This is a genomic window from Streptacidiphilus sp. MAP5-3 (assembly GCF_041262505.1).
Taxonomy (GTDB): Bacteria; Actinomycetota; Actinomycetes; order Streptomycetales; family Streptomycetaceae; genus Streptacidiphilus.
Map to the genome: position 1 here is coordinate 112,471 of NZ_JBGCCL010000012.1, position 55,055 is coordinate 167,525.

General features: G+C 72.2%; 55 protein-coding genes and 1 tRNA gene (1 of these 56 running past the window's edge). 28 read left to right on the plus strand and 28 right to left on the minus strand.

The annotated features are described in order from the left end of the window. Positions 1 to 53 precede the first annotated feature (53 nt). Entirely contained in the window at positions 54 to 1,988 is a 1,935-nt protein-coding gene (locus tag ABH928_RS19700) for a helix-hairpin-helix domain-containing protein (RefSeq protein ID WP_370068173.1), read from the plus strand. A gap of 77 nt (positions 1,989 to 2,065) precedes the next feature. Here the strand turns inward: ABH928_RS19700 and ABH928_RS19705 are convergent, their stop codons facing one another. Further along, a complete protein-coding gene (locus ABH928_RS19705; RefSeq protein WP_370068175.1) occupies positions 2,066 to 2,653 on the minus strand; it encodes a hypothetical protein in 588 nt (195 codons plus the stop codon). A 228-nt stretch (positions 2,654 to 2,881) separates the two neighbouring features. On the opposite strand from ABH928_RS19705, the gene ABH928_RS19710 reads away from it, so the two are divergent. Further along, complete coding sequence (locus ABH928_RS19710; RefSeq protein WP_370068337.1) at positions 2,882 to 3,097, plus strand: DUF5703 family protein; 216 nt, start codon at positions 2,882 to 2,884, stop codon at positions 3,095 to 3,097. A 3-nt stretch (positions 3,098 to 3,100) separates the two neighbouring features. On the opposite strand, the gene ABH928_RS19715 is transcribed toward ABH928_RS19710, so the two are convergent. The 3 genes from ABH928_RS19715 to ABH928_RS19725 all read right to left on the minus strand — a co-directional run bounded on the left by ABH928_RS19715 (position 3,101) and on the right by ABH928_RS19725 (position 5,926). Further along, complete coding sequence (locus ABH928_RS19715; protein ID WP_370068177.1) at positions 3,101 to 3,826, minus strand: chaplin; 726 nt, start codon at positions 3,824 to 3,826, stop codon at positions 3,101 to 3,103. A 325-nt stretch (positions 3,827 to 4,151) separates the two neighbouring features. After that, the gene (locus ABH928_RS19720) at positions 4,152 to 4,391 is read right to left on the minus strand and encodes a chaplin (protein WP_370068179.1); all 240 of its coding nucleotides are present in this window, start codon (positions 4,389 to 4,391) and stop codon (positions 4,152 to 4,154) included. A 194-nt stretch (positions 4,392 to 4,585) separates the two neighbouring features. Next, positions 4,586 to 5,926, minus strand: a complete 1,341-nt coding sequence (locus tag ABH928_RS19725) for a M20/M25/M40 family metallo-hydrolase (protein ID WP_370068339.1) — start codon at positions 5,924 to 5,926, stop codon at positions 4,586 to 4,588. Between the two features lie 362 nt (positions 5,927 to 6,288). Between ABH928_RS19725 and ABH928_RS19730 the strand changes: the two genes are divergently transcribed. The 5 genes from ABH928_RS19730 to ABH928_RS19750 all read left to right on the plus strand — a co-directional run bounded on the left by ABH928_RS19730 (position 6,289) and on the right by ABH928_RS19750 (position 11,562). Then, positions 6,289 to 6,371, plus strand: a tRNA-Leu gene (locus ABH928_RS19730). A 107-nt stretch (positions 6,372 to 6,478) separates the two neighbouring features. After that, entirely contained in the window at positions 6,479 to 7,801 is a 1,323-nt protein-coding gene (locus tag ABH928_RS19735) for a YhgE/Pip domain-containing protein (RefSeq protein WP_370068181.1), read from the plus strand. Positions 7,802 to 7,869: 68 nt separating this feature from the next. Further along, on the plus strand, positions 7,870 to 8,544 hold the full coding sequence (locus ABH928_RS19740; protein WP_370068183.1) for a PhzF family phenazine biosynthesis protein: 675 nt from the start codon (positions 7,870 to 7,872) through the stop codon (positions 8,542 to 8,544). 227 nt (positions 8,545 to 8,771) lie between these two features. Next, positions 8,772 to 9,374 (plus strand): histidine phosphatase family protein, encoded by a 603-nt coding sequence (locus ABH928_RS19745; RefSeq protein WP_370068185.1) that lies wholly within the window; start codon positions 8,772 to 8,774, stop codon positions 9,372 to 9,374. A 115-nt stretch (positions 9,375 to 9,489) separates the two neighbouring features. Beyond that, positions 9,490 to 11,562: an FUSC family protein gene (locus ABH928_RS19750; RefSeq protein WP_370068187.1), complete on the plus strand. Its 2,073-nt coding sequence runs from the start codon at positions 9,490 to 9,492 to the stop codon at positions 11,560 to 11,562. A gap of 67 nt (positions 11,563 to 11,629) precedes the next feature. Here ABH928_RS19750 and metG read toward each other — a convergent pair whose 3' ends face one another. The 3 genes from metG to ABH928_RS19765 form a co-directional block, all read right to left on the minus strand. After that, the gene (gene metG / locus ABH928_RS19755; RefSeq protein WP_370068189.1) at positions 11,630 to 13,171 is read right to left on the minus strand and encodes a methionine--tRNA ligase; all 1,542 of its coding nucleotides are present in this window, start codon (positions 13,169 to 13,171) and stop codon (positions 11,630 to 11,632) included. 187 nt (positions 13,172 to 13,358) lie between these two features. Next, entirely contained in the window at positions 13,359 to 13,592 is a 234-nt protein-coding gene (locus ABH928_RS19760; RefSeq protein ID WP_370068191.1) for a hypothetical protein, read from the minus strand. A 352-nt stretch (positions 13,593 to 13,944) separates the two neighbouring features. Then, positions 13,945 to 15,186 (minus strand): acyl-CoA dehydrogenase family protein, encoded by a 1,242-nt coding sequence (locus ABH928_RS19765; RefSeq protein ID WP_370068193.1) that lies wholly within the window; start codon positions 15,184 to 15,186, stop codon positions 13,945 to 13,947. Between the two features lie 105 nt (positions 15,187 to 15,291). Here ABH928_RS19765 and ABH928_RS19770 point away from each other — a divergent pair, with 105 nt between their 5' ends. Next, on the plus strand, positions 15,292 to 15,915 hold the full coding sequence (locus ABH928_RS19770; RefSeq protein WP_370068195.1) for a TetR family transcriptional regulator: 624 nt from the start codon (positions 15,292 to 15,294) through the stop codon (positions 15,913 to 15,915). Between the two features lie 82 nt (positions 15,916 to 15,997). Here the strand turns inward: ABH928_RS19770 and ABH928_RS19775 are convergent, their stop codons facing one another. Both ABH928_RS19775 and def read right to left on the minus strand, forming a co-directional pair. Then, on the minus strand, positions 15,998 to 16,978 hold the full coding sequence (locus ABH928_RS19775) for a GNAT family N-acetyltransferase (RefSeq protein WP_370068196.1): 981 nt from the start codon (positions 16,976 to 16,978) through the stop codon (positions 15,998 to 16,000). Positions 16,979 to 17,007: 29 nt separating this feature from the next. After that, on the minus strand, positions 17,008 to 17,559 hold the full coding sequence (gene def, locus ABH928_RS19780) for a peptide deformylase (protein ID WP_370068197.1): 552 nt from the start codon (positions 17,557 to 17,559) through the stop codon (positions 17,008 to 17,010). Between the two features lie 182 nt (positions 17,560 to 17,741). Here def and ABH928_RS19785 point away from each other — a divergent pair, with 182 nt between their 5' ends. From ABH928_RS19785 to ABH928_RS19805, 5 genes are all read left to right on the plus strand, one after another. Beyond that, positions 17,742 to 18,998, plus strand: coding sequence for a MurT ligase domain-containing protein (locus ABH928_RS19785; protein ID WP_370068199.1), 1,257 nt, complete (start codon positions 17,742 to 17,744; stop codon positions 18,996 to 18,998). Between the two features lie 34 nt (positions 18,999 to 19,032). Beyond that, positions 19,033 to 19,764: a type 1 glutamine amidotransferase gene (locus tag ABH928_RS19790; RefSeq protein WP_370068201.1), complete on the plus strand. Its 732-nt coding sequence runs from the start codon at positions 19,033 to 19,035 to the stop codon at positions 19,762 to 19,764. A gap of 184 nt (positions 19,765 to 19,948) precedes the next feature. After that, positions 19,949 to 20,974 carry a 6-phosphofructokinase gene (locus ABH928_RS19795; RefSeq protein ID WP_370068203.1) on the plus strand — a complete coding sequence of 342 codons (1,026 nt, stop codon included), beginning with the start codon at positions 19,949 to 19,951 and terminating at the stop codon, positions 20,972 to 20,974. A gap of 94 nt (positions 20,975 to 21,068) precedes the next feature. After that, entirely contained in the window at positions 21,069 to 22,067 is a 999-nt protein-coding gene (locus ABH928_RS19800) for a 2-hydroxyacid dehydrogenase (RefSeq protein ID WP_370068205.1), read from the plus strand. An 83-nt stretch (positions 22,068 to 22,150) separates the two neighbouring features. Next, complete coding sequence (locus tag ABH928_RS19805) at positions 22,151 to 23,116, plus strand: cytochrome c oxidase assembly protein (RefSeq protein ID WP_370068207.1); 966 nt, start codon at positions 22,151 to 22,153, stop codon at positions 23,114 to 23,116. A 29-nt stretch (positions 23,117 to 23,145) separates the two neighbouring features. Here the strand turns inward: ABH928_RS19805 and ABH928_RS19810 are convergent, their stop codons facing one another. The 5 genes from ABH928_RS19810 to ABH928_RS19830 form a co-directional block, all read right to left on the minus strand. Continuing rightward, positions 23,146 to 23,373, minus strand: coding sequence for a hypothetical protein (locus ABH928_RS19810; protein ID WP_370068209.1), 228 nt, complete (start codon positions 23,371 to 23,373; stop codon positions 23,146 to 23,148). A gap of 65 nt (positions 23,374 to 23,438) precedes the next feature. Continuing rightward, complete coding sequence (locus ABH928_RS19815; RefSeq protein WP_370068211.1) at positions 23,439 to 24,065, minus strand: DUF1707 domain-containing protein; 627 nt, start codon at positions 24,063 to 24,065, stop codon at positions 23,439 to 23,441. Positions 24,066 to 24,247: 182 nt separating this feature from the next. Continuing rightward, entirely contained in the window at positions 24,248 to 24,406 is a 159-nt protein-coding gene (locus ABH928_RS19820) for a hypothetical protein (protein ID WP_370068213.1), read from the minus strand. Then, positions 24,403 to 25,746 (minus strand): SAM-dependent methyltransferase, encoded by a 1,344-nt coding sequence (locus ABH928_RS19825; RefSeq protein WP_370068215.1) that lies wholly within the window; start codon positions 25,744 to 25,746, stop codon positions 24,403 to 24,405. Before ABH928_RS19825 ends, ABH928_RS19820 begins: the two co-directional genes overlap by 4 nt. A gap of 9 nt (positions 25,747 to 25,755) precedes the next feature. After that, positions 25,756 to 26,073, minus strand: a complete 318-nt coding sequence (locus ABH928_RS19830) for a type II toxin-antitoxin system Phd/YefM family antitoxin (protein ID WP_370068217.1) — start codon at positions 26,071 to 26,073, stop codon at positions 25,756 to 25,758. Positions 26,074 to 26,168: 95 nt separating this feature from the next. Between ABH928_RS19830 and ABH928_RS19835 the strand changes: the two genes are divergently transcribed. Both ABH928_RS19835 and ABH928_RS19840 read left to right on the plus strand, forming a co-directional pair. Next, positions 26,169 to 26,744 carry an ATP-dependent Clp protease proteolytic subunit gene (locus ABH928_RS19835; RefSeq protein WP_370068219.1) on the plus strand — a complete coding sequence of 192 codons (576 nt, stop codon included), beginning with the start codon at positions 26,169 to 26,171 and terminating at the stop codon, positions 26,742 to 26,744. A 425-nt stretch (positions 26,745 to 27,169) separates the two neighbouring features. After that, entirely contained in the window at positions 27,170 to 27,652 is a 483-nt protein-coding gene (locus ABH928_RS19840) for a C40 family peptidase (protein WP_370068221.1), read from the plus strand. A gap of 12 nt (positions 27,653 to 27,664) precedes the next feature. Here ABH928_RS19840 and ABH928_RS19845 read toward each other — a convergent pair whose 3' ends face one another. From ABH928_RS19845 to ABH928_RS19855, 3 genes are all read right to left on the minus strand, one after another. Then, the gene (locus tag ABH928_RS19845) at positions 27,665 to 28,693 is read right to left on the minus strand and encodes a Gfo/Idh/MocA family protein (RefSeq protein WP_370068223.1); all 1,029 of its coding nucleotides are present in this window, start codon (positions 28,691 to 28,693) and stop codon (positions 27,665 to 27,667) included. A gap of 43 nt (positions 28,694 to 28,736) precedes the next feature. Then, positions 28,737 to 29,906 (minus strand): 8-amino-7-oxononanoate synthase, encoded by a 1,170-nt coding sequence (locus tag ABH928_RS19850; protein WP_370068225.1) that lies wholly within the window; start codon positions 29,904 to 29,906, stop codon positions 28,737 to 28,739. 123 nt (positions 29,907 to 30,029) lie between these two features. Next, complete coding sequence (locus tag ABH928_RS19855) at positions 30,030 to 30,830, minus strand: hypothetical protein (protein ID WP_370068227.1); 801 nt, start codon at positions 30,828 to 30,830, stop codon at positions 30,030 to 30,032. A gap of 252 nt (positions 30,831 to 31,082) precedes the next feature. Between ABH928_RS19855 and bioB the strand changes: the two genes are divergently transcribed. The 5 genes from bioB to ABH928_RS19880 all read left to right on the plus strand — a co-directional run bounded on the left by bioB (position 31,083) and on the right by ABH928_RS19880 (position 37,936). Continuing rightward, positions 31,083 to 32,147: a biotin synthase BioB gene (bioB, locus tag ABH928_RS19860; protein ID WP_370068229.1), complete on the plus strand. Its 1,065-nt coding sequence runs from the start codon at positions 31,083 to 31,085 to the stop codon at positions 32,145 to 32,147. Then, positions 32,147 to 33,478, plus strand: a complete 1,332-nt coding sequence (locus tag ABH928_RS19865; RefSeq protein ID WP_370068231.1) for an adenosylmethionine--8-amino-7-oxononanoate transaminase — start codon at positions 32,147 to 32,149, stop codon at positions 33,476 to 33,478. The genes bioB and ABH928_RS19865 overlap by 1 nt, the downstream gene beginning before the upstream one ends. A gap of 194 nt (positions 33,479 to 33,672) precedes the next feature. Continuing rightward, entirely contained in the window at positions 33,673 to 34,392 is a 720-nt protein-coding gene (gene bioD / locus ABH928_RS19870) for a dethiobiotin synthase (protein ID WP_370068233.1), read from the plus strand. 159 nt (positions 34,393 to 34,551) lie between these two features. After that, positions 34,552 to 35,349 (plus strand): ABC transporter ATP-binding protein, encoded by a 798-nt coding sequence (locus tag ABH928_RS19875; protein WP_370068235.1) that lies wholly within the window; start codon positions 34,552 to 34,554, stop codon positions 35,347 to 35,349. 16 nt (positions 35,350 to 35,365) lie between these two features. Beyond that, positions 35,366 to 37,936, plus strand: coding sequence for an ABC transporter permease (locus ABH928_RS19880; protein ID WP_370068237.1), 2,571 nt, complete (start codon positions 35,366 to 35,368; stop codon positions 37,934 to 37,936). Positions 37,937 to 37,944: 8 nt separating this feature from the next. On the opposite strand, the gene ABH928_RS19885 is transcribed toward ABH928_RS19880, so the two are convergent. Further along, on the minus strand, positions 37,945 to 38,310 hold the full coding sequence (locus tag ABH928_RS19885; RefSeq protein WP_370068239.1) for a hypothetical protein: 366 nt from the start codon (positions 38,308 to 38,310) through the stop codon (positions 37,945 to 37,947). A gap of 71 nt (positions 38,311 to 38,381) precedes the next feature. Continuing rightward, complete coding sequence (locus tag ABH928_RS19890; RefSeq protein WP_370068241.1) at positions 38,382 to 38,822, minus strand: GNAT family N-acetyltransferase; 441 nt, start codon at positions 38,820 to 38,822, stop codon at positions 38,382 to 38,384. A gap of 104 nt (positions 38,823 to 38,926) precedes the next feature. On the opposite strand from ABH928_RS19890, the gene ABH928_RS19895 reads away from it, so the two are divergent. Together ABH928_RS19895 and ABH928_RS19900 are read left to right on the plus strand one after the other, a co-directional pair. Then, positions 38,927 to 40,135, plus strand: coding sequence for a type ISP restriction/modification enzyme (locus tag ABH928_RS19895; protein ID WP_370068243.1), 1,209 nt, complete (start codon positions 38,927 to 38,929; stop codon positions 40,133 to 40,135). 194 nt (positions 40,136 to 40,329) lie between these two features. Next, entirely contained in the window at positions 40,330 to 41,499 is a 1,170-nt protein-coding gene (locus ABH928_RS19900; protein WP_370068341.1) for an ROK family protein, read from the plus strand. A 64-nt stretch (positions 41,500 to 41,563) separates the two neighbouring features. Here ABH928_RS19900 and ABH928_RS19905 read toward each other — a convergent pair whose 3' ends face one another. From ABH928_RS19905 to ABH928_RS19915, 3 genes are all read right to left on the minus strand, one after another. Continuing rightward, positions 41,564 to 42,337 carry a GntR family transcriptional regulator gene (locus tag ABH928_RS19905; RefSeq protein ID WP_370068245.1) on the minus strand — a complete coding sequence of 258 codons (774 nt, stop codon included), beginning with the start codon at positions 42,335 to 42,337 and terminating at the stop codon, positions 41,564 to 41,566. 110 nt (positions 42,338 to 42,447) lie between these two features. Further along, a complete protein-coding gene (locus ABH928_RS19910; RefSeq protein ID WP_370068247.1) occupies positions 42,448 to 42,912 on the minus strand; it encodes an SRPBCC family protein in 465 nt (154 codons plus the stop codon). An 18-nt stretch (positions 42,913 to 42,930) separates the two neighbouring features. Continuing rightward, a complete protein-coding gene (locus ABH928_RS19915; protein ID WP_370068249.1) occupies positions 42,931 to 43,368 on the minus strand; it encodes a VOC family protein in 438 nt (145 codons plus the stop codon). Between the two features lie 111 nt (positions 43,369 to 43,479). Here ABH928_RS19915 and ABH928_RS19920 point away from each other — a divergent pair, with 111 nt between their 5' ends. Together ABH928_RS19920 and ABH928_RS19925 are read left to right on the plus strand one after the other, a co-directional pair. Further along, the gene (locus tag ABH928_RS19920; RefSeq protein WP_370068251.1) at positions 43,480 to 44,016 is read left to right on the plus strand and encodes a gamma carbonic anhydrase family protein; all 537 of its coding nucleotides are present in this window, start codon (positions 43,480 to 43,482) and stop codon (positions 44,014 to 44,016) included. 28 nt (positions 44,017 to 44,044) lie between these two features. Then, positions 44,045 to 44,473 (plus strand): OsmC family protein, encoded by a 429-nt coding sequence (locus ABH928_RS19925; protein WP_370068253.1) that lies wholly within the window; start codon positions 44,045 to 44,047, stop codon positions 44,471 to 44,473. 67 nt (positions 44,474 to 44,540) lie between these two features. Here ABH928_RS19925 and ABH928_RS19930 read toward each other — a convergent pair whose 3' ends face one another. Further along, on the minus strand, positions 44,541 to 45,194 hold the full coding sequence (locus ABH928_RS19930; protein WP_370068255.1) for a response regulator: 654 nt from the start codon (positions 45,192 to 45,194) through the stop codon (positions 44,541 to 44,543). After that, positions 45,146 to 46,612, minus strand: a complete 1,467-nt coding sequence (locus tag ABH928_RS19935) for a histidine kinase (RefSeq protein WP_370068257.1) — start codon at positions 46,610 to 46,612, stop codon at positions 45,146 to 45,148. The genes ABH928_RS19930 and ABH928_RS19935 overlap by 49 nt, the downstream gene beginning before the upstream one ends. Positions 46,613 to 46,890: 278 nt before the next feature. On the opposite strand from ABH928_RS19935, the gene ABH928_RS19940 reads away from it, so the two are divergent. The 3 genes from ABH928_RS19940 (at position 46,891) to ABH928_RS19950 (ending at position 50,928) form a co-directional block, all read left to right on the plus strand. Continuing rightward, a complete protein-coding gene (locus ABH928_RS19940; protein ID WP_370068259.1) occupies positions 46,891 to 47,661 on the plus strand; it encodes an ABC transporter ATP-binding protein in 771 nt (256 codons plus the stop codon). Then, positions 47,658 to 50,012: an ABC transporter permease gene (locus ABH928_RS19945; RefSeq protein WP_370068261.1), complete on the plus strand. Its 2,355-nt coding sequence runs from the start codon at positions 47,658 to 47,660 to the stop codon at positions 50,010 to 50,012. The genes ABH928_RS19940 and ABH928_RS19945 overlap by 4 nt, the downstream gene beginning before the upstream one ends. 79 nt (positions 50,013 to 50,091) lie before the next feature. Beyond that, positions 50,092 to 50,928: an SGNH/GDSL hydrolase family protein gene (locus ABH928_RS19950; protein WP_370068263.1), complete on the plus strand. Its 837-nt coding sequence runs from the start codon at positions 50,092 to 50,094 to the stop codon at positions 50,926 to 50,928. Here ABH928_RS19950 and ABH928_RS19955 read toward each other — a convergent pair. Both ABH928_RS19955 and ABH928_RS19960 read right to left on the minus strand, forming a co-directional pair. After that, a complete protein-coding gene (locus tag ABH928_RS19955) occupies positions 50,925 to 51,260 on the minus strand; it encodes an ArsR/SmtB family transcription factor (protein WP_370068265.1) in 336 nt (111 codons plus the stop codon). The genes ABH928_RS19950 and ABH928_RS19955 overlap by 4 nt on opposite strands. Beyond that, the gene (locus ABH928_RS19960; RefSeq protein ID WP_370068345.1) at positions 51,260 to 51,403 is read right to left on the minus strand and encodes a hypothetical protein; all 144 of its coding nucleotides are present in this window, start codon (positions 51,401 to 51,403) and stop codon (positions 51,260 to 51,262) included. Before ABH928_RS19960 ends, ABH928_RS19955 begins: the two co-directional genes overlap by 1 nt. A gap of 308 nt (positions 51,404 to 51,711) precedes the next feature. On the opposite strand from ABH928_RS19960, the gene ABH928_RS19965 reads away from it, so the two are divergent. Beyond that, positions 51,712 to 53,163: a GNAT family N-acetyltransferase gene (locus ABH928_RS19965; protein WP_370068267.1), complete on the plus strand. Its 1,452-nt coding sequence runs from the start codon at positions 51,712 to 51,714 to the stop codon at positions 53,161 to 53,163. Here the strand turns inward: ABH928_RS19965 and glmS are convergent. Together glmS and ABH928_RS19975 are read right to left on the minus strand one after the other, a co-directional pair. Beyond that, positions 53,150 to 54,991: a glutamine--fructose-6-phosphate transaminase (isomerizing) gene (glmS, locus tag ABH928_RS19970; protein WP_370068269.1), complete on the minus strand. Its 1,842-nt coding sequence runs from the start codon at positions 54,989 to 54,991 to the stop codon at positions 53,150 to 53,152. The two genes, ABH928_RS19965 and glmS, sit on opposite strands and share 14 nt — an antisense overlap. Positions 54,992 to 55,030: 39 nt before the next feature. Next, positions 55,031 to 55,055 carry the end of a hypothetical protein gene (locus ABH928_RS19975; RefSeq protein WP_370068343.1) on the minus strand. The gene runs 218 nt beyond the window's last position, so 25 of the gene's 243 nt are visible here — the last part of the coding sequence; its start codon lies off the right edge, out of view; the stop codon is at positions 55,031 to 55,033.

The window sequence follows — 55,055 nt, forward strand, 5'->3', positions numbered from 1 at the left end:
GCCGCTAGCGTTCTTGGCGTCAGAGATGCACGCATTCCGAAGGGCCGCGACCGATGAGTGACACCGCGAACGCCACAGACGCTGCGACAGCCACGGACGCCGTGACCGCACAGCTCGCCGAGGCGATCCGCGCTGCCGACGGCCAGGCGCAGGACGTCGGCGCCCAGGCACGGGACGCCGTCGCGGACGCCGCGGCGGTGCTCGGCGAGGCGGGGGCGCCCGCGCAGCTCGCCCCGGCGGTGGTGGGCGCGCTCGGCGAACGCGCCGCCGACACGCTGCGGGAGGACCCGTGGGCCGTGCTGGCCGTGCCCGGCGTGCTGCCCGCCAACGCGGACGAGTTCGCGCGCGGCCTGCTCGGCGCCGAGGCCTCGCCGGGGGACGAGCGGCGGGCCAACGCCCTGGTGCAGTGGCTGCTGGAGCGCGCGTCCCTGCACGGCCACACGGCCGTCGAGCTCGGCGAGATCCGGCGCGGGCTGGCGGACCACGGGGTGCCGACCCCGGACGAGGCCCTGGCCGCAGTGCTGACGGAGGGTCGGGTGATGGCCTTCCAGGAGGAGGGCGACGACGAGGACGAGTCCGAGGAGGCCGCCGCCGGGCAGGTCCTGCTCGCGCTGGACCGGCTCGCGCTGGCCGAGGAGAGCCTCGCCGACGGCCTGGTCCGACTGAGCTCCACCTTCCCCGGCCGTGACGCGGCCCCTGGCGGGCCCGAGGCGGCAGGCGAGGTCGAGGCTGAGCTCGACGACGACTCCGTGCAGGCAAAGGCGACCGAGGACGGCGAGGAGACAGAGGAGGCCGAGGCAGCAGAACCCGCCGAAGCGGCCACCGTCCGCCCGAGCTGGGACGAGGTGATCGACGCCGCGCCCAACTCCTCTGCCGCCGCGCTGATCCGCGCTGTCGCCGACTCCGCTTTGGTGCTGCACACAGGCGGCGAGACCGCCCGTTCCGAGCCCGTCGCGCTGCTCCAGGCCGCACGGCGGCTCGGGCTGCGGGCCGCGCTGACCGGCGCCCACACCGACAGTGCCCGGCGGCTCGGCCCCGACGCCGCACCGCTCGGCACACTCCTGGCCTCCGGCGAGCGTGACGTGGACGGGACGCTGGCGCTGGACCTGCTGATCGTCTGTGACGCGCCGGCACTCGACGCCGAGTTGGCCGCCACGGTGGCGGAGTCGCTGGCGGACGGTGCGCGTCTGGTGCTGAGCGGCGACCCGGGTGACCTCTGGTCGGCGGGGCCCGGCCGGGTCTTCGCGGATCTGCTGGCGGCCAAGCCCGCGCCGGTCGTCGCCTCCCGGCAGCCGGACTTCGGGCCGATCGGCGAGCTGGTCTCGGGCATCGGCATCGGCGAGTTCGAGCCGGTCGCGGCCCCCGAGAAGGAGGTCGTCATGGTTCAGGCCGGCGACGCCGCCGAGGCCGTGCACCGCGCGGTCCAGCTCGTCGGCGACTCGATCCCCCGTGCGCTGGGCATCCCGTCCGAGCAGGTCCGCGTCCTGGTCCCCGCCCACGCGGGCCCGGCCGGGACGCGTGCCGTCAACGCGGCGCTCAAGCAGCGGCTCAACCCGGGTCCGGGCCAGTTCGGCGGCTTCGACGCGGGCGACGCGGTCGTCCGGGTGCCCGCGCCCGGCGTCCTCCACGAGGGCGTGGTGCGGGGAGCAGTGCCGGAGGGGCTGGAGATCGCCTTCTCCTCCCCAGCGGCCGACGCCTCGCCCGCCGGGACGGCCGTCGTCCCGCGCGAGCAGCTCGGCGAGCTGCGGCACGGTTGGGCGCTGACGGCCCATCAGGCGGCCGGTAGGCGCTGGCCCGGCGTGGTGGTCGTGGTGCCGCCCGAGGCGGGGCCGGAGCTGAGCCGCCAGTGGCTCTACTCCGCCTGCGGTCGCGCCGAGCGCCACCTCTCACTGATCAACGCCCTGGGCCCGGCCCTTCCGCAGACGGTGGCGACCCATGCGGCCCGCCCCCGCACCACCCGCCTGCGAACGATCATCGGAGGCGAGTAGCACGCCGCCGACCCCAGGCATACAGCCGTGCCCGGCTCAGCCGGGTAAGGCCGCCGGGTAGAGCTGCCGGGTAAGGCTCAGCTGGGGTCGAGGGCCTCGTCGAGCTCGTCCTCGTACTCCTCGATCACGTCGAACCGGGCGATCAGCAGCTCCGGTTCGGCGGTGTCGAAGGGCTCGGCGAGCCACTCGCCAGGCTCGCTCGGATCGGCGGCCAGCAGCCAAAGAGTCGAGTCGCCCTCCTCCAGGCCGAAGTCGGCGGCGTGACGGGCGACCCGGTCCGGCTCGAAGTCGCTGAAGAGGGTCCGCAGCGCCCCCGTGACCGTCGGGGCGCCGACGGCCTCGCGGAGGGCCCCCGGGTCGGTCACGGTGTAATCCCGGCGGATCAGCACGCTGACCGCCTCAGGTTCGATGCCGTCCGGCAGACCGCTGCCGTCCGGATGGGGCACCTCGAAGGGAGTGAACTCGTCGTAGACCTCGTCGAGCAGTTCGTCGTAGGCGTCCGCCGCGAGAGCCAGGGCCTCATAGGCGTCGGCGACCGCCGGATCGCCCTGGCCGGCTCTCGTCTCGACGGCGAGCAAATGCGCGTCGATCGCGGCCTTGACCGCATCCGCCGCGGTGCGGACCCGGGCGATCTGTTCTTCGGAGGGACGCACGACATCAGACATGACCCGCACGCTATCCGTTCCCGGGCAGCCCGCGCATCGGAGTTGTCCGCCTCGTTGGAAAACGATCACGAATCGGTCGCCCTGGGTGTGCCCCGGGTTGCCGGTCTTCCACTCTGGGCAGCCTTTTGAGAACCTGGCCCGGCCCGGTCGTAGGCTTGCCTGTGTTCGTCCGCGGGAGGAAGAGTCTTGACCCCACCCACACCATCCACCGGTAAACCGCCGCAGAAGATCGTCCGCCAGCCCGAGTACGAGTTCCGCTCGCTGGTGCTGCCCCGTACCGTCAGCCGCAACGAGGCCCGGGCCCTGCTCACCGAGCAGGCGGAGTACGGCCATTGGGAGCTGGACCGACTCCGCCTCTTCCCGGACGGGCGGCGCAAGATCACGCTCAGACGGCGCATCATCCGTCAGGTGCGCAGCCCGCTGAGTTCCTACCTGGAAGGCTGACGCCTACCGGGAGGGCTGACGGCGCGCCTTGCGGTAGATCACCGCACCGCCCGCCGCCAGCAGTACTCCGCCACCGGCCAGCAGCAGCGCGTCGCCGCCGCCACCGGTCTCGGCGAGCACCTCACCGGCGGGCGGCGGCGGGCTGATCCGGTGACCGGACGGCGCGGCGGTCGTCCCGCTGTTGGGCGGCGGGGGCTGCTCGCCACCCGTGCTGCCGCCCCCGGCCGGGGAGCTGCAGGCGCAGCTCGGCGACGACGTCGGAACCCCGCCGCCACCCCTGTTGTCCCCGCCCGTGGCGGAACTGTGGTTGCCGCAGTCGTTGCCGTAGGCCGGGTTGCCCGCCCCCGGGGCGTTGACGGTGTTGCCGCAGAGGTTGAGCGGAATGCTGACCGGCACCTGCACCGAGTTGCCCGAGCCGACGCCGGGCGAGCCGTGCGCTCCGCCCTTGGCCGTGCTCCCGCCGCCGGTGGTGCCGCCACCGTCGTCCCCGCCCTCGCGGACGCTGCGGACGGAGTCGTTGGCGCAGTGGTTGCCGTAGGCCGGGTTGAGCAGTCCGACCACGTTCACCGTGTTGCCGCAGGCGTTCACCGGCACGGAGACGGGAACCTGGACGGTGTTGCCGGAGAGCGCGCCCGGTGAGTCGCTGGAGGCGCCCGTGGCGCCCGTGTCGGCGAAGGCGTACCCCGCCGCATAACCCGCAGTGGAAGCCAACACGCTCCCGGTCGCCATGACCGTGAGCAAACCGCGTTTGGCAGCTTGTCGCATGGTTGTGCCCTGCCCTCAGTCCTTCGGGCGACCCGTGGGCCGCCCGGTTGTTGCTGGAATGCCCGAATGCGAAGGTCGCGCACAGGGCGCGTGCACCAGGCCTGTTCCCCCGTACCTCTCACAACGACAGGACGCACCCCGGGGCACGGTTAACACCGCAGGGAAAATGCAGCGGCCCCAGGAGGAAAATCCTCCAGGGGCCGCGCGACGGTCGATCGGTCGCTCAATCGGGCGCGCAATCAGACATTCAATCGACCGGGTCGGTCTTCCGGATTCTCCCGAAACCGGCTCAGTTGTTCTCGCAGTGGTTGCCGAACGCCGGGTTGAGCAGACCGATGACGCTGATGGTGTTGCCGCAGACGTTCACCGGCACGGAGACGGGAACCTGGACGAAGTTGCCGGACAGCACACCCGGGGAGCCCCAGGCCGCACCCTCGGCGGTGGCGGAGTGCGCACTGGCCACACCCGCGCCCGCGAGGGCCAGACCACCAGCGGTGGCGACGACGACGGCGATCTTCTTGACCTGCATGGTCTCTCCTTGCTCCATGGGAACAGCCCGTTCGGTGGGCTGCATATGAGTGAACGAGACTGCGGCAAATGGGGTACGTAACCCCGGCAACGATCACCCATTGGAGTGAGGACACCCGCACGCCTATACGAAAATCCCGCATTATCAGACCGGCTCAGTGGTGAGCCGGCCGAATCAGCTCAGCACTGCCGTATTCAGCACTGGTCGATGAAGCGATCCAGCACCCGGACCCCGAACTTCAGACTGTCGACCGGAACCCGCTCGTCCACTCCGTGGAACATTCCGGCGAAATCCAGTTCCGGAGGCAGCCGCAGCGGCGCGAAACCGAAGCAGCGGATTCCGAGTTCGCTGAAGGACTTCGCATCCGTCCCGCCGGAGAGGGTGTAGGGCACGGCGCGCGCGATCGGGTCCTCGGCGACCAGGGCCGACTGCATCGCCGCCACCAGCGGACCGTCGAAGTCGGTCTCCACGGCCTTGTCGTGGTGGACCGCCTCACGGCGGACGCGCGGGCCGAGGACGCTGTCCAGCTCGGTCAGGAACTCCTCCTCGTAGCCGGGCAGGAAGCGCCCGTCCACGTGTGCGGTGGCCTGACCGGGGATGACGTTCACCTTGTAGCCGGCGCCGAGCATGGTCGGCTGGGCGGTGTTGCGCAGCGTCGCGCCGATCAGCTTGGCGATGCCGCCCAGCCGCTCCAGCGTGGTGTCCATGTCCTCCGGGTCGAGCTCGACGCCGAGCGCGTCGGAGAGCTCGTCCAGGAAGTGCCGCACCGACTTGGTGATGCGGACCGGGAACTTGTGCCGACCGAGCCGGGCCACCGCCTCGCACAGCTCGGTGATGGCGTTGTCCTTGTTGGTCATCGAGCCGTGACCGGCGGTGCCGTCCACGGTGAGCCGCATCCAGTGCATGCCCTTCTCAGCGGTCTCCACCAGGTAGAGGCGCAGGTTCTCGTTGACCGTGAAGGAGAAGCCGCCGACCTCGCCGATGGCCTCGTTCACCCCGTCGAACAGGCCCGGGTGGTGGTCGACCAGGTGGTGCGCCCCATAGACGCCGCCCGCCTCCTCGTCCGCGAGGAACGCGAGCACGATGTCGCGCGGCGGCTTCCGGCCGCTGCGCAGCCGGTCGCGGACGACGGCCAGCGTCATCGCGTCCATGTCCTTCATGTCGACCGCGCCGCGTCCCCAGACCATGCCGTCCGCGATCTCGCCCGCGAACGGGTGGTGGGTCCAGTCGTCGGCGTTGGCGGGGACGACGTCCGTGTGCCCGTGGATCAGCAGCGCCGGACGGGACGGGTCCTCGCCCGCGATCCGGGCGATGGTGCTGGCCCGGCCCCGCTCCGACTCGATGATCTGCGGCTCCAGGCCGAACTCGGCCAGCTTCTCGGCGACGTACTCGGCAGCGGCGCGCTCGCCGGGGCCGGAGCCGTCACCGTAGTTGCTGGTGTCGATCCGGATCAGGTCCCGGCACAGCTCGGCGACCTCCGCCTCGCCGAAGCCCTCGCCCTGGCCACCGCCGAGCCGCTCGCCCGCCCCGCTCACCGCGCTGGTTCCACCCACTGTCTCGCTCACGCTACTCAGCCTCTCTCCGCGTCGATGCCGCACCGCGCCTCCGGAGTTCCGGGGTTTCCGGAGTCCCGGGGATCCGGTGCGGATGCTGCCCATCCTCTCCCGCCGCGCGCCCCCGCCCAAGCCCGCCGCGTCCGCAGTCCGGCACCGGGCCCGCCGGGGGACGTCGTCGAGCCACTCGCCTGATCCCCGTCACCTCGCCGTCGCATCGCCGTCGCATCCCCGCAGGTCGCGCCCGTGATGACCGCCCGGGAACGCATTTCGGAACGGCCGCTGATCTTTGCTATGGTTATCCCCGTCAGCGAGGCCGCAGGGCCGCAAAGACAGACTCCGATGCGCGGGTGGCGGAATGGCAGACGCGCTAGCTTGAGGTGCTAGTGCCCTTCGGGGCGTGGGGGTTCAAGTCCCCCCTCGCGCACGCATCGGGTCGGGCCCGTGATCATCGATCACGGGCCCGATCGTTTTGCCCGGGCTGTCCGTGTCGTGCCCGGGCGAGCCCCTCACGGCGATCTAGCGTGGGGCACCATGGCCTCCCCGATCACGCCGCGCGGTCGTGCCACCCAGCGGCAGGCGCGCGTCGCCGTGCTGCTGCGCCGGCCGAAGCTGTGGCTGGTTCCGTCCGTCCTCGCCTCGCTGGTCGCCGTGGGGCTGTCGCTCCTCTACATGGGCGGCATCCTCGACCCGAACGGCAGCCTGCACCGGCTCCCGGTCGCCGTCGTCGACGCCGACACCGGGGCACCGCTGCCCGGCCAGCGGCAGAACCTGGGCACCCAGGTCACGCAGGCGGTCGTCGCCGCCTCTCCGGTCGGCGCGGTCGACTGGAAGCAGGTGGACCAGGCGCAGGCACAGGACCTGCTGGCATCCGGCAAGGTCTACGGCGCGCTGGTGATCCCGGCCGACTTCACCGCCTCCGTCGGGGCGCTGACGACGGCGCATGCGACGACGCGGCCGACGATCGCCGTGCTGACCAACCCGGGTGTGGGCAGCCTGGGCTCCTCACTGGCGTCCCAGATCAACCAGAACGCGGCCCACCAGGCCTCGTTGACCATCGGCAAGGAGCTCACCGCCTCCCCCGCGACCGCGAGCGTCGACGCGACCACCCGCCTGCTGCTGACCGACCCGGTCGCGGTCACCACCCAGGTCGGCCACCCGATCGGGCAGCACAGCGGACTGGGACTGACCGCGTTCTACTACACGCTGCTGTTGGTGCTCAGCGGCTTCGTCGGCGGCAACCTGATCCACAACGGCGTCGACACCGCGCTCGGCTACGCGGACAGCGAGATCGGCCCGTGGCACACCCGCCGTCCGACCGTCCCGATCAACCGGACGCGGACGCTGGTGCTGAAGATGTGGATGACCGCCGGGATCTCGGTACTCACCACGACGATGGTGATGGTGGCCTGCATCGCCGTACTCGGGATGGACGCGACGCACATCCCGCTGCTCTGGATCTTCTCGTACTACGCCTGCCTCGCGGTCGGGCTCGGCGTGCAGGCGATCAACGCGGCCTTCGGCGGGATCGGGCAACTGGTGTCGATGTTCGTCTTCATCGCGCTGTCGCTGCCGTCGTCCGGGGCGACCGTGCCGCTGGAGGCGACGCCCCCCTTCTACCGGTTCCTGGGCGCCTTCGAGCCGATGCGCCAGCTCAGCGCCGGGGTCCGGTCCATCCTCTACTTCGACGCCCGCGCCGACGCGGGCCTGGCCCGGGCCTGGATCATGATCTCGGTCGGTTTCGTCCTGGCCCTGGCCTTCGGCTTCGCGATGACCCGCTACTACGACCGCAAGGGCCTGCACCGCCTCACCCCGCAGCCGGATCCTGCCGAGGAACCGGCACCGGCGCAGACCTGAGCACGGCAGGACACGAGGGCACGGCACCGCACGGCAGGACACGGCAGGACACGGCAGGATTGCCGCCCATGACGAACCTTCATGTCGTACGCGTCTTCTGTGGTCCCGACGGTCACGGCGGCAGCCCGCTCGGGGTGGTACTGGACGGCGCCGCGATCCCCGAGCGGACCGAGCGTCAGCGCGTCGCCGCCAAGCTCGGATTCTCCGAGACCGTCTTCGTCGACGACGCCGCGAGCGGCCGGGCGGACATCTACACGCCCAGCGTGCGGTTGCCGTTCGCCGGGTACCCCCTCGTCGGGACCGGGTGGCTGCTGCGGCAGGAGGGTCTCGGCGGGGAACTGCTGCGTCCCGAGGCCGGAGACGTACCGGCGTGGCAGGACGGGGAGTTCAGCTGGATCTCCGGCCGCGCCGAGTGGGTCTCCGGCAAGCGGACCCAGCAGTACGCGAGCCCGGCGGAGGTCGACGCCCTGGAGGTCCCGCCGCCCGGGAGCGGCTGGCTCTACGCGTGGGCGTGGCAGGACGAGAGCGCCGGGACCGTCCGCGCCCGGGGGTTCCCAGGACGCGGGGACGGCATCGACGAGGACGAGGCGACCGGCGCGGCAGCCGTCGTGCTGACCGGCGAACAGCGCCGGGCGCTGGACATCCGCCAGGGCACGGGCTCCCGGATCCTGACCCGGCCACTCCCCGACGGGTTTATCGCGGTCGGCGGCCGGGTCGTGACCCAGGAGCTGCGGTCGCTCTGACGTCTCCGGCCGGCCTGCTCTCCCCCTCGGGGCAGCCCACGCCGCTCAGACCGGTTCTGCGCGGCCACATTCCGCAGGCGACTGCTCACGTCCGGGGACGCCGGGCCAGGTCCGGACGACGCGGCGAGCGACTTACCGCTCCGACCCGCTAGCGTGACGATGAGCGGACGATCCGATCACCCGCGTCCCGAACAGTCCCAAACAGTCTCGAACAGTGGAGAGCGGCGATGAGCGACCTGATCCTGGTACGCCACGGCGAGACCGAGTGGAGTCTGTCGGGCCGGCACACCAGCTGGACCGACCTGCCGCTCACCGCGAACGGTGAGGCCCAGGCCCGCGCGCTGGCGCCGCTGCTGGGCGAGCACAAGATCGCTGTGGCGCTGGTCAGCCCGATGACCCGGGCCCAGGACACGGCCAAGCTGGCGGGACTCGACAACGTGTGCGTCGACCCGGACCTGCACGAGTGGGACTACGGCGCGTACGAGGGCATCACCACCCGCGAGATCCACCGGACCCGTCCGGCGTGGAACCTCTGGACGGACGGCGTGGCTCCCGGCCCCGAGGAGCACCCGGGCGAGACGCCCGAAGAGGTGGCCATCCGCGCCGACCGCGTGATCGCGCGGATCGAGGCGGCACTCGGCAACAGCACCGGCGGCGACGCGGTCCTGGTCGCGCACGCGCACTTCCTGCGGGTGCTGACGGCGCGGCGGCTCGGGCTCCCGCCCGCCGACGGGGCCCTGTTCCAGCTGGCCACGGGCACGATCAGCCGCCTCAGCACCGAGCACGACCGCCCGGTCGTCGCGACCTGGAACGAGCACCCGCGCGGGTAGCGCCACGCGGCCGACGGACCTCGCGTACCTGACGGACGGCCAGGTCAGCGCATGAGCGAACGGGGTCCGTCCGCTACCTGATCAAACTGATCGCACTGCACTAATCTGGCCAGCGATGATCCAGCCACCGCCGCAGCCGGCCACCAGGTCCTCCTGGTACCGCTCGATCAAGTCGACCACCAGGTCCGGGCTCCGCGTCGAGCCGGCGACCAATGCGCCGCTCGCCGCGCTGAGGGGCGCGCTGGGTGTGGCGATCGCGCTCTTCGGCGCGCTCGCGCTGAGCACGCCGGCGATCGCGACCTCGGCCGCGCTCGGCGCGCAGCTGGCCGGGATGGCGACCTTCCAGCGCAGCTACCGCCCGCAGCCGTGGCTGGCGCTGGCGACCGCGCTGGGACTGTCGCTGAGCACGTTCGTCGGCTATGTCGTCTCGCCGTGGCCGCCGCTGTTCCTGGCCGTGCTGGCGCTGTGGGCCTTCGGCGCGGGCATGGCCTGGGTCGGTGGCCAGACCGCGGGCATCCTGGCGTCGATGACGGTCACGGTGATGCTGGGCATCGTCACTCTCCCGACCACGGTCCCCGAGGCCGCGCAGCACGCCGCGGTGATCGCGGGAGGCGGCGCGATCCAGGCGCTGCTGGTGCTGATCTGGCCGGTCAACCGCTGGGGCGCGCACCGCGAGGCGCTGGCCGAGGCCTGCGCCTCCATGGCCGACTACGCCCGGCGGTTGCGGCACGACCCTTTCGCGCCGTTCGACCCGGATCCGCTGATGGTCGCCCGCGACGCCGCCCAGGTGACCCCCGGTCAGGCCCGCAGCCGTCCGTCCGAACTCACTGGCGTCCGCTCGCTGGTGGAACGGATGCGCCCGGCGCTGGCCGCCCTGGCCGACCCCCGCGTCGGCGCCGCCGAGGAGGGCCGCGAACGCGACCGTGCCCGGGAGCTGCTGGCGGCGGCCGCCGAGATCCTCGACATGGCGGCGCGCTCGATCCGCACCGGCCAACCGGCGCCGATCCCCGAACACGCCTACCGCGCCCTGGCCTTGCCGGAGGACGGCCCGGTGCTCGACGGCATCGCCAAGCACACCGCGCTGCGCCTGATCGGCCTGCTGGCCGAGATCCACGACGCCCTGGATGCACAGGACGACGAGGCCCAACCCCGTTACCTGCCCCGCCCGGGACTGCGCGCGCTCGTTCCCCACACCGCCCGGGCGGTCCGCCGCAACTGGACCTGGCGCTCGCCGGTCCTCCGCCACGCGGTGCGCACCGCGGTGGTGGTGACGCTGGCCGAGGGCGTCGGCCGGGTGCTGCCCTTCGGCCACAGCTACTGGGCCGCGATGACCGCGATGATGGTGATGCGTCCGGACTTCTCGCAGACGTACAGCCGCGGCGTGGCCCGACTGGTAGGCACGGTCGTCGGCGTCGGGGTCGCCTCGGCGGTCATGGTCGCGGCCAAGCCCGCCCCCTGGGTCTGCGGCCTGCTCGCCGTCTGCGCGGTCGGCTGCGCGTATCTGACCATGCGCAGCGGTTACATGGCGCTGAGCACGCTGGTCACGATCTACGTCGTCTTCCTGCTGTCGATGGACGGCCTGGTGCTGTCCCACACGGCGGAGGAACGGGTCGGCATGACCCTGGTCGGCGGAGTGCTGGCGCTCGCCGCGTACGCGATCTGGCCCACCTGGCAGACCGTCCGCCTGCCCGACCGCCTCGCCGCGCACATCGCCGCGGCTGGCCGCTACGCGGCGGCGACGCTCGACGCCTACGGCGAGCCGTCGACCGCGTCCCGACGCGCCATGCGCGAGGCCCTCCTCGACCTGCGCGGCGCGCGGGCCGCGATGATAGCGACGGACGCCTCAGCGGCCAACGAGCCGATCCGGCATCGGGGCCTGCGGCCCTCCCAGGTCGCCGACGCGCGGGCGGCGGTCGCCGCGATCAGCCGCGCCGCGATGCTGATCGAGGCCCACGCCCCCACCGCGACCGCGCCCGCACCGGGCGCGGTCGCCTTCGCCACGACGGTGCGCGACGCCCTGACCCGCGCCGCGGACGCGGTCCGAGAGGGCGAACCGGCGGACGTCTCGGGCGTCGAATCCGCGTACACGGACTGGTCCGCGGCACCGGACGGCACCCCACCGGAACTCCTCCGCGACGCGTCGATCCTGACGGAGGCCATCGACGGGCTCCAGGACGCCCTGGGCTGAATTCACCGCCGACAGGGCCAGTTGCACTTTCCTCAGGGCGCCGGGCCCTGGAGAGGCTCCGCGCATCTCACCCACCCAAGCGGGCGAACAACGGTTCGGACTCGGGCAGCCGGCCGTCAACCGGCGTGCACCGCACGACGATCCGGTCCGCCGCGTCCGGCAGGAACGGGCGGAGTTGTTCGCCCACCTCGCGGCAGGCCGCGACCAGCGCGGCCAGCGCCGCGTCCAACCGCGGGTCCGCGGCGCCGCGTTCCGCCTTGGCCAGCTCCCACGGGCGGGTGCGGTCGATGCAGCGGTTGGCCTCCTCGACCAGGGTCCAGACCGCGCCCGCCGCCGCACGGTAGTCGAACGCGTCGAGTGCCGCGTCCACGCGGCCCGCCGCCCGCGCGCAGACCGCGCGCAGTTCGGAGGTCGCGGTGGTGCTCACCGTGGCGGTCGGGACGACGCCGTCCCGGTAGCGATGGACCATGGTGACGACCCGGTGGGCCAGGTTGCCGAAGCCTCCGGCGAGGTCCGCGTCCGCGCGGGCGATCAGCCGCTCCTCGGTGAAGTCCGCGTCGCCGACGCGCGGCACCTCGCGCAGCAGCCACCACCGCACCGCGTCCGTCCCGAAGCGGGACACCAGCGCCGCCGGGTCCACCGCGGATGCCGAACCCGCCCCCGAACCCGCCCCCGCCGCCGCGGACTTGCTGATCTTGCGCCCGGACACCGTCAGGTAGTCGTGGACCAACACCCGTGTGGGCAGCGGCAGTCCGGCCGACAGCAGCATCGCGGGCCAGTAGACGGCGTGGAACCGGAGCACGCCCTTGCCGACCAGGTGCACCCGCTCGCCGTCGCCCGCCCACCACGTCCGGTAGGGCTCCGCGTCCGTGTCGCTGCCGCCCAGGCCCAGGCTGGTGACGTAGTTGCCGAGGGCGTCCCACCAGACGTAGACGACCTGCTCCTCGTCCCCGGGGACCGGGATCCCCCAGCCTCGCGCGCGGGCGCGGCTGCGGGAGACGGAGAAGTCACGCAGGCCCGAGTCGATCAGCGCCAGCACCTCGTTGCGGCGCGACTCGGGCTCGATCCGCAGCCGCCCGCTCGTGATCAGTTCACGCAGCTGCTCCTGGTAGCGCGAGAGGCGGAAGAACCAGTTCTCCTCACTGACCTGCTGCGGCTCGGTCCCGTGGTCGGGGCAGCGGCCGTCCTCGGTGAGCTCGGATTCCGCGAAGAAGGCCTCGCAGCCGACACAGTAGAGACCGACATATTCCTTGCGGTAGAAATCCCCGGCCTCGGCACAGCGTCGCCACAGGTATTCGACGCCGATCCGGTGCCTCGGGTCCCGGCTGGTCCGGATGAAATCGTCGAAGGAAAGCGCCAGGGGTGCGGCGAGTTCCGCGAAAGCGGCGGCGTTGCGGTCGACCAGGTCCTGGACGTCGACGCCTTCGTTCTCGGCGGCGAGCACGTTCTTCAGCGAGTTCTCGTCCGTCCCGCTGAGGAAGCGCACCGCGCCGCCGCGCGTGCGGCGGTGTCGGGCCAGCACGTCCGCCTGCACGAGCTCCAGGGCGAAGCCGAGGTGCGGGCGCGCGTTGACGTAGGGGATGGTGGTGGTGACGTAGTAGCTGCTCATCAGGCTCTCCAGCGCTCCGGTTGCTCACCGGGTGTCGGGCGGGAGGGGCCTGCGGCGGACATGCAAGAGGCCCCTGGTGACGGGGCCTCGGTAGCGCGCGTGCGTTCGCGTCTCAGCAGCCCCTGGAGGGGCGCATCATTCGGAAGCAGGGCGCGTCGATCATGGCTGGAGAGTAGCAGAAGCGGTCTCAGAGGTGGCCGCGAATATAGCGGCCCAGCTCGGCGGTCCAGTGCCCGTAGTCCGCGCGCATCGAGGCGTCGCCGCCGCAGATCTTGGCGACCTGGGCGTCGGTGATCCGGTCGGCCCCGTCGGACGCCAGCAGCTGGGCCATCCGGTCCATCGTGTCGGCGAGACGCTCCGCGTCGTGGTGGCTCAGCATGACCAGTCGCTCGGTGCGGCCGATGGTGGTGGAACCCGGCATGGCTGCCTCCTCGGGTCGGTCCCCCACCCACGGTAGGCCTTTTCGGCAGGCGGGCAAGTTGCACTCTCAGGGACGTGGGGCTCTGCCGATCTGCGGCTTCGTCGCGCGGGCAGATTGGTCGAGCAGAGCCCCGCGCCCCTCGAAGACCTGCACCTTCTCCCAGGCCCTGTCGTCAAACTCCCGCCGGGCCCGGCTTGCCTGGTACGGCCTCCCCCTGCCTTCGGCTAGGGGGTGCCCCCACGCTGCGTTGTCGCATCGCCCAAGTACGGCCCAGTACGAGGGCGATCCTCCGCCTTGCAACTGTCCGCACCAGACAACCCGGGCTGATCCGACGCGAGTTTGACGACAGGGCCTAGCGAATCGGGAGACCCGAGAGCGTGCGCGCAATAACCAGCCGCTGGATCTCGCTGGTCCCCTCGAAGATGGTGTAGATCGCCGCGTCGCGGTGCATCCGCTCCACCGGGTACTCACGGGTGAAGCCGTTGCCGCCGAAGATCTGGATCGCCTGGGCCGTCACCCACTTGGCCGTCTCACCCGCGTACAGCTTGGACATCGAGCCCTCGGCCGCCGTGAACGGCTGGGCCGTCGCCGCCATCCAGGAGGCGCGCCAGACCAGCATGCGCGCGGCGTCGATGCGGGTGCGCATGTCGGCGATGGTGAAGGCGATGCCCTGGTTGTCGATGATCGGCCGGCCGAACTGCTCTCGGGTCTTCGCGTACTCCAGGGACTCCTCGTACGCCGCGCGGGCCAGGCCGACCGCCTGGGCGCCGACGGCCGGGCGGGAGGCCTCGAACGTGGCCATCGCCGCGTTCTTGACCTGCTCGACCTTCTCGCCGCGGGCGACCGCAGCCGCGCGCTCCCGGGCGCGGGCCATGCGCTCGTCCAGCTTCTCCTTGCCGCCGAGCAGGCAGTCGCCGGGGACGCGGACGTTGTCGAGGACGACCTCGGCGGTGTGCGAGGCGCGGATGCCGTGCTTCTTGAACTTCTGACCCTGGCTCAGACCCTTGGTGCCCGGCGGGATGATGAAGGACGCCTGGCCGCGCGCGCCGAGCTCCGGGTCGACGACGGCGACGACGACGTGGACGTGGGCGATGCCGCCATTGGTCGCCCAGGTCTTGGTGCCGTTGATGATCCACTCGTCGGTGGCCTCGTCGTAGACGGCGCGGGTGCGCATCGCGGCGACGTCGGAGCCGGCGTCGGGCTCGGAGGAGCAGAACGCGGCCAGCTTGGGCTCGTCCGGGGTGCCGAACATCTCCGGCGCCCAGACGCCGACCTGCTCGGGCGTACCGTTGGTGACGACGCCCGCTGCGGCCAGCGCGCTGCCGCAGATGGCGAGGCCGATGCCCGCGTCGCCCCAGAACAGCTCCTCCATGGCGATCGGGATGCCCAGACCGGTCGGGTCGAACTGCTGCTGGGCGAAGAAGTCCAGCGAGTAGATGCCGACCTTGGCCGCCTCCTGGATGATCGGCCAGGGAGTCTCCTCCCGCTCGTCCCACTCGGCCGCGGCGGGGCGGATGACGTCCCGGGCGAAGCCGTGCAGCCAGTCGCGGACGGCGATCTGGTCGTCGTTGAGTGCGAGGTTGAAGGCCGTCATCTGTTGTCTCCCGGGCGCGTTGCGCGTACTGGATTTTCCATCGCCAGGTGTTACCGTCGGTAACACACGCAAAGTTTGTTACTACCTAGTAAGGAATGTCAAGGCATGCGGATCGAGGCCGACACCCGCGACGAGAGGCGCACGGCGCTCCTCGACGCGGCCGACCGGGTGGTGCGCCGCGAGGGGCCGCGCGCGAGCATGAACGCGATCGCGGCCGAGGCAGGGATCACCAAGCCGATCCTGTACCGGCACTTCGGCGACAAGAACGGTCTCTACCGCGCCCTGGCCGACCGGCACTCGGCCGCGCTCCTCGCGCAGATCAGGGACGCGCTGGCCGCGCCGCTGGAGCGGCGGGAGCGGGTGGAGAACGTCCTCGACACCTACCTCGCCGCGATCGAGTCCGCACCGCAGGTCTACCGGTTCCTCGCCCACCCCGACCCGGCCTCGGACGGACTCTCCCCAGCCGGGCCGCTGGCGCCCACGCTGCGGGCGATCGCGGCCGAGCTGAGCCATGCCATCGCGATGCAGGTGGACCTCGGGCCGGAGAGCAACGTCATGGCGGAGGCCTGGGGGCAGGCGATCACGGGCATGGTGCTGGCCGGCGGCGACTGGTGGCTGGAGCACCGGCCGTTTCCCCGGCAGCGGATGGTGCAGACCCTGGCCGACCTGCTCTGGGGCCGCCTCGCCGCAGCCGGTGACAACCCGGGCGCGACCAAGATCTCGGACTGAACACATCTGTCCGCTCCGCCCGCTCCGTCCGCCCGCTCCGTCCGCCCCACCCGCCCTGTCCGCGAGCGCGACTGACCCCCCGTCAGCGGACGGGCTGCGGGACGCTCCCCCTGACCTGCGGCCGGGAGGTGCCCCCCGGCAGACGCAACCGCCGCGAACTGCCGCTGTACGCGAAGCCGGTCCGCTCGTAGACCCGTCGGGCCGGGTTCCCCTCGGTCACCTCCAGCCGCAGCGTGGGCAGGCCCGCCTGCGCGGTGCGCGCGAGGGCGCGCCGGAGCAGTGCGGCGCCCAGGCCCTGGGGCGCGTGCGCGGGGTCGCGGAAGATGTCCACCACGCCGGGCCCGTCGCCCGCGAGACAGCTGCTGCGCTGCGCCACCAGTACCGCGGCCACCGGCCGTCCGCCCGGCGCCAGCGCGACCGCGCTGCCGTCGAGCAGCTCGCCGAAGAGCCGACCCTGGACCATCGACGCGAACCAGTCCGGGTCACCGGCCGGATGGTCCGGATGGCCCGGCGGGTAGGCGCGTTGGTGCAGCCGGAAGAGTCGGCGGCCACCCACCTCGCCGGGCGCGGCCAGCGTCAGGCCGTGCGGGAGCTCCGGTTCGTGCCAGCGCGGATCCGGGCGCATCAGCGCGAAGTCCCAGAGGTAGTGGTGGGCGTGGCGCCCGAACGCCTCGGCGGAGCGGTGCAGCAACTCGGCGAAGTCGGTCTCGGCCGAGGCCACCCGGACGTCGAGCGTCCAGCCGGCCAGCACCTCGCCGACCACGCGCGCCGCATGCGCGAGGTCGGGACAGCGCGGACGCAGGTCGTCCGCCCACCAGAAGCCGACCCCGTCGCCGGTCCGGTCACCGGTCCCGGCATCGGTTCCGTCACCGGTCCCGGCATCGGTCCGGCCGCTGGTCACGGCGACCCGGACGAAGTCGGCCACCACCCGGCCCCACTCGTCCTGGACGGCCGTCCGCCCTGGTTCCGCCTGCCACCGGGTCAGTTGGGTCCGTTCCGGCACGACCGCGCCCGCCTCCGTCCCGTCCCGCCCATCCCTGCTCCGCAGCCCCTGCTCTGCCACCGCACTCCCGACGCACTCCCGGGCGGCGCTCAGCCGCCGTCGGCAGGCAGGTACCAGGGCGCTCGCCGGATCGCGCGGTGTGCGCGGAAGGCGCGCAGTCCCGTCAGCTCCTGGACGAACACGCCGCCGTCCAGATGCGCCGACTCGTGCTGGAGGCAGCGGGCGAAGAAGCCGGTGCCCTCGATCTCGACGGGCGCGCCCGTCACGTCCTGACCGCGGACCACCGCGCGGTCGTAACGCGGGGTCTGCGCCCGCAGGCCTGGCAGCGAGAGGCAGCCCTCCTCTCCGGCCACCACGACGCCGTCCGCCTCCACCAGCACCGGGTTGACGACGTGTCCCACATGGCGGACGTCCTCGTCGTCAGGGCAGTCGTAGACGAAGACCCGCTTCCCGACCCCGACCTGATTGGCCGCCAGCCCCACGCCGTCCGCCGCGTACATGGTCGCGAACATGTCCTCGACTAGGCGCTCCAGCTCCTGGTCGAAGACCTCCACGGTCGCGCACGGCTCGCGGAGCACCGCCGAGGCCCACGGGGTGACGGGATGCACGGTGCCGGCGCTGCCGGGGATGCGGGAGAGCATGGGACGACTCTATGCGGAGCCACAACCGCTCCTGTTCACGGGCCCGTCCGGCTGGTTCGCGGGCGGATCAGATGACGGGCAACCGAACGGAGATGGACGGTGCCCGCAGCGGAAGGGATCGGCCCGGTAGGCTACGGACAGCCTCGCCGTCCCGCAGGCAGACCGCAGGAGGAAGCACACCGATGTCCGCGCAACCCGATTCGGCCGTGCCGTCGGCCTCGCTGAACGCTCGCGCCAAGCTCGCCGTCACCGCCGGAAAGGCCGCGGCCGCTGTGTCGCGCGCCGCGGGACGCGGAAGCGGCTCGGTGATCGGCGGCAAGGTCGCGCTCCGGGTGGACCCGGATCTGCTGAGTCGCCTTTCCGAGAACCTCGACGTGGTCCTGGTCTCCGCGACCAACGGCAAGACCACCACCACCCGTCTGATCGCCGAGGCACTGCGCGCGGCCGGACCGGTCGTCTCCAACGCGCTCGGCGCCAACATGCCGGCGGGCATCACCTCCGCCCTGGCGGAGGGCGAACAGGCGCGGTTCGGCGTCATCGAGGTGGACGAGAAGTACCTGGCCATGGTCGCCCGGGACACCCACCCGAAGGCCATCGCCCTGCTCAACCTCTCCCGCGACCAGCTCGACCGGTCCTCCGAGACGCGCATGCTGGCCGAGAAGTGGCGCGAGGGCCTGGCCGGGTCCGAGGCCGTGATCATCGCCAACGCCGACGACCCGCTGGTCACCTGGGCCGCGTCGTCCTGCCGCCGGGTGATCTGGGTGGCGGCGGGCCAGGCCTACCGCGAGGACGCCTGGTCCTGCCCGAGCTGCGGCGGCGTCATGCAGCGCCCGGACGAGGAGTGGTTCTGCCCGTCCTGCGGTTTCCGCCGACCGCAGCCGCACTGGGCGCTCCAGGGCGAGTTCGTGGTCGACCCGCAGGGGTCGCCGTGGCCGATCCGGCTCCAGCTGCCCGGCCGCGCCAACCTGTCGAACGCCGCCTCCACCGCGGCGGTCGCCTCGGTCTTCGGCGTGCACCCGCAGGTCGCGCTGCAGCGGATGGAGTCGGTGACGGCCGTCGCGGGCCGCTACGAGTCGGTCATGGTGGCGGGGCGCGAGGTGCGCCTGCTGCTCGCCAAGAACCCGGCGGGCTGGCTGGAGACCTTCTCCCTGATCGACCCGGCGCCCGCGCCGGTGGTGCTCTCCGTCAACGCGCTCTCGGCGGACGGCACCGACACCTCCTGGCTGTGGGACGTCGACTACGAGCGGCTGGTCGGCCACCCGGTCTTCGTGATGGGCCAGCGCAAGCTGGACCTCGCGGTGCGGCTCGAGGTCGCCGGTGTGCAGTTCCAGGTGGTCGACTCGATCCAGCAGGCCGTGGCGATGGCGCCGGCCGGTCGGGTCGAGGCGATCGCCAACTACACCGCGTTCCAGCAGCTCCGCCGCGACGTGCAGAACTGACCGCCGGCACCGAGACGACAAGGACCTTCCCGCCATGAGTGAAAGCGCCCTTCGGCTGGTCTGGATCTACCCCGACCTGCTCTCCACCTACGGCGACCGCGGCAACGTGCTCGTCGTCGAGCGCCGGGCCCGGCAGCGCGGCCTGCAGGTGGAGCGGATCGACGTCCGCTCCGACCAGCAGGTGCCGACCAGCGGCGACATCTACCTGATCGGCGGCGGCGAGGACCGCCCGCAGCGGCTCGCCGGTGAGCGGCTGCGGGTGGACCCGGGCCTGCACCGCGCGGTCGAGAACGGCGCCATCGTCTTCGGTGTCTGCGCCGGGTTCCAGATCCTGGGCCACGAGTTCGTGGACGACCGCGGCGAGCGGACGTCGGGCCTGGGTCTGCTGGACGTGTGGAGCACCCGTGGCGAGAGCCACCGCAACGTCGGCGACATCCTCGCCGAGCCCGACCCGCGTCTCGGCCTGCCGACGATGACAGGCTTCGAGAACCACCAGGGCATCACCCACCTGGGCCAGGGCGTCTCCCCGCTGGCCCGGGTCACCGTCGGCGGCGGCAACGGGACCGGCGACGGCACCGAGGGCGCCTGGCGGGACACCGTCTTCGGCACCTACCTGCACGGACCGGTCATGGCCCGCAACCCCGCCGTGGCGGACCTGCTGATCAAGCTGGCCCTGGACGTGAGCGCCCTGCCGCCGGCCGACAACACGTGGTACGACGCGCTGCGGTCCGAGCGCATCTCCGCCGCCCAGCAGCAGACGGCCTGATCCGGGCCGCCTGCTCGATCCCTCCGAGTTCACACCTGTTCCACTCCGCTCCCCCACGCAGGGCGCCGACGGCGCCGCCCTGGCGACCGAGCCGGCCTGACCGGGAGTCGCTGCTCGGTATCATCGCGATAGGGTTGTTTTGTCCGATTCCGGTCGCCGCGCTCTGCTCGGGAGTAGCTGAACAATGCGTATTGGTGTGCTGACCAGTGGCGGGGACTGCCCCGGTCTGAACGCCGTGATCCGGTCGGTGGTCCACCGCGGAGTGGTGGACCACGGGGACGAGATCATCGGCTTTGTCGACGGCTGGCGGGGCCTCCTCGAGGAGGACTACCGGGAGCTGACGCTGGAGTCCGTCTCCGGCATCCTGGCCCAGGGCGGGACGATCCTGGGCTCGACCCGCGTCCAGCCGTCCAAGCTCCGGGGCGGCGTCGACGCCGCCCTGGAGATGTGCGAGCGGCTCGGCCTCGACGGCATCATCCCGATCGGCGGTGAGGGCACGCTGAAGGCGGCGCGCCTGCTCTCCGACGCGGGCCTGCCGATCGTGGGCGTGCCGAAGACCATCGACAACGACATCGCCTGCACCGACGTCACCTTCGGCTTCGACACCGCCGTCTCGGTGGCCACCGAGGCGCTGGACCGCCTCAAGACCACGGCCGAGTCGCACCAGCGGGTCATGGTCGTGGAGTTGATGGGGCGTCACACCGGCTGGATCGCCCTCAACGCCGGCATGGCGGCCGGCGCCCACGCCATCGTGGTGCCCGAGCGGCCCTTCGACATCGGCAAGCTGACCGAGGTCGTCCGCGAACGCTTCGAGCGCGGCAAGAAGTTCGCGATCGTGGTGGTCGCGGAGGGCGCCAAGCCCGAGCCCGGCACCATGCCGTGGCAGGAGGGCACCATCGACATCTACGGGCACGAGCGCTTCACGGGGGTCGCCACCCAGCTCTCCGGCGAGCTGGAGCACCGGCTGGGCAAGGAGGCCCGCCCGGTCATCCTCGGCCACATCCAGCGCGGCGGTACGCCGACCGCCTACGACCGGATCCTCGCCACCCGCTTCGGCTGGCACGCCGTCGAGGCCGTGCACAAGGGCGCGTTCGGTCACCTGACCGCCCTGCAGGGGACCAACATCAACCTGGTCCCGCTCGCCGAGGCGGTCGCGGACCTGAAGACCGTCCCGGCCGAGCGCTACGCCGAGGCCGAGACCGTCATCTGACGCACCGCCTGTTCCGCCGCCAGGTCCGCCGCCGGGTCAGCCCCGGCGGCGGACCGTCGGGCAATGCCGGTTATGTCCGATTAGCGTGTATCGTATGGAGATCCTTGCCTACGGCGTGCAGGCCGACGAGAAGCCCCTGCTGGAAGCCGCGTTCACCGGTCGGTACGACGTCCGCTGCCTGGAGGTCTTCCTCAACACGGACACCGCGCCGCTGGCGGCCGAGCACGAGATCATCAGCACCAGCGTCAACGCCCGGCTCGACGCCACCACCTTGCGGATCCTCGCCAAGGGCGGGACGAGGATGATCGCCCAGCGGTCGACCGGCTTCAACAACATCGATCTGGACGTCGCCGCCGAACTCGGCTTCACCATCAGCCGCGTCTCCTTCTACTCCCCCTATGCCGTCGCCGAGTTCGCCTGGACGCTCGCCCTGGCCGTCAACCGGAGGATCGTCCGGGCGGCCGGGCGGACCCGCGAGTTCGACTTCCGGCTGGACGGTCTGATGGGCCTGGACGTCCACGACATGACCGTCGGCGTGATCGGCACCGGCAAGATCGGCGAGTGCTTCTCCCGGATCGCCCACGGCTTCGGCACCAGGCTGCTCGGCTGGGACATCGCGGAGAACCCCGTCTGCCGCGACCGGCTCGGCATGGAGTACTCCTCGCTGGAGCTGCTGCTTGCCGAGTCGGACATCGTCTCGCTGCACGTCCCGCTGCTGCCGGACACCCACCACCTGATCGACGAGACCGCGCTCGGCCGGATGAAGCCGTCCGCGATCCTGATCAACAGCAGCCGCGGCGGACTGGTCGACTCGCGCGCCCTGGTCGAGGCGCTCCGCGCCGGGCGGCTGCGCGGCGTCGGGCTGGACGTCTACGAGGAGGAGACCGGCCTCTTCTTCTTCGACAAGTCGCTGGAGGGCGTGACCGACGACACCCTCGCCCGGCTGATGACCTTCCCCCAGGTGCTGGTGACGTCCCACCAGGCCTACTTCACCTCGACGGCAGTCGGCCAGATCATCGCGACCACCGTCGCGAACGTCGACGACTACCTGACCGGACGATGTTCGGAGAACACGCTGGTACCCAAAGCATGACCCGGGTGCCGAAGGACAAAACGGTCGGTTCTACTCTGGTGCGGTAACTGTGCGCACCAGGACGAGGGAAGCAGGAACCGCCGATGGGCAGCATGCCGGGCATGCCGGGGATGGGCCAGGACCTTCTCCCCTTCACCTTCGGCCGGGCGCTCGCCTTCCACCCCTCCGCCGACTGGTACTTCCTGGTAGCCGCCCTGTTGATGGCGGGCCTCTACCTCTTCGGCGCCGTCCGGCTCTGGCGGCGCGGTGACAAGTGGCCCGTCAGTCGCGTCGTCGCGTGGATGCTCGGGGTCGTCACCATGGTGATGGTCACCTGCACCGGACTGGCCCAGTACGGGATGGTGCTGCTCAGCGCGCACATGATGCAGCACATGGTGCTGTCGATGCTGACGCCGATCCTGCTGCTGCTCGGCGGCCCGATCACGCTGACCCTGCGCGCACTCCGTCCGGCCCCCAAGGGCAAGCGCGGCCCGCGCGAGCTGCTGGTCGCCCTGCTGCACTCCCGCTACCTGAAGGTGGTCTCCCACCCCGCGTTCACCATTCCGCTCTTCATCGCCAGCCTCTACGGGCTGTACTTCACGCCGATCTTCGACTTCCTGATGAAGACCACCTGGGGCCACCAGCTGATGATGGTCCACTTCCTCGCGGTCGGCCTGGTCTTCTTCTGGCCGATCATGGGCGTGGACCCGGGACCGCACCGCCCCGGCTACGTGATGCGGATCCTGGAGCTGTTCATGGGCATGCCGTTCCACGCCTTCTTCGGCGTGGCGGTGATGATGGCGTCCGGCCTGATGGTGAACACCTTCGCGCACCCGCCGGCGTCGCTGGGCATCAACCCACTCAGCGACCAGCACCTGGCGGGCGGCCTGGCCTGGGCGTTCAGCGAGATCCCCTCAACGGTGGTGCTGATCGCGCTGACCTTCCAGTGGGCCAAATCCGAGGAGCGCCAGTCGCGCCGCAAGGACCGGGCCGCCGACCGCAACGGCGACCAGGAGCTGGAGGCGTACAACGCGTACCTGGCCCGCCTGGGCCAGCGCCCGGCGGGCTGAGCCGCCCAGAGAGCCTGGGGGCTGTCGGGTCAGGTGCCGGACATCATGCTGTCGTAGGGGACCTGGCGCAGGTAGAGCGCGCCGCAGGTGTGGCAGATCGGTTCCCTGGTGTGCGCCCAGCCCGCGTCGGTCATGGTCGCCGCGTCCTCGCCCAGCTCACGACCGCAGAGGGCAGTCAGCGCGCCGTCCTTCATCATGTGCCAGGCCTTGATCGTGCCCCCGCCCGCGTACTCCGCCCGCATTCCGTAGACGTTCATGGCCGAACCTCCTGGTGCTCCTGGTGACGTCGGCCCATCAGGTCAAGGATGCTGCGGCGTTGCGCTCAGCGCCACTCCCGCCACGGGTGCGCACCGGCCCCGAGCGTGGCCCCGGGGCGACGCACCCGGACCTGGCCGAGGAAGGCCCGGCCGGTGATCCGTATCGTCGGACCGTCCGTCGGCGTCTCGTCCACCGCACCCAGCGGCAGCACCCGCTTGGCGAAGAACGCGCCGCCCTCGTCGTAGACGCGGACGTGCGGAGGCAGGACGATCTCGATCAGTCCGCAGAGGGCGTCGGCCTCGATCACCACCTCGCGCCGGGTGAAGACCGCCTGGCGCAGATCGATCACCAGCTTGCCCCAGCGGGCACGGGCCACGCTGGTGGGCGGCACCGGCCACTGGCCGCCACGGCGGACCTTGCTGAACAGCGCGGTCACCGGGCGGACGCTCGGCGGCTCGACCGGCTGCAGCTCGGAGGCGGAGACGGGCAGGTCGAGGGTGAGCGGATGCAGCTCGGCCAGTGTCCGTGCCGCGTAGGCGGTCTCCAGTCGCGATGCGTGCTCGTCCGGATCGAGGTGACCGGTGGCCAAAGCATCGGCGAGCACGGCGGCGACCCGGTCCCGGTCGACGTCCCCGGCGCGCAGGGCGGGGCCCTCGCCGGCGGGGGCAGGGAGCAGCACAGGCTCGTTCATGGCGGACACACTCCAGCTTCGGCCGGCAGGGAACGGCGGATCGACCGCGCGGGATCGACGGCGACAGAAACACGATATGTCGCGACTGTGACGCGGTCAACGCGATTACTCGAACGAGGGAAGAGGGCTCCGCTTCTCCTGCCGGCTTCTCGCGTCTCCCGTCTCTCGTCCTACCTGTCGTCCTACCTCTCGGAAAAGCGGTCAGCCTGGGCGAGGAGCCCGTCGAGCAGGACGTCGAGGCCGAAGTCGAACCGCTCGTCCCCGGCGTCGCGGGTGAGCGGGTCGACCATGGAGCTGAGCCAGCTGATCCCGTTGAGCCCGTTGAGCGGACGCGGCATCACCCTCGGTCCAGCTCCTGATGGTTGGGCACGTAGGCGAGGTCGATCGGCTGCGCGGGCGGGCCGTCGCGGCGCAGCGCCTCCAGCAGGGCGACCAGTTGCGGCGGCCACAGCACCTCGCCCACCTCGGCGAGTTCGGCCGGGCTGAACCAGCGGCAGCGGAGGATGCCGTCGGCGGCGAACGAGTCGGTCAGGTCGCCGACCGGGTCCCGGCGCGGGGCCCGGGCCAGGAAGATCACCTCGTGCTGACGGACCAGCCCCTCCCCGCTGCGGTGGTAGTCGTGCTCCCAGGTCCACAGCGCCGGACCGGTGGTCACGTCGGTCCAGCCGGTCTCCTCGGTCGTCTCGCGCAGGGCTCCGGCGAGCGGCTCCTCCCCCGGCTCCAGGCCGCCGCCGGGCAGCACCCAGTGCGGGCCGACCTCGGCGTCGTGGTGCAGTTGCAGGAAGACGTGATCGTCCGGATCCAGGACGAGCAGGCGAGCGGCGGCGCGGCGTGGACGCTCGCCGGTCCCGGGCCGCTCGGCGACGAGGAAGCCGCCACCGTGGGTCAGGCGATCCGCGCCGTAGCGGTCGGCGAGGTCGTCCTTGTCGATCTCGTGGACCAGCCAGCCGTCGCGGCGCAGCCACTGGGCGGCGTCCTGGCCGAGGCCGCCGCGCCAGAGCGAGATCGCCGCGGACATCGAGGGCTCGCTGGCCGAGAGCTCCAGGGTCCGCCGCAGCTCACGGCCGTGGACCAGGGACAGACGACTGCCGGGCGCGGAGAGTGCGCCGACCTGTTCCAGCAGCGCGGCGGCGTCGGCGGGCTCCAGATAGATCAGCAGACCCTCGACCAGCCAGGCCGTGCGCGCCTCCGGGTCGAACCCGGCGCCGGTCAGCGCGGCGGCCCAGTCCTCGCGCAGGTCGACGGCGAGGATGGTGCGCGGCACCCGGGGCTCGGCGTGTTCGGCGGCGAGCACCCGCTCCTTGAAGGCCAGGGTGTCGGGCAGGTCGAGCTCGAAGAGCCGGACGCCGTCGGGCCAGTCCAGCCGGAAGGCGCGTGCGTCCGGCCAGGCCGCGAGCAGCACCACCTGGGTGCAGCCGCCCGTGCGGGCCGCGCCTTGGAGGTAGTCGTCGAAGAACGCGGTGCGCAGCACAAGGTGCGCGGACAGCACCCGCCAGGCCTCGCTCGACCTACCGCGCGGCACCTGCGCGGGCGCGGCGGCAACCGCCGCGCGGACGAAGGCGGCGGCGTAGGGATCGTCGAAGAGCCGGTCGCTCGCGGGACGGGCGCTCTCGACGGCCCGCACCATGGCCACGCCGAGCGCGGTCCGGCCGACGCCCTGGGGCAGCTGATCCTCGGTCACCCGTTCAATCTAGCGACGGCCACCGTCAGCCCGACCCGGGTTTTCCCGGGCGGTGATGCCGAAGCGACTGCGCGGGCGTTCGCTCTCCGCGAGCGGGCCGACCGCGTGGATCTCGCTGACGGCGCCCGACCACTCCGGCTCCTCGGCGGGGCGCGGGGCGTCCTGGGCGTCGAGCTCCTCCAGTCGCCGCAGGTCGGCGGCGGAGACCAGGGCGACCAGGGGTTTGCCGTGGCGGGTCATGACCGCCCGCTCGCTGCCGTAGCCGACGCGGTTGACCAGCTCCGCAAAGGCGGCCCTGGCTTGTGTGACGGGAATCTCAGCAGGCATGCTCGAAGTCTAGCGTTCTGTACAGAACGTACGTTCTTGGCGAGTACGTTCGCAGCAGAACGCGCGGACCGACTCAGGACGAGCAGGAGGACGGAATGCCGACCGAACGACTCCGCGACCCCTTCCGCGAGCAGCTGCTGGAACAGCGGGTGGTCACCCTTACCGGGCCGCTCGACGACACCGCGTGCGCGGAGGCCGCCGCCGAACTGCTCCACCTCGACCGCGCCGACCCGGGCCGTGAGCTGAGCCTCTACCTGAATTCCTCCGGTGGCGCGCTCACCCCGCTGCTCGGGCTGGTCGACGTGGTCCGCTCGCTCGCCTGCCCGGTGCAGACCGTCTGCCTGGGGCGCGCCGAGCGGACCGCGGCCGTGCTGCTGGCCGTCGGCACGCCCGGCCGACGGGTCGTCATGCCGCAGGCGCGACTCCTGCTCGCCCACCCGGACCCCGGGACCGAACCGGACGGCCACCCGCTCGCGGCAGAGGAACTGATGCACCATGCGGACTCCTGGGAGCGTCGGCTCCGCGCCGTCGAGGCGCTGCTCGCCGAGGCGACCGGCACGAGTCGCGAGCGGGTGCGACACGACCTGGAACACGGCCTGGCGATGGGCGCGGAAGCGGCCGTCGGATACGGCCTGGCCGACACGATCGGCCGACGCCCGCCGAATGGATGAACCATTCCCACAGCGCCCCGAATAAGCCCAGTTCACACCCGGTTCGAACGCGGCTGTAATCGATTTCGAGGCCCGGCATACGAATACCTCTGAAGGCTCAAGAATTGCGCAGCAAACCCGATGTGGTAAGAATCACAAACGCACGGCGGAACGTGAAGATCCCATAAAAACGTGCCAATACTGTCCGCCGAACGAACAAGTCCTCGCCACCGTGGCGGGGCGGTCCTGCCGGACGCCTAGTCTCGCCACCGGCCGGACGCCAGGTGCTCACACACACCTGACAGGCGAGAACGGGAGACCCAGGCAGTACGGGGTGGCGCAGGCAACGCCGCCCCTCGGGGTGAAGCCGGACGACGGCCGGGCAGCTTCTGGAGCCCGAACCCGACAGGGACGACTTTCGTAGGCGGTTCCGGAAGGGCTTTAGCATGTCTGCGTCCTCTGGTTCTGCGCGCAACCATGCCAACCGGCTGAAGGCCGGAATCACCACGCTCGCCGCCACGGGAGCACTTCTCGGCGGGACCGCAGTGGTCGCGCCGACGGCCAGCGGGGCCAATCTCACCATCGGCCTGCGGGCCTTGCACGTCGCCGAATCCAAGCACGGCGACCCCTATCACTGGGGAGCCACCGGGCCGAACTCTTTCGATTGCTCAGGGCTGACGTACTACGCGTTCAAACATGTCGGAAGAAAACTCCCCCGCACGGCGGAACAGCAGTACAACCACGTGCACCACATCTCGTTCCGGCAGCTGCGACCCGGCGACCTGGTCTTCTTCCATGACGGCGACTACGTGTACCACGTGGGCATCTACGCCGGGCACTGGAAGATCTGGCACTCCCCGCACCCCGGCACCTACGTGAAGCTGGAGCACATCTGGACACACTCCGTCTGGTTCGGCCGGGTGAACTGACCACACGTCCGGTCAGAGAGCCGCCTGACGGCGGGCCTCGTCGAGCAGCTCCATCACCTCGATCGAGGCCTGCCAGGGCATCAGCGGGCTCTGCAGCAGACCGGCGCGCAGGCAGCGCATCACCTCCTCGGCCTCGTGGGTGAACCCGAGGCCGTGGAACGGCACGTCGATGCGCTCGGCCGGCTTCTGCTCGTCCTTGCCGCGACGCAGCAGCAGGTGGTCCGGCCGGAAGAAGTCCTGGGGCAGCTCGATCCGGCCCTCGGTGCCGGCCACCGTGGCCCGGCGAGGCGTCGGCGCGACGATGCCGCAGGTGAGAGCGGCCATCGCGCCGCTGTCGTAGCCGAGCAGCACACCGGTGTTGGCGTCGACGCCCTCGGGCGTCGGACTGGACCAGGCGTGCACCCGGTCGGGCCTGCCCAGCAACAGGTGCGCCAGGCTGACCGGATAGACGCCGAGGTCCAGCAACGCGCCGCCGCCCAGCGCCGGGTTCCGCAGCCGGTGGCTCGGCTCGAACGGTCCGGCGATGCCGAAGTCGGCGTGAACGGTGCGGACGTCGCCGATCACCCCGTCACGGACCAGCTCGACGGCGCGCCGGATCGCCGGGTTGAACCGCATCCACATGGCCTCCATCAGGAAGACCCCGCGGCTGCGGGCCAGTTCGACCAGGGAGCGGGCCTGCGCCGCGTCCAGCGTGAGCGGCTTCTCGCAGAGGACCGCGCGGCCCGCGTCGAGGCAGAGCGCGGCGGCGTCGTGGTGGGCGCTGTGCGGGGTGGCCACGTAGACCACGTCGACGCGATCGTCGGCGGCCAACTCCGCCCAACTGCCGTACGCGTGGGGGATCCCGTGGCGCGCGGCGAAGGCCCGGGCAGCCCCCTCCGTGCGCGAGGCGACGGCGAACACCTCGGCGTCCGGGAGGAGTTGGAGGTCCTCGGTGAAGTCGCGGGCGATGTTGCCGGTGGCCAGGATGCCCCAGCGGATCTTCCCCTGGATCTTGCCCTGGCTCTTCCCCCGGCGGTTCGCGCTTCCATTGGTCCCAGTCATGGGGTCATCCCATCACGACCGGAGCCCATGGCGGCAGGGTCCGTCACCGGTCCCGGCGGGCGCCGTCCGGGGCGGTGCCGGCCAGAAGCGAGACAGCCCAGGTGATTTGATCATCCGTCAGATCCGCGCGGGCCGTCAGCCGCAGCCGCGAGAAGCGGTCGGGCACGGACGGCGGGCGGAAGCAGCCGACGCCGAGGCCGAGTGCGCGCACCTCGGCGGCCCAGGCCACAGCCGCCTCCGGGGAGGGGGCGCGGACCGAGACCACGGCCGCGTCCGGCTCGCTGGACTCGAATCCCTCGGCGCGCAGGGCGTCGGCCAGCAGGTGTGCCACCTGCCGGGCCCGGTCGGCGCGTTCGGGCTCGGAGCGGAGCACGCGCAGCGCGCCGAGCGCGGCACCGGCGGCGGCCGGGGCGAGACCGGTGTCGAAGATGAAGGTCCGCGCGGCCTGGACCAGGTGCTCGATCACCCGGCGCGGACCGAGCACCGCGCCGCCCTGCGAGGCCAGCGACTTGGAAAGGGTCACCGTGGTCACCACGTCCGGCGCGCCCGCCAGACCCGCGGCCGCGGTGGCCCCGGAGCCGCCCGGGCCGAGGACGCCCAGGCCGTGCGCGTCGTCGATCACCAGTGCCGCGCCGTGGTCGCGGCAGGCGGCGGCCAGCTCGGCCAGCGGCGCGGCGTCGCCGTCGACGGAGAAGACGGAGTCGCTGACCGCGATCGCCCGGGCCTCGCTCCGGGCGGCCAGCTCGGCGCGGAACGCACCCGGGTCCTTGTGCGCGGCACGGGCGATCCGGGCGCGGGAGAGGCGGCAACCGTCGATCAGCGACGCGTGGTTGAGCGCATCGGAGACGATCAGCGCCTCCGGGCCGGTCAGCGCGGTGAGCGCGGCCAGGTTGGCGGTGTAGCCGGAGGAGAAGACGAGCGCCGCCTCCGCGCCGCAGAACTCGGCGAGTTCGCGCTCCAGCTCGGCGTGCAGCTCGGTCGTCCCGGTCACCAGCCGGGAACCGGTCGCGCCGCCACCCCAGCGCCGGGCTGCCTCGGCCGCGGCGTCGGTGACCCGGGGGTCGAGGGTGAGGCCCAGATAGTCGTTGCTCGCCAGGTCGAGCAGGCCGCTGTCCGCGGGGCGCGGTCGCAGCGTGCGCACCAGACCGGCCCGCTGCCGGGTCGCGGCGGCGGCGTCGATCCACGCGAAGGGGTCAGCGGTGGCGAGGGTCATGGGGCGACCCTGTCAGGAGCGCGCCGCACGGGACAACTCGAAGCCGTTGCGACATTGCTCACCACAGCCGCGACCACCACACCCGCGCGTAACCGGGGTGCATAAGAGAGGTGCCGAGACCGCTCAGTCGTCCCACATGACCGCGTCGCCGGTCTGCGCGGTCAGGTACCAGGTCGGGGTGACCAGATCGGCGGTGGCGCCGGTCGTCTGCGCCGCGTAGGCGGAGTGGACAACCGTGACAAAACGCCCGACTTGGGCGACCTTCCACTGCGCTGCGGTCGTCGGCGCCGTCACCCCCGGAACGGCGTTGCCGGGTTGACGCATCGACACCGACGACGCGCTGTCGAGCGCGGACTCCGCCTGGCGCGCCGTCTCCGCGTCCGCGAAGGTGAAGAGGGTGACCTGCGACAACACCGAGTGGTCCGCGCTCAGGTAGTCCGCTGTGAGATAGCCCTCACACGAGGTGACGACGGCGTTCGGCACGGTGGGAGCCATGACGCCCAGGCAGGACGCCGCGCTGTCCAGCGCGTAGCGGGTCTCCTGGTAGGCGTTGACGTTGGTGGCGCTCTCGGGCACGTTCACCGTGGCCGGGGCGATGGTCGAGGCGTCCGGCAGGTCGCCCTGCGCAGCGGCTGCGCCGCTGGTGTCACCCGGCACGGCGACGCCGCCGACGCTGTCCTGGGAGATCTCGGTGGACCCGGTCCCCGCGGCGGCCGAGGAGGCGCCCGTGTAGTGGACCTCCGCCCAGGTCGCTATGCCCGCCGACACGACCAGCAGCCCGATCAGCGCCGCCCTGCGCGAGCCGCGGCGCGGCCGGTGCCCGGCGGCATGCGCTGGGGCATGCGCAGGGGCGTGCACGGGGGCGTCCGCGGGCTGCGGTTCCGGTTCCCGAGGGTCGGCGGTCGACTCTCCCCTGGTCGTCATGCGAGAGAGTGTAGGGGGTCACACTCCCGTGCGAACCAGCCGGGTGATCAGCAGAGACACCGAATTCACAGGCCACGGACAGGCTTTCGCGTCGCGCTCACTCATCGAACCGAATCCCTTCACATCGTGCCGAGAATCGGACGAGTCGGGTCCGAGTTGGTTGATCTGTGACAACACGGCCAGCGTTGTGTGAGATGTTCTATCCGGTTCCGTACTGGCGGCAGCAGATCACCGCAGGGCAGGATCACCTTCATGGATCTGCTCGACTCTCTTGTCACCAAGGCGCTCAGCCGCGAACTGCCCACTCGCGAGGAGGCCCTGGCCGTGCTCGCCACCACCGACGACGAACTGCTCGACGTCGTCGCCGCGGCCGGTCGCGTCCGCCGGGCCTTCTTCGGCCGCCGGGTGAAGCTCAACTACCTGGTGAACCTCAAGAGCGGACTCTGCCCCGAGGACTGCTCCTACTGCTCCCAGCGGCTGGGCTCGAAGGCCGAGATCCTCAAGTACACCTGGCTCAAGCCGGGTGACGCCGCCGCCGCGGCCAAGGCCGGTGTGGCGGGCGGCGCCAAGCGCGTCTGCCTGGTGGCCAGCGGTCGCGGCCCGACGGACAAGGACGTGGACCGGGTCGCCGACACCATCGCGGCGATCAAGGAGGAGAACGAGCAGGTCGAGATCTGCGCCTGCCTCGGCCTCCTCTCCGACGGCCAGGCCGAGCGGCTGCGCGACGCCGGTGTCCACGCGTACAACCACAACCTGAACACGTCCGAGGGCACCTACGAGGACATCTGCTCCACCCACGACTTCTCCGACCGGGTCGACACCGTGCAGAAGGCGCAGGCCGCCGGTCTGTCCGCCTGCTCTGGCCTGATCGCGGGCATGGGCGAGAGCGACGCGGACCTGGTCGACGTCGTCTACGCGCTGCGCGACCTGGACTCGGACTCGGTTCCGGTGAACTTCCTGATCCCCTTCGAGGGCACGCCGCTGGCCAAGGAGTGGAACCTCACGCCGCAGCGCTGCCTGCGCATCCTGGCGATGGTCCGGTTCGTCTTCCCGGACAAGGAGGTCCGCATCGCGGGCGGCCGTGAGGTGCACCTGCGCTCGCTGCAGCCGCTGGCCCTGAACCTGGCCAACTCGATCTTCCTGGGCGACTACCTGACCAGCGAGGGCCAGGCCGGCCAAGCCGACCTCGAGATGCTCTCCGACGGCGGCTGGGTCGTCGAGGGCCAGGACGAGGCGACGCTGCCGCGCGACCGCGAGCACGCCGACGTGGCCGTCCGCCGTCGCGGCGCCGGCACGGACCTGCCGCCCAACGCCTGATGAGCACGTCCGAACCTGGCGCCGGCACGCGCGTCCCGCTGGACGTCGACCGGCTGCTCGAGCTCGACCGCGCCCATGTCTGGCACCCCTACGGGGCCATGCCGGGCGCGGCCGAGCCCTACCCGGTCGCGTCCGCGAGCGGCGTGCGGCTGCGGATGGCCCGGCCGGTCGAGGGCCACGACGAGCTGATCGACGGCATGTCGTCGTGGTGGTCGGCGATCCACGGCTACGGCCACCCGGTGCTGGACGCGGCCGTCCGCGACCAGCTCGGCCGGATGAGCCACGTGATGTTCGGCGGGCTCACCCACGAGCCCGCCGTCCGGCTGGCGACCACGCTGGTCGAGCTGACGCCCGAGCCGCTGCAGCACGTGTTCCTGGCGGACTCGGGCTCGGTCTCGGTCGAGGTCGCAGCCAAGATGTGCCTGCAGTACTGGCGTTCGCAGGGCCGCCCGGAGAAGCACCGGCTGCTGACCTGGCGCGGCGGCTACCACGGCGACACCTTCCACCCGATGTCGGTCTGCGACCCCGAGGGCGGCATGCACGAGCTCTGGACCGGCGTCCTGCCGCGCCAGATCTTCGCCGAGGCCCCGCCGTCCGGGTTCGACGCCCCCGTCGACCCGGCGTACGTGGCCCATCTGGACGAGCTGATGGCCCGTCATGCGGCGGAGGCCGCAGCCGTGATCGTCGAACCCGTGGTCCAGGGTGCGGGCGGCATGCGGTTCCACTCCCCCGCGTACCTGCGGGTGCTGCGGGAGCTGTGCGACGCGCACGACGTCCTGCTCGTCTTCGACGAGATCGCCACGGGCTTCGGCCGCACCGGCGAACTCTTCGCGGCGGACCACGCGGGCGTCTCCCCCGACGTCATGTGCGTCGGCAAGGCGCTGACCGGCGGATACCTGACGCTGGCCGCGTCGCTGTGCACGACGCGGGTGGCGGAGGGGATCAGCCGGGGTGACGTGCCCGTGCTGGCGCACGGCCCGACGTTCATGGGCAATCCGCTGGCGACGGCGGTGGCCAACGCGTCGATCGAACTGCTGCTCTCGCAGGACTGGCGGCAGGAGGTCAAGCGGATCGAGTCCGGCCTGCGGGAGGGACTGGCGCCTGCGGCCGCGCTTCCCGGCGTCCGGGACGTGCGGGTGCTGGGCGCGATCGGCGTGGTGCAGCTCGACCACGAGGTCGATGTCGCGGCGGCGACGCGGGCCGCTGCGGCGGAGGGGGTGTGGCTTCGGCCGTTCCGGGACCTCGTCTACACGATGCCGCCGTATGTCTGCGGAGACGCCGACCTCGCCACCCTCTGCGCGGGCGTCCGCGCGGCGGCGGAAGCCGCATAAGCAGTGCAGGCGGGGAACTGCGCTACAAGCCACCCACGCAGGTGGAGCACCGAACGCGCAGGGCCGTCCGTACACACGTGGTTCTCGCGACAACGCGCTTCTCGCGCAGTTCGTCGCGCCCCTGAGGAAGCTGCAACTCCGCCTTCGCGTCGATCCAACCGACCGACCCTCTGACCGAAAGCAACTCACGCACCATGACCTGCCAGATCCTCCTCGTCACCGGCACCAACACCGAGATCGGAAAGACCGTCACCACCGCAGCGGTCGCGGCGCTCGCGCGTGACGCGTCGCGGCGCGTCGCGGTGGTGAAGCCCGCACAGACCGGCGTCGCGCCGGGCGAGCCGGGGGACGTGGACGAGGTGCTGCGGCTGGCCGGGCCGGTGACCGTGAGCGAGCTGGGTCGCTACCCCGAGCCGCTCGCGCCCGGGACCGCCGCCGCGCGCAGCGGCCTGCCGCCCGTGACGACGGAGCAGATCGCCAAGGAGGTGGCCCGGCTCGCCGAGACGCACGACCTGGTGCTGGTCGAGGGTGCGGGCGGCCTGCTGGTGCGGTTCGACGCGGAGGGTTCCTCGCTCGCGGACGTTCCCGCCGCGCTGACGGGCCTCGGCCTGCAGGCCGAGGTGCTGCTCGTGGTGACCGCCGGGCTCGGCACACTCAACCTCACCGAGCTGAGCGCCGAGGCGCTGCGCACCCGTTCGATCCCGCTGCACGGGCTCGTCATCGGCGGCTGGCCGGCCGAGCCGGACCTGGCGATGCGGTGCAACCTGGCCGACCTGCCGCTGGTCGCGGACGCCCCGCTGCTCGGCGCGCTGCCGGAGCGCTGCGCCGGGCCGGAGGTCGACCACGAGAGCTTCCTCGGGGTCGCGCGCGCCTCGCTCGCGCCGGTGCTCGGCGGGGCGTGGGAGCTCACCTAAGGGAGGGCTCCGGGGATCACTCGGGGGATCACTCAGGGTCCGGCTCAGTCCTGTGGCGGATGCCGTCCCGGAGTGTCGGTCATAGGCTCGTTCCGGACGCCGATCCATGCTGTTCAGCGAGTTCGGAGGGGTCGGCCGGGGGAGTCGGAGCACGGAGTCATGGCTGGCACGCCACAGAACGCGTCACAGCACGCGTCTCAGCACGCGTCCGGTCCCGCCGCCCGGGCGGTGGGGCTGAGCAAGGCCTACGGGAGCGGAGACACCACCGTTCTCGCGTTGGACGCCGTCGACGTCGCGATCGACGCCGGGCGGTTCACCGCGATCATGGGGCCGTCCGGCTCCGGCAAGTCGACGTTGATGCACTGCCTGGCCGGGCTGGACCAGGCGACCTCGGGCGAGGTCTGGATCGGTGACACCGAACTGACCCGGCTCGGGGACCGGCAGCTGACCCGGCTCCGGCGGGACCGGGTCGGCTTCGTCTTCCAGGCGTTCAACCTGCTGCCCACGCTCACCGCCGAGGAGAACATCACCCTGCCCGGCGACATCGCGGGCCGCAGGCCGGACGCCGCCTGGCTGGCCCAGGTGGTCGAGACCCTGGGGCTGGGCGACCGGCTGGGTCATCGGCCGCACGAGCTGTCCGGCGGGCAGCAGCAGCGCGTCGCGGTGGCGCGGGCGCTGGTCGGACGGCCCGCGCTGATCTTCGCGGACGAGCCCACCGGCAATCTGGACTCCCGCTCCGGCGCCGAGGTGCTCGGCTTCCTGCGGCGCAGCGTCGACGAGCTGCGGCAGACGGTCGTGATGGTCACCCACGACCCGAACGCCGCGTCCTACGCCGACCTGGTCCTCTTTCTGGCCGACGGCCGGATCGTCGACCGGCTGGAGCGTCCGACGGCCGACAGCGTGCTGGAGCGGATGCGTCGTCTCGATCCCCGGCCCGCGACCACGCGCGCCGAGTAGAGGAGCCCTGGGACCGATGCTCAAGGCGACGCTGCGCGGCTTTCTCGCCCACAAGGGTCGGCTGGCCCTGTCCCTGCTCGCGGTGGTGCTCTCGGTGGCCTTCGTCGCCGGGACGCTGATGTTCACCGACACCATCGGCAGTACCTTCGACCGGCTCTTCCGCAGCACCTCGGCGGACGTCTCGGTGACCGCGCACAACGACCTGGTGGGCCGCAACGACCAGAGCCTCTCCGGCACCGTGCCGACGGTCCCGGCGTCCCTCGTCGGCACGGTCGCGCACGTGCCCGGGGTGGCCTCCTCCTACGGGCGGGTGCAGCTCGCCGGGATCGTGCTCACGGACGCGCGGAACAAGAGCATCGGCGCGATCGGCGGCGCGCCGACCATCGGGATCAACTGGAGCCTGGAGCCCAACTCCCCCGTCGACCTGACCTCCGGCTCGCCGCCGGCGAACGGCACCCAGGTCGTGGTCGACTCCGACACCGTCGCCAAGCACCATCTGCTGCTGGGCGAGCGGCTCCACGTGATCTCCGCGACCGGCAGCTTCCCGGTCACGCTGACCGGGATCGCCACCTTCAACACCACCAACCCCGGTGCGACGCTGGTCTTCCTGGACACGGCCACCGCCCAGAGCCATCTGCTGGGCCAGACGGGCGTGTTCACCTCCGTGGACGCGGTCGCCGCCCAGGGCCTCACCCACCAGCAGCTGGCCGACCGGGTCGCGGCCGTGGTCGGCAAGGCCTACGACGTGAAGACGGCCGAGCAGAGCGCCAAGGACGCCGCGCAGACGCTCGGCACCTTCCTCTCGGTCATCAAGGACGCGCTGCTCGGCTTCGCCGGGATCGCCGTGCTGGTGGGCATCTCGCTGATCCTCAACACCTTCTCGATGCTGGTCGCGCAGCGCACCCGGGAGCTGGGGCTGATGCGCGCGCTGGGCGCGAGCCGGGAGCAGGTCAACCGGTCGGTCATGGTGGAGGCGGTGCTGCTCGGCGTGATCGGCTCCACGGTCGGGCTGGCTCTGGGCGTCGGGCTGGCGCTCGGGCTGATCAAGCTGGTGGCCACCGGCGGGCTGGTGCTCAAGGGCAGCGAGCTGGCGGTCCGTTGGCCGACCGTGGTCGCCGCGTACACGGTGGGAATCGTGGTGACCGCGGTCTCCGCCTACCTGCCGGCGCGGCGTGCGTCGAAGGTCTCGCCGATGGCCGCGCTGCGTGAGGCGGACACCCCCGGCCGTGGCGCGCCGCTGCGGATACGCGCGGCGGCGGGGCTGGTGGTGCTGGCGCTCTCGGCGGCGGCGCTGGGCGGCGCCGCCGTGACGCGGGACCTGGGGCGCGCCGGGCTGCTGCTCGGGGCCGGGGTGCTGCTCAGCCTGATCGGGCTGGTGGTGATCGGGCCGCTGCTGGCCCGGCCGGTGATCCGGCTGGTCGGCGGCTGGTTCCCGCGCGTCTTCGGTCCGGTGGGGACGCTGAGCCAGCGCAACGCGCTGCGCAATCCGCGGCGGACCAGCGCCACCGCCTCCGCGCTGATGATCGGGCTGGCGCTGGTCGCCTCGCTGTCGGTGGTCGGCTCGTCGATGGCGGCCTCGATCGACGCGCAGATCGACAAGACCATCGGCGCGGACCTGATCGTGCAGAACGCCAACGGGCTGCCGTTCCCCAACGAGGTCGGCGACACCGTCCAGGCCACGCACGGCGTGGGGTTGGTCGTGCGCGGCCAGGCGACGCGAGGCGCGCTGGTCGCGGCGAACGGTACGCAGAGCCGGACGCTGGTGGTCGGCACCACGCCCGGCCTGGACAAGGTGGTGCGCATCCAGATGCGCACCGGCACCATCGCCCGGGGCACCGAGCCCGGCCGGGTCATGGTGGGCTCCAACTACGCCGACGCGCACAGCCTGCACGTCGGCAGCCCGGTGACGATCCTGTTCCAGAGCGGACGGACCGGCACGCTGACGGTCGGCGCGATCGACGTCACCGACACCAACCCGGGCGGTCTGGGCGACGAACCGGTCGTCGCCACGCAGACGCTGCGCAGCTACGTGCCGGGCGCGCTGGACGACGTGGTCTTCGTCAACGTGGCTCCCGGGGCGAACAAGGAGCAGGTCAAGAGCGCTCTGACCACCGCGCTGGCCAAGGACCCGCAGGTGCAGGTGCGCGACCAGACCGACTACAAGAAGCTGATCCGGGGCCAGATCGACTTCCTGCTGCAGCTGATCTACGGCCTGCTGGCGCTGGCAATCATCATCGCCGTCCTGGGCGTGGTCAACACGCTGGCCCTGTCGGTGATCGAGCGCACCCGCGAGATCGGGCTGCTGCGCGCGATCGGGCTGGGCCGCCGCCAACTGCGGCGGATGGTACGGCTGGAGGCCGTCGTCATCGCGCTGTTCGGGGCCGTTCTCGGACTGGGCCTCGGGCTGGTCTGGGGGCTGACCGCGCAGCGGCTGCTGGCGGTGAAGGGGCTGCAGTCGCTGTCGATCCCGTGGTCCACCGTGATCGCCGTGGTGATCGGCGCCGCCGTGGTCGGCCTGCTGGCCGCCCTGGGCCCCGCGCTACGCGCCTCGCGGCTCAACGTCCTCGACGCCATCGCGCACGAGTAGATCTGGCGTCAGGCCCTGTCGCCGGACTTCCGCAGCAGCCCCGGCAGCGCCAGGGCCGACTCCCACAGCTCGTCGAGCTCGTCCTGGCCTGCCGGATCCACACCGTCGAGCAGGGGCTGGAACCGCTCGGCCGCGCGGAACAACGCCTCGGGCAGCGGCTGGTCGCGCTCGCGCAGGTCCATCATCCGGGCCAGCAGCGAGGCCGCGACCGCCCGCAACTCGGAGAGCCCAGCGGGCGCGGCGAGCTCGGGCGCGAGCTCGGCCTCGGGCTCCGAAGGCTCGAAGGTGTCGGCGGGCTCAAAGGTGTCGGCGGGAACGGCACGTTCGGGTGCTCTGTTCAGTTCTGGATGACCACGCGGCAGTTGAGCGACCATACGGCGACACTACGCCCGGCCTCTGACAATCGGGCCGACGGTCGCTCAACTGCGACGGGTACGGCCCGGCCTCAGCCGAGCGGCCTGACCCAGCGACGCCACTGGTCCTCGCGGTGGTATCCGGCGGCGGCCCAGGCGGCTTGGCCGGTGCCGTTGACCTCCAGCACCATCGCGTCCGCACGACGACCGCCGACCGCGCGGAAGCGGTCGTGCGCAGCCTCCAGCAACAGCCCGGAGACGCCCTGACGCCGGTGGTCGGGATGGACCGCGAGCCGGTAGAGGCTGGCCCGCCAGCCGTCCCAGCCGGCGATGACCGTACCGACCAGCCGCGCCGGATCGCCCGCCTGCGCGGGCAGTTCGGCCAGGATGAGCGCGTCCGGGTCGCGCTCGACCAGGCGCTTCACGCCCGCCACGTCGTCGCTGATGCTCGTGCCCTCGGCGGCCAGTCGCCAGAAGTCCAGGACGGCGCCGACGTCGTTGACGCGCGCGGCGCGGATGCTCAGTTCGCTCATGCGCCCAGCCAAACAAGTGGCCCGCGCGCGCCGCCGGGAGTTTCGAGGGCTGAGACGTGCCGTCGTCCATCCCCCTCCCGACGGGCGGTCACTACGATGGTCGGGTGACGGAAAGGGGAGGGGACACCGCGCTGTCCGAGCTGATGCCGTGGTCCGTCCGCGGGATCAGGACGGGCCGGTCCTGGGTCCTCTGCGCCGATCCCGAGGTGCTGGAGGAGCGCTGGCGACGGCTGGTCGAGGCGGGACCGCAGCGGCGCGCCGAGTTGTTCGAACCGTCCCGCTCGCGCACCCCCGACTCCGCCGTCGCCGCGCTGCCCGGACAGGCAGGACAGGGCGGCAGCACCCGCCGACTCTCCCGAGAGCCGGGCCCAAGGCCGCCGCTGGTCAGGGTGCGCAGCCGGGCCTTCGACCGACTCTGGCTCCTCGCCGACCACCGCCTGCTGGACCGGGCACGCCCGGAACTCTGGCGGGTCCTCGGCCCCGACCAGCGCTTCATGCTCACGCTGCCACCACAGCAGCCCGCGCCCGCAGCACCTGATTCACCGACCACCGTCGTCAGCACCGAGCTGCCGATCGACCCCCGCGTGACGGTGCATCCGCTCCACCGGCGTCCGGACGGGTCGGAGCCGAACGTCACTCCCGGGCTGCTCGCCCACCTGTCGCACGTCTTCCGCGCCACCGCGCCCCTCACCCCGGCAGACCTGCTGGCGTGGATCACCGCCGTCACCGCTCGGCCCGCCGCGCCGCGCAGCGGAGGCGAGCCCCTGGTGCCGCTCCCCCGCTCCGCCGCCGTCTGGGCCGAGGGCGTGGCGCTCGGGCACCGCGTGCTGGAGCTGCACAGCGCAGCGCCCACCGGCCGCCGACTCCCGGACGGCCGGAGGGCGTTCGTGCGCCAGCCCGTCGACCGGCAGCCGGAGACGCTCGGCTACGAGCCGGAGACCGAGACCCTGATGCTCGGCGAGGGCCGCCTGGCGCCCGTGCTGCCGAGCGCCTGGGCCTCGCCGGCCCTCGGCGAGTGGTTCGAGGAGCGGATCGCCTTCCGTTCCGCCGCCACCGGCACGCTGCAGGCCCTCGGCCTGACGGTCTGGCCGCAGCGGGCCACCACGGAGCTGCTGGAGCTGACGACCACGCTCGCCCTCCTCGCCGAGCTGCTGCCCGCGCAACAGGAACTCGTCGCCTCCGGCGGCCCCTGGCTGAGCCGCGCCGAACTGGCGGACGCGGGCGTGCTGCCGGTCCCCGCCGCAGCCCGCCGACCGGCGTCCGTCTTCACCTGTCAGGAGGAAGGACCGGAGGGCCAGTACGCGCTGCTGTGAGGACGCGTCCCACCGGGTGTCCGCACCGGACGCGATGATTGCCGTTTGATACCGAAGCCCCGATTGAGCTGCAACGACGCTCGCACCCGTCGGCGCGCCCCGGATACCATCCGCCATGAATCCGCTCACCGTTGCGGCTACCGAGCGACGGCGGCGGAACACCGGCGAAAACTGCAGCGGAAGGACGGAGCGTGGTGGACCAGCTCACCGGTGGTGACTCCTCGCTGCTGCGGCGGATCAACTCCGCGGTGACGCTGCGTGCCCTCCGCGACGGCCAGGTGCTGACGCTGACCCAGCTGGTCGGCGGGACCGGACTGTCCCGCCCCACTGTCGAGGGCGTGATCGAGGGTCTGATCGAGTCCGGCCTCGTCGTCGAGGTGGACCCGGCCACGGCGGCCGGCGCAGGCAGGCCCGGTACCGAGGGCGTGCGTCAGCGCGGCCGTCCCGCACGGCACTTCCGCTTCCGCGCCGAGGCCGGTCACCTGCTCGGCGTCGAGATCGGCACCCACGGCGCCCGCGCCATCATCTCCGACCTGCGCGGACGGACCCTCGGCGCGTACGGGCGGCCGATCGACGAGACCACCGAGGCCGACGAGCGCCTGACGCTGGTCCGCGGGACCGTCGCCGAACTGCTGCGGCGCGGCGGCATCTCGCGCGACACGATCTGGGCCGTCGGTGTCGGCACACCCGGCGTGGTCGACTCCGAGGGCGTGGTCCAGCTCGGCACCGCGCTGCCCGGCTGGACCGGGCTCGACCTGGCCAACCGACTGCGCCGTTCGTTCCGCTGTCCGGTCCTGGTCGAGAACGACGCCAACCTGGCCGCCATCGGCGAGCACTGGAAGGGCGCGGCGGTCGGCAGGAGCGACGTGGTCTTCGTCCTGGCCGGGCTCAGCCCGGGCGCCGGATCACTGATCGGCGGACGCCTGCACCGCGGCTTCGGCGGCGCGGCGGGAGAGATCGGCTCGCTGCACCTGCTCGGGCAGGAGGCGGAGCCGTCCCAGCTGCTCTCCCCCTCGGGCAAGCGCCTCCACGACCCGCTCGACGAGGCCGCCGTAGCGCAGGTGCTGCGGCTGGCCCAGGAGGGCGACCACACGGCGATGGACGTGCGCGACCGCTTCCTGGCCCGGCTGGTGCGCGACGTCGCCGCGCTGGTACTGGCGATCGACCCGCAGATCGTGGTCGTCGGCGGGTGGGCGAGCGGCCTGGCGGGCGTCGTGGAACCGCTGCACGAACAGCTCAGCCGCCTCTGTCTGCGCCCGCCCGAGGTGCAGCTCTCGGCACTCGGCGACGCGGCCATCGCGATCGGCGCGGTGAAGCTGGCCCTCGACCACGCCGAGGCCCAGCTCTTCTCCGTCGATCAGTGACCGGAACGAACAGCGGTACCAGGAACGAGCAGCGGCAACGGACCGGAGCGCGCAGGAACGCCCGTCAGGACGCCGCGCGCACCTCGACCCCGGCCTCGCCGAAGGTCAGCTTGCACGTGTCGGCACGGTAGGTGGAGACGGAGACCGCAAGCGGGCCCTCCGCCGAGAAGTAACGCGTCGTCAGCACCAGGACCGGGACGCCCGGCGGGCGCTCCAGCAGCCGGGCGGGCTCCTCCTCCGCCACGCCGAGCTCGACCGAACGGGACTCGCTCTCGACGGGCAGCGCCTGGAACTGCTTGAGCACCGCACGCGCACGGCTGGAGTCGGCCAGGAAGCCGGGGACGTGCGGCATGACCGTTCCGGGCACGAACAGCGTCTCGGTACCCACGGCCTGACCGGCCGTCACCCGCACGCGGCGGACGCTGTGCACGGCCGAGCCGGGCTCCAGGCCGAGCGCCTGGGCGACCGCCGTCGGCGCCGGGCCGACACCGCAGTCGACGATCCGCCAGGTGTCCGGACCGACTGACGCGTCAGGGCCGACCGACGTGCCGACGCCGGCAGACACGCCCGGGACGGTCGACTGGCCGACCGGGACGCCGATCCGCGGCGCGGCGATCAGCGTGCCGATGCCGCGGCGGCGGACCAGGCGGCCCTCCAGCTCGAGCTGGTCCAGGGCCTGGCGCAGGGTGGCCCGGGCGACGCCGAAGCGGGCGGCGAGGTCACGCTCGTTCGGCAGCACCTCACCGGTGCTGAACTCGGCGTCGATCGTCCGGACCAGCACCGTGCGCAGGTGCCAGTACTTCGGCTCCGGTGCCGCCTCGGTCGCTGTGGTCCCCACCCTGGCCTCCGCCCGTGAGCGCCGCCCTGTTCGCAGGACCGCGATTATGAGCCCTTATTTATTAAAGGACTTTGCAGTAAAGCCGACGATAGGGGCCCCCAGGGCATTGGTCAAGACCAATGGTCGAGGCCCAGATAGTGGCCCAGTCCCTTGCGTCCGTTGCGCATCATCCAGGCGTGGTTGACGCGGAACGCCGGACGTCCCGGCACGGCGAGGGCACGCATCAGCGGCTTGGTGACCTCGACGTCCTCGTGGAAGACGGCGACGCTCGCGCCGTCGCCACGGCTGGTCACCGTCCAGCGGGTGAGGCCTTCCAGGTCGCCGGTCAGCCGGGCCTCCAGCACCCCGGCGGCCGGGTCCTGTCGCGCCTCGTGCGCCACGACGCTCAACTCGTACGGCAGCAAGGAGCGGAAGCGCATCCGCCCGCTGGTCTCGGTCAACTGCCGGACCTCGAGTATCTCCGGCCACCAGACGGGATAGCCGCGCGGATCGGCGAGCACCTGGTAGACACGGTGCGGCGGAGCGGCGAGGTCCCAGACGGAGAGGAAGCGGTAGCGGTGCAGGGGCGCGGCCATGCGCCCAGTGTCGGACCGTCAGACCGGCAGGTCGAGGCGCCCCTCCGGGGTCAGCGGGAAGCCCGGGTTGTGGCAGAGCTCCCACAGGTGGCCGTCCGGATCGGCGAAGTAGCCGCTGTAGCCGCCCCACTCCATCGCGACCGGGGCCTTGACCAGGTCCGCGCCGACGGCGAGCGCATGCGCCATGGCGGCGTCCACCTCCTCGCGGCTGCCGAGGTTCTGCGCGAGGGTCACCCCGCGGAAGGTCGGCTCACCACCGTCGGGGACCCCCGCGTCGGCGGCGAGCTCCTCGGTCGGGAAGAGGCCCAGCACCGAGTCCGCGGTGCGGAACCACGCGATCACCCCCTCCTGCGAGGCGGAGGACAGCGGCCAGCCGAGGTCCTGGTAGAACTCGATGCTGCGCTCCAGGTCGGAGACGCCGAGCGTGACGATGCTGATCCGGGCGGGAAGGCTCATACGGGTCAGGCTAGGACGGGGTCGGCGATCGGGCCGGGTGCGACATCCGGCAGGATCGGATCCGGCACGACGCGACCAGCAGCAGCACCGATTCCTCGCAAGGAGCTCCAGATGACCCAGCCCCAGCGCCTCCCCTTGGTCGCCGCCGTCGGCGAGCGGACGCCCAAGGTCAGCGACGAGGCCTTCCTGGCCGTCAACGCGACCGTGCTGGGCGACGTGACGCTCGCCCCCGGCTCCGGCGTCTGGTACGGCGCGGTGCTGCGCGCCGACAACGAGTCGATCACCGTCGGCGCGGACAGCAACGTCCAGGACAACTGCACCGTGCACGCCGACCCCGGCTTCCCCGCCGTGCTTGGCGAGCGGGTCTCGGTCGGCCACAACGCCGTGCTGCACGGCTGCACGGTCGAGGACGACTGCCTGATCGGGATGGGCGCGACCGTCCTCAACGGCGCGGTCGTCGGGGCGGGTTCGCTGGTCGCGGCCGGGGCGCTGGTGACGCAGGGGATGCAGGTCCCGCCGGGCTCCATGGTCGCCGGCGTCCCGGCAAAGGTGCGCCGCCCGCTCACCGACGAGGAGCGCGCGCACATCAAGCTGAACGCCGAGTGGTACGTCGCCCTCGCCGAGCAGCACCGCGGCATCGGCGCGTAGACGGGCGGCATCACTTAGTGTCGTCGGCATGACCGACGACACCCACCGCTCCGTCAGCATCGAACGCACCAGTTCGGGCCACTACACCGCGACCAACCCGCGCGGCGGCACCATCAGCTTCGGTTCCTCCGGGACCACCGAGTTCTCCCCGGTGGAGCTGCTGCTCGCCGCGATCGGCGGCTGCACGGCGATCGACGCGGACGTCGCCACCAGCCGCCACACCGAGCCGGACGGCTTCACCGTGACGGTGAGCGGCGACCGGATCAGCGACGAGCTGGGCCAGCGGATGACGAACCTCGCGGTCACCTTCCACGTCAGCTTCCCCGAGGGCGAGGCGGGCGACCGCGCCCGCGCGATCCTGCCGCGCGCCGTGAAGTCCTCGCACGACCGGTTCTGCACCGTGAGCCGCACCGTCGAAACCGGTACCCCGGTCACCTCGACGATCGCCGAGGACTGACGGGCCGCTCAGGAGCAGCGCCGTTCGCGAGCAGCGCCGACCGGAAGCCGTGCCGTTCGGGATCGGCTCAGCTCCGGCTGCCGTTGAGGTAGGCGAGGACGGCCAGCACACGGCGGTTGTCGTCGTCCGAGGGCTGCAGGTCGAGCCGGACGAAGATGGACGCCGTGTGCTTGGCGACGGACCGCTCGGTGATCACCATGTGCTGGGCGATCGCGGCGTTCGAGCGGCCCTCCGCCATCAGCGAGAGCACCTCCCGCTCGCGCGGGCTGAGCAAGGCGACCGGCCCGGCGGAGGAGTTGTGCGTGAGCAGGCGGCTGATCACCTCCGGGTCCATCGCCGTGCCGCCCGCGGCGACGCGTCGGACCGCGTCCAGGAACTGGTTGCCGTCCATCACCCGGTCCTTGAGCAGGTAGCCGATCGCACCGCTGCCGTCCGCCAGCAACTCCCGTGCGTAGAGCGGCTCGACGTACTGCGACAGGACCAGGACCGGCAGCCCGGGCAGCTCCTGACGGGCTGTCAGTGCGGCGCGCAGGCCCTCGTCGGTGAAGGTCGGCGGCAGCCGCACATCGACCACGGCCAGGTCGGGACGGTCCGCCCGGAGCGCGTCCAGCAGCTCCTCGCCACTCTCGACGGCCGCGGTGACCTCGATCCCGTGCGCTTCCAGCAGCCGGGTCAGGCCGTCGCGGAGGAGGAAGAGGTCTTCGGCGAGAGCAACGCGCACGGGATCTCCAGGCTGGCGATGGTCGGGCCGCCCGCCGGGCTGCTCACCGCGAGCAGGCCGTCGAAGGCGGCGAGTCGGCGCTCGACGCCCCGCAGGCCGGTGCCCTGGGAGGGGTCGACGCCGCCGCGGCCGTCGTCGGTGACGGAGATCCGCAGCACGTCGCCAGTATGGCCGATCTCCACCCAGGTCCGCCGCGCCTCGGCGTGCTTGGTGACGTTGGCGAGGAGCTCGCTGACGGCGAAGTAGGCGGCGGACTCCACGGCGACCGGGACCCGCCCCGGCAGCCCGCCGGTCACCTCCACGGGCAGCGGCAGGTCGAAGGCCAGCGCCTCGACGGCGTCCGCGAGGCCCCGGTCGGCCAGGACCGGCGGGTGGATGCCGCGGACCAGGTCCCGCAGCTCCCCGAGCGCCCGCGCGGAGCTGGACCGGGCCTCCGCCAGCATCGCCCGCGCCGCCTCCGGGTTGTCGTCGAAGAGTTGCTCGGCCGCGTTGAGCGCCATGCCGAGCGCGACCAGCCGGGCCTGCGCGCCGTCGTGCAGGTCGCGTTCGATCCGGCGCAGTTCGGCCGCACCGTGGTCGATGCTGTCGGCCCGGGTCCGGGACAGATGGTCCACCCGCTGGACGAGTTCCCGCTGCCGGGTCGGGCCGAGCAGCGTCCGCGCGGCGTGGTCGTGCAGGCGCAGCAGCACCGGTGCCCCCCAGAGCGCCAGCAACGGCGCGAGCCACAGCTCGACTCCGAAGAGCACGACGGGCTTGGCGGTGAACCGGCCGTTCGGCCCGAGGTGGTTGAGCAGCAGCGGCGCCACGATCAGCACGACGCCTCCGGCGAGGACGAGCGCCGCGCTCAGCACCACCCAGGCCAGGTCGCGCCAGGAGGCCGGATCGCCGAGCCAGCCGAGAAGCCGCCCGCGCCAGCGCTCGACGGGTGACGCCCCGTCGGGGAACTCCCGGTAGGGGGAGGCGATCCGCGTGCCGCTCCAGTGCGCGACCAGTCTCCGGTGCTCCGACGCGACCCACCGTGAGGAGAGGATCCCGAGCGGCAGCAGCAGGACCGCGACCCACACCACGCCGTGGTGCCCGCCGGGCGGGCCGCCGTCGTAGCAGGTGACCGCCGAGACGGTCAGCACCCCGGGGAGCAGCAGGACCGCACCGGCGGCCCGGCCGCCGCCCCCGGTCGCCCAGCTGAACCCCCAGATCACGCACGGGACCGCCGTGATCAGCAGGCCGAGCCACAGGTGCAGGTGGTCGCCGAGCACGTCCGTCTGCGCGTGGCCCGACGCGTTGAGCACGAGCAGCGGAGCAGCCGCCACCGCGGCCCCGCCGGCCAGCGTCAGCGCGACCAGGTACGCCGCGCGGAGCGGCGCGAGCAGGGTGCGCCACAGCCGGGTGTCGGCGGCGGGCGGTGCGGGCGGACTCACGGGGGCCTCCGGTGCTGGTCTCGTCGGTGCGCGCCCGGCTCCCGGCTCGGGCGTCCCGCCAAGTCTGCGCCGACGTCGCACCGGGCCGCGCCGGGCGCAGCCACCCAAGATCAGGTGTACCTGGGTACACCCCCGCTCCACCGCTCAACCGTATGTCGACGGTCCCGCCCGGATTCCTAGCCTCGTCCTCGTTCCGGCGTCACGCAATCAACGTCACGCGAGCAACATCGCGCATCGCGCAATCAACGTCACGCAAGCAGAGAACCACCGGAGGAACCGTGTCCGTGCCGATCGTCGCCGTCCGCGACGTGACCAAGACCTACGACCCGACCGGCACCGCCCGGCCGGCGCTCGACGCCCTGGACCTGGAGATCGCCCCTGGTGAGGCGGTCGCCGTCCTCGGGCGCTCGGGCAGCGGCAAGTCGACGCTGCTCAACCTGGTCGCGGGCCTGGACCGGCCGAGCTCGGGCAGCGTGACTGTCGACGGCATGAGCCTTGCCGGCCTGAGCGAGGCAGCGTTGGCGGCGTTCCGGCGGGAGAAGGTCGGGATGGTCTTCCAGTTCTTCAACCTGCTCGACGACCTCACCGTGCTGGACAACGTCCTGCTGCCGGCCCAGCTGGCCGGGATGCGCCGCGCGCAGGCCCGCGCGCGAGCGACGGAGCTGCTGGAACGGCTCGGGATCGACCGGCTCTCTCGCTCGTGGCCCGGCGGGCTCTCCGGTGGCGAGCGCCAACGCGTGGCAGTGGCACGGGCGTTGATGAACCGGCCGGCGTTGCTGCTGGCCGACGAGCCGACGGGCGCGCTGGACACCGCCTCGGCCGCCGACGTCCGCGAGCTGCTCCGGGCGCTCCACGCCGAGGGCCAGACGATCGTCCTGGTCACCCACGACACCTCTCTCGCCGCCTCCTGCGCCGAACGGATCGTCGAGTTGGCCGACGGCCGTCTGGTGCGGGACGAGCGCACGGGTCTGCAGCCAGAGGACGGCACACAGCAGGACGTCACGGGGCAGGACGTCACGCGGCAGAGCTCGTCGGCGGTGACGGCATGAGCGCCTTGGGAGGGGTCGTCCGCTCCGGCGTCGGCCGCAAGCGGGTGCAGACCCTGGTCATGGTGCTGACCACGATGACGGCGGTGACCGCCTGCCTGTTGGCCGCCGGTCTGCTGCTCGCCTCACGCGGGCCGTTCGACCGCGCCTTCGGCGCACAGCACGGCGCACACCTCGCCCTCCGCTTCGACGGGACCGAGGTCGACGCCGCCCAACTCGCCGCCACCGCCCACGTGCAGGGCGTCACCGCCACGGCCGGGCCCTACCCGGCGGTCACGCTGCACCCGACCGTGGGCTCCGACGCGTTCCTCCCGGCCGGTGACCCGCTGCCGGCGACCACCTTGGTCGGCCGCCCGATCGACGGGCCGCTGGACGACCTCCGGGTCACGGAAGGGCACTGGCTCACCGGTCCCGGCCAGGTCGTGCTGCCGGACGGCAACTCGCCGCTGACCCTGGGTGATCGCATGGCCTTTCCCGGTCTGCCCGGACACCCGAGCCTGACCGTCGTCGGCCTGGCCGCCTCGGTGACCGGCAGCGCCGACGGCTGGGTCTCCCCCGCCGAGATCCCCGCCTTGACCGCCCACGGCACCGTGCCGGACCAGCAGATGCTCTACCGCTTCGCGGACGCGGGCAGCGCCACGCAGCTCGACGCCGACCGCGCCGCCGTCGCCGCCGCGCTCCCGGCGGGCGCGGTGACCGCAGCCGACTCCTACCTCGACGCGCGGCAGTCGGCCGACAAGACGTCAGCCACCTTCGTGCCGTTCCTGGTGGCCTTCGGCGTGCTCGGACTCTGCATGTCGGTGCTGGTCATCGGCGTCGTGGTCAGCGGCGCGGTGGCCGCCGGGCGTCGGCGGATCGGCATCCTCAAATCACTGGGCTTCACCCCGGCGCAGGTGGTGCGCGCCTATCTGGGCACGGCGCTGATCCCGGCCGGTGTCGGCGCGGTGCTCGGCGTGCTGTTCGGAAACGCGCTGGCGATCCCGTTGATGGGTGTCACCGACAAGGCGCTGAACAGCGTCTCCACGGGCATCCCGGTCTGGCTCGACCTGGTGGTCCCGCTCGGGACACTGGCCGCCGTCGCCGGCACGGCGCTTGTCCCCGCCCTGCGTGCCGGACGGCTGAGCACGGTCGAGGCGCTGACCGTCGGACGCGGCGCACAGACCGGGACCACCGGCCGGGCCGTGCAGCAGGTGCTGGCCCGCTGGCCGCTGCCGCGCGCGCTGAGCCTGGGCCTCGGCAGGCCGTTCGCCCGTCCCGGCCGGGCCCTGACGGTCGCGGCGGCGGTGACGCTGGGCACGGTCGGGGTCACCTTCGGCGTCGGGCTGGGCATCTCGCTGGACGGCGTCCAGCAGGGCATCAGCCAGGACAACGCGGGTGCCGTGATCATCCTGCCGGGCATCCCGGCGCCGGGTTCCAAGCCCAAGGTGGTCACCGCCGCCGGCCTGACCCGGGCCGCCGCCCTGATCAGCGCCCAGCCCGGCACCGGCGCCTGGTTCAGCACCACGACCGACCGCCTGGACCTGGCCGGGCACACGGGCCAGGCGCAGGTGGTCGCCTACCAGGGCGACTCGTCCTTCGGCGAGCTCCAACTGGTCTCCGGCAGCTGGTTCCAGGCGCCGGGCGAAGCGGTCGCGCCGTCCAGCTTCCTGAGCGCCAACGGCGTCCGCGTCGGCGACACCGTCACCCTGGCCGAGGGCGGTCGCACCGCGCGGGTCCGCATCGTGGGCGAGGTGCTCTCCCTCCACGACGAGCTGCTGACCGACCGCTCCTCGCTGGCCCCGCTCGACCTCGACTACCTCGCCGGGATGACCCAGTTCGACATCGCCCTCAAGCCGGGCACCGACCAGGCGTCCTACGCCGACGCACTCAGCCGGGCGCTGGCTCCCTACGGCATGGCCGCCATCCCGAACCAGGAGCCGCCGAGCGTGGTGGTGCTGTCCATGGACACCCTCGCCCTGCTGCTCACCTTGATGCTGGTGGCGGTGGCCGGACTGGGCGTGCTCAACACCGTGCTGCTGGACACCCGGGAGCGGGTGCACGACCTGGGCGTGCTCAAGTCCCTGGGCATGGCCCCGCAGCAGACCGTGGCGATGGTGCTGACCTCGGTCAGCGTCAGCGGCCTGGCGGCCGGGCTGGTCGGTGTGCCGATCGGCATCGCGCTGCACGACGCGGTCCTCCCGGCGATGGCGCGCGCGGCGGGGACCGACGTCCCGGGCGTCGACCTGGCGGTCTACCACGCGCCCGAGCTGATCCCGCTGCTCCTCGGCGGCCTGGTGCTCGCCGCGCTCGGCGCGCTGGCCCCCGCGACCTGGGCGGCCCGCACCCGGACGGCCACGGCGCTGCGCACGGAGTGATCGGGGCCGTTGTCGTCGGGGCTGTTGTCGTCGGGGCAGTACCCCGGCGTGGGGATCCGGACCCTAGAATCGTTGCACTATGAACCAGGTTTCGGGTCCCCGCTTCCGCAGCATGGTCGCCATCGGCGACTCCTTCACCGAAGGCATGTCCGACGACGTGCTGCCGGACGGCCAGTACCGCGGCTGGGCGGACCGTGTCGCGGAGCGCCTGGCCGCCGAGCTCGACGGCCAGGCGGACAGCAAGGGCGACGGCGACGGCGAGCCCGACGGCGACCGCTTCCGCTACGCGAACCTGGCGGTGCGCGGCAAGCTGATCGGCCAGATCGCCGACGAGCAGGGCGACGCCGCCGTCGCGCTCGGCGGTGAGCTGGTCACCCTCGCCGGGGGCCTCAACGACGTGATGCGGCCCGGCTGCGACATCGACCACGTGGAGCGCACGCTCGGCGCGCTGGCCGCGCGGATCGCGGCCGAGGCGCGGCAGGTCGTGATGTTCTACAGCGTCGACCCCAGCCGCCGGATGCGTGGCAGTGCCCGGCTGATGCCGCAGATCCTGCGACTGCAGGGATTCGTCCGGCAGTTCGCCAACCGCCACGAGAACATCGCCGTGGTCGACCTGTTCCACGTCCCGGCCTTCGACGACCCGCGGATGTGGGCCGAGGACCGCCTGCACTTCTCCGCCGAGGGCCACCGCCGGGTCGCCGAGGCGGTGCTGCAGGCGCTCGGCTTCGAGCCGTCCTTCGACTGGCGCGAGCCGCTGCCACCGGCTCCCCCGGTCCCCCGGCTCACCAAGCTCGGCGACGACCTCCGCTGGATCCGCACCCACGTGCTGCCGTGGATCGGCCGCCGCCTCACCGGCAGGTCCAGCGGCGACAACCGCCCCGCCAAGCGTCCGACGCTGGACGCCTTCCCGGACTAACGCTCGGCCTGCCGGAGCTGGTCGAGCAGGTGGTCACGGTCGGCCAGCACCTCGGTGAGGACGCGGCGTGCGGCGGCCAGCAGGTCGGCGACGTCGGAACCGGCCAGCCTGTAGCTGACGGTCGACCCGTCGCGGACCGACACGATGATCCCGGAGCGGCGCAGCACCGCCAACTGCTGGGAGAGGTTGGACGGTTCGATCTGCAGGTCCGCGAGCAGATCGCGGACCGGACACGGACCGCCACGCAGAAGTTCCAGCACCCTGATCCGGACGGGATGGCCCAGGAGGCGGAAGAACTCGGCCTTGACCTGGTAGAGCGGCGGCGCCGCCATCACACTTCCAGTCCCTGTTCGATCACCAGCAACCGTCGCCGGGCCATCACCTGGTTGGCCCGCTGCCGGTCGAGCGCCAGGTAGAGGAAGAGTCCCGCCCCCGTCAGCATCGCTTCTTTGAGCGCAGTGTCCGTACTCGCCATGGCCCGTGACCCTAGGATCCAAACTCCGCACCAGTTACCGGAATTGAAGAACACTGCAATCGTTCATCTGTGCCTGTGTAGGATCCGCGGTCGCCGCCGCGCCCCGCTCAATCCGGCCAGGACAGGGAGCGGCCCAGGGCCGCGAGGACCGCGGATGGGACCGCGGAATCTGTCAATCCGTCAGACCCGAGCACGACCGCCGCGCCCACCGACAGTGCGAAATCGGACATTCCGTTTCAAATGCAAGCTTTACTTCGTGGTCATGATCGGTTCGTGGTTGCGAAACACTGCTTCGGCAACATGGCAGCATGAAGCAGTCTCATCTCACCCACCACGCCAACTCCTCTGCCGGTCACCCGAAGCACCGCTGGCGCAGAGACACGGTCGAGCTCTCCGCAGTCTTCACCGCAGTCGCGGTGGCCGATTTGGTCGCGAACGTGGTCGTGCACGGCCACGACGGTCCGGTGCTGCTGTTCTCCTCAGCCGTCGCACTCGTGGCCACAGCCCTGGGGCACAGCTGGTGGACACACCGGCACACACACGCCCCACCAGGCGTGATCACCTCGGTCGCGGGCAGTGAGGCGCCCGGGGAGGAGCTCGCCGCGCCCACCGCCGCCACGCCGCCGGAGGAGGTGGCGCTGTGGCGGATCCGCGCCACGGTCACGGACGCGCCGGGCAGTCTGGCCACGCTGTGCCGGGCACTGGCGGACATCCCGGTCAACATCGTCTCCATGCAGGCCCACCCGCTCGCCGAGGAGACCGTTGACGAGTTCGTCGTCCGGGCGACTCCGGAGCTCGCCGCGCAGGAGCTGACCCGGGCGGTGGTCGCGGCGGGCGGCACCGAGGTGTGGCTGGAACGCGCCGACGCCCACGACCTGGTCGACGTGCCGACCCGCGTGCTCACCATGGCCACCCGGACCGCCCAGGACGCCGCCGAACTGCCGCTGGCGCTGCGGCAGCTGTTCGGACGGTGCCGGATCCGCTCGATCCCCGGCCGCGAGCTCGCCGAGGACGAGCTGGACGGCGCGGTGATGCGGCTGCGCGACCCGGCCGGCGGTGTCCTCGAACTCAAGCGCGAGCAGCCGGCGTTCACCCCGACCGAGTTCGCCAGGGCGCGGGCGCTGATCGAGCTGGACGCCCGGCTCGGCCCCCGGATCCCGCACACCCGCCAGACGCTGCGCCTGCTCGGCGCCCCCCACGGGTCCGCCGAGGGCGCCGAGGGCGGCGAGATCTCCGTGCGCCGCGCCGAGCCCCGCGACCGGGCCGCCGCAATCGCCCTGCACGAACGGTGCAGCACCCGGACGCTCCGCCAGCGCTACCACGGTCCGGTCGGCGACGCCGACCGCTTCCTCGGCCACCTGCTCGACCCGCGCCACGGCCAGACGCTGGCCGTCGAGGCCGAGGACGGCCGCCTCGTCGCCCTCGCCCACCTGCTCTGGGACGACGACGCGGCCGAGATCGCGGTCCTGGTCGAGGACGCGTGGCAACGCCGCGGCCTGGGCGGAGTCCTGGTCCGCCGCCTCACCGAGCTGGCCCGCCGCGCAGGACTGGCCGAGGTCTACGCCGTGACCACGTCCGCCAACGCAGGCATGATCGCGACGCTGCGTCAACTCTCCGTGCCGCTCGACTACCACGTCGACGAAGGCACGCTGGTGATCACGGCCCACCTCGCCGTCCCGCAGCCCACGTCGGCCGGGTCGGCCGCGTCGACTGTGTCTGCCGCGTCGGCCTCAGCCGCCGCGTCGATTACTCGACGGTGACCGACTTCGCCAGGTTGCGCGGCTTGTCCACGTCCCGCTCAAGCGCCACCGCCGCGTAGTAGGCGAGGAGTTGGAGCGGGATGCCGAGCAGGATCGGGTCCAGCTCCGGCTCGTTCTTCGGGATCAGGATCGCGTCCTCGGCGAACTTCGGGTCCGGCGCGGTGTGACCGACCATCAGCACCCGGCCGTGGCGGGCCCGGATCTCGCCCAGGGTGGTGAGGTTCTTCTCCACCAGCTCGTCGTCCGGCACCAACGCGACGGTCGGCAGCTCGGGGCCGATCAGCGCCAGTGGGCCGTGCTTGAGCTCGCTGGCCGGGTAGGCCTCGGCGTGGACATACGAGACCTCCTTGAGCTTCTGCGCGCCCTCGCGGGCCACCGGCCAGCCGCGCACCCGGCCGACGAACATCATCCCGGCGTTGTGCGCGTACTCGGCGGCCAGCTTGGCGATCCGGTCCTCGCCGGCCAGGATCTGCCGGATCTGGCCGGGCAGCGCCTTCAGGCCCGCGCAGATCCGGCGGCCGTCGGCGGGCGAGAGGTCGTGGACGCGGCCGAAGTGCAGCGCGATCAGCGCGAAGGCCACGGCCGTCGAGGTGAACGCCTTGGTCGAGGCGACCGAGATCTCCGGCCCGGCGTGCAGGTAGACGCCGCCGTCGCACTCGCGGGCGATGGCGCTGCCGACCGTGTTGACGACGCCGAGGACCCGGCCGCCCTTGCGCTTGATCTCCTGGACCGCGGCCAGGGTGTCGTAGGTCTCGCCGGACTGGCTGACCGCGATGTAGAGGGTGTCCGCCTCGATCACCGGGTTGCGGTAGCGGAACTCGGAGGCCGGCTCCGCGTCGGCGGGGATCCGGGCCAGCTCCTCGATCAGCTGGGCGCCGAGCTCGCCCGAGTAGTACGCCGAGCCGCAGCCGAGGATCTTGACCCGGCGGAAGGCGCGCGCCTCGCGCGCGTCCAGGTTCAGGCCGCCCAGGTGCGCGGTGGCGAACCGCTCGTCGACGCGGCCGGAGAGGGTCCGCTCGACGGCTCCCGGCTGCTCGTGGATCTCCTTGATCAGGTAGTGCGCGTGCCCCGCGGTGTCGTAGGAGGCCTCCTCGATGTTCACCGTCGAAGGCTGCTTGGCGGTGGCGCGGGCGTCCTGGGTGAAGGTCTGGAAGCCGTCGGCGCGGACCGTGGCCAGCTCGCCGTCGTCCAGGTGGACGACCTGGCGGGTGTAGCGGACCAGCGCGGCCACGTCGGAGGCGGCGAACATCTCCTTCTCGCCGATGCCGAGCACGATCGGGCTGCCGTTGCGGGCGACCACGATCCGGTCGGGGTGCTCCGCGTCCAGCACGGCGATGCCGTAGGTGCCGACCACGCGGGAGAGGGCGGCACGGACCGCGTCCTCAAGCTCCTCGCTGTCCTTCGCACAGGCGGCGACCAGGTGGGCCAGCACCTCGGTGTCGGTCTCCGAGACGAAGACCACGCCCTCGCTCTCCAACTTGGCGCGCAGTTGGTCGGCGTTCTCGATGATGCCGTTGTGGACCACGGCGAAGCGCCCCGAACCGTCCTGGTGCGGGTGCGAGTTGACGTCGCTCGGCTCGCCGTGGGTGGCCCAGCGGGTGTGGCCGATGCCGGAGGTGCCCTTGCCGCGTCCCTTGGAAAGCATGTGCGCCGGGACGGCCGCGGCCAGGTCGGCGACCCGGCCCTTCTTCTTCACCGTCTTCAGTCCGCCCTTGGCGGCGACGGTGATACCGGCCGAGTCGTAGCCCCGGTACTCCAGTCGGGCCAGGCCCTCCAGCAGGATCGGGGCCGCGTCCTTGCTACCGATGTAGGCGACGATTCCGCACATATGAACTCTCCTCCGCGTCTCTCGCGTCTCTGCGTCGGCTCACCCGTAGACGATCCGGCGCAGT

Excerpts from the sequence above, each read along its gene's own strand:
- ABH928_RS19865 (WP_370068231.1), top strand. The coding sequence starts at position 32,147 with ATGAGCACGTCCGAACCTGGCGCCGGCACGCGCGTCCCGCTGGACGTC.
- ABH928_RS19785 (WP_370068199.1), top strand. The coding sequence starts at position 17,742 with ATGTCCGCGCAACCCGATTCGGCCGTGCCGTCGGCCTCGCTGAACGCT.
- ABH928_RS19810 (WP_370068209.1), bottom strand. The coding sequence starts at position 23,373 with ATGAACGTCTACGGAATGCGGGCGGAGTACGCGGGCGGGGGCACGATC.
- ABH928_RS19750 (WP_370068187.1), top strand. The coding sequence starts at position 9,490 with ATGATCCAGCCACCGCCGCAGCCGGCCACCAGGTCCTCCTGGTACCGC.
- ABH928_RS19835 (WP_370068219.1), top strand. The coding sequence starts at position 26,169 with ATGCCGACCGAACGACTCCGCGACCCCTTCCGCGAGCAGCTGCTGGAA.
- metG (WP_370068189.1), bottom strand. The coding sequence starts at position 13,171 with ATGAGCAGCTACTACGTCACCACCACCATCCCCTACGTCAACGCGCGC.
- ABH928_RS19855 (WP_370068227.1), bottom strand. The coding sequence starts at position 30,830 with ATGACGACCAGGGGAGAGTCGACCGCCGACCCTCGGGAACCGGAACCG.
- ABH928_RS19840 (WP_370068221.1), top strand. The coding sequence starts at position 27,170 with ATGTCTGCGTCCTCTGGTTCTGCGCGCAACCATGCCAACCGGCTGAAG.
- ABH928_RS19715 (WP_370068177.1), bottom strand. The coding sequence starts at position 3,826 with ATGGCGACCGGGAGCGTGTTGGCTTCCACTGCGGGTTATGCGGCGGGG.
- ABH928_RS19805 (WP_370068207.1), top strand. The coding sequence starts at position 22,151 with ATGGGCAGCATGCCGGGCATGCCGGGGATGGGCCAGGACCTTCTCCCC.
- ABH928_RS19720 (WP_370068179.1), bottom strand. The coding sequence starts at position 4,391 with ATGCAGGTCAAGAAGATCGCCGTCGTCGTCGCCACCGCTGGTGGTCTG.
- ABH928_RS19965 (WP_370068267.1), top strand. The coding sequence starts at position 51,712 with ATGAAGCAGTCTCATCTCACCCACCACGCCAACTCCTCTGCCGGTCAC.
- ABH928_RS19945 (WP_370068261.1), top strand. The coding sequence starts at position 47,658 with ATGAGCGCCTTGGGAGGGGTCGTCCGCTCCGGCGTCGGCCGCAAGCGG.
- ABH928_RS19920 (WP_370068251.1), top strand. The coding sequence starts at position 43,480 with ATGACCCAGCCCCAGCGCCTCCCCTTGGTCGCCGCCGTCGGCGAGCGG.
- ABH928_RS19850 (WP_370068225.1), bottom strand. The coding sequence starts at position 29,906 with ATGACCCTCGCCACCGCTGACCCCTTCGCGTGGATCGACGCCGCCGCC.
- ABH928_RS19885 (WP_370068239.1), bottom strand. The coding sequence starts at position 38,310 with ATGGTCGCTCAACTGCCGCGTGGTCATCCAGAACTGAACAGAGCACCC.
- ABH928_RS19880 (WP_370068237.1), top strand. The coding sequence starts at position 35,366 with ATGCTCAAGGCGACGCTGCGCGGCTTTCTCGCCCACAAGGGTCGGCTG.
- ABH928_RS19830 (WP_370068217.1), bottom strand. The coding sequence starts at position 26,073 with ATGCCTGCTGAGATTCCCGTCACACAAGCCAGGGCCGCCTTTGCGGAG.
- ABH928_RS19875 (WP_370068235.1), top strand. The coding sequence starts at position 34,552 with ATGGCTGGCACGCCACAGAACGCGTCACAGCACGCGTCTCAGCACGCG.
- ABH928_RS19910 (WP_370068247.1), bottom strand. The coding sequence starts at position 42,912 with ATGGCCGCGCCCCTGCACCGCTACCGCTTCCTCTCCGTCTGGGACCTC.
- ABH928_RS19765 (WP_370068193.1), bottom strand. The coding sequence starts at position 15,186 with ATGACGGCCTTCAACCTCGCACTCAACGACGACCAGATCGCCGTCCGC.
- ABH928_RS19950 (WP_370068263.1), top strand. The coding sequence starts at position 50,092 with ATGAACCAGGTTTCGGGTCCCCGCTTCCGCAGCATGGTCGCCATCGGC.
- ABH928_RS19705 (WP_370068175.1), bottom strand. The coding sequence starts at position 2,653 with ATGTCTGATGTCGTGCGTCCCTCCGAAGAACAGATCGCCCGGGTCCGC.
- ABH928_RS19735 (WP_370068181.1), top strand. The coding sequence starts at position 6,479 with ATGGCCTCCCCGATCACGCCGCGCGGTCGTGCCACCCAGCGGCAGGCG.
- ABH928_RS19960 (WP_370068345.1), bottom strand. The coding sequence starts at position 51,403 with ATGGCGAGTACGGACACTGCGCTCAAAGAAGCGATGCTGACGGGGGCG.
- ABH928_RS19815 (WP_370068211.1), bottom strand. The coding sequence starts at position 24,065 with ATGAACGAGCCTGTGCTGCTCCCTGCCCCCGCCGGCGAGGGCCCCGCC.
- ABH928_RS19890 (WP_370068241.1), bottom strand. The coding sequence starts at position 38,822 with ATGAGCGAACTGAGCATCCGCGCCGCGCGCGTCAACGACGTCGGCGCC.
- ABH928_RS19800 (WP_370068205.1), top strand. The coding sequence starts at position 21,069 with ATGGAGATCCTTGCCTACGGCGTGCAGGCCGACGAGAAGCCCCTGCTG.
- glmS (WP_370068269.1), bottom strand. The coding sequence starts at position 54,991 with ATGTGCGGAATCGTCGCCTACATCGGTAGCAAGGACGCGGCCCCGATC.
- ABH928_RS19790 (WP_370068201.1), top strand. The coding sequence starts at position 19,033 with ATGAGTGAAAGCGCCCTTCGGCTGGTCTGGATCTACCCCGACCTGCTC.
- def (WP_370068197.1), bottom strand. The coding sequence starts at position 17,559 with ATGCTCTCCCGCATCCCCGGCAGCGCCGGCACCGTGCATCCCGTCACC.
- bioD (WP_370068233.1), top strand. The coding sequence starts at position 33,673 with ATGACCTGCCAGATCCTCCTCGTCACCGGCACCAACACCGAGATCGGA.
- ABH928_RS19740 (WP_370068183.1), top strand. The coding sequence starts at position 7,870 with ATGACGAACCTTCATGTCGTACGCGTCTTCTGTGGTCCCGACGGTCAC.
- ABH928_RS19745 (WP_370068185.1), top strand. The coding sequence starts at position 8,772 with ATGAGCGACCTGATCCTGGTACGCCACGGCGAGACCGAGTGGAGTCTG.
- ABH928_RS19795 (WP_370068203.1), top strand. The coding sequence starts at position 19,949 with ATGCGTATTGGTGTGCTGACCAGTGGCGGGGACTGCCCCGGTCTGAAC.
- ABH928_RS19915 (WP_370068249.1), bottom strand. The coding sequence starts at position 43,368 with ATGAGCCTTCCCGCCCGGATCAGCATCGTCACGCTCGGCGTCTCCGAC.
- ABH928_RS19955 (WP_370068265.1), bottom strand. The coding sequence starts at position 51,260 with ATGGCGGCGCCGCCGCTCTACCAGGTCAAGGCCGAGTTCTTCCGCCTC.
- ABH928_RS19925 (WP_370068253.1), top strand. The coding sequence starts at position 44,045 with ATGACCGACGACACCCACCGCTCCGTCAGCATCGAACGCACCAGTTCG.
- ABH928_RS19845 (WP_370068223.1), bottom strand. The coding sequence starts at position 28,693 with ATGACTGGGACCAATGGAAGCGCGAACCGCCGGGGGAAGAGCCAGGGC.
- ABH928_RS19770 (WP_370068195.1), top strand. The coding sequence starts at position 15,292 with ATGCGGATCGAGGCCGACACCCGCGACGAGAGGCGCACGGCGCTCCTC.
- bioB (WP_370068229.1), top strand. The coding sequence starts at position 31,083 with ATGGATCTGCTCGACTCTCTTGTCACCAAGGCGCTCAGCCGCGAACTG.
- ABH928_RS19760 (WP_370068191.1), bottom strand. The coding sequence starts at position 13,592 with ATGCCGGGTTCCACCACCATCGGCCGCACCGAGCGACTGGTCATGCTG.
- ABH928_RS19700 (WP_370068173.1), top strand. The coding sequence starts at position 54 with ATGAGTGACACCGCGAACGCCACAGACGCTGCGACAGCCACGGACGCC.